46 protein-coding genes (1 of these 46 running past the window's edge) are annotated in these 57,671 nt (G+C 73.0%); 15 read left to right on the top strand and 31 right to left on the bottom strand.

Annotated elements, in window-relative coordinates; genetic code table 11:
• From FKN01_RS27500 to thyX, 3 genes are all read right to left on the bottom strand, one after another.
• On the bottom strand, positions 1-1,270 hold the 5' portion of the coding sequence (locus tag FKN01_RS27500; protein ID WP_143625234.1) for a ribonuclease J. The gene continues 416 nt to the left of window position 1, outside the view; only the first 1,270 of its 1,686 coding nucleotides appear in the window; the start codon lies at positions 1,268-1,270; its stop codon lies off the left edge, out of view.
• 149 nt (positions 1,271-1,419) lie between these two features.
• Positions 1,420-2,319, bottom strand: coding sequence for a 4-hydroxy-tetrahydrodipicolinate synthase (dapA, locus tag FKN01_RS27495; protein ID WP_143625232.1), 900 nt, complete (start codon positions 2,317-2,319; stop codon positions 1,420-1,422).
• Positions 2,320-2,472: 153 nt separating this feature from the next.
• Complete coding sequence (thyX, locus tag FKN01_RS27490) at positions 2,473-3,213, bottom strand: FAD-dependent thymidylate synthase (RefSeq protein WP_143625230.1); 741 nt, start codon at positions 3,211-3,213, stop codon at positions 2,473-2,475.
• Between the two features lie 197 nt (positions 3,214-3,410).
• On the opposite strand from thyX, the gene FKN01_RS27485 reads away from it, so the two are divergent.
• Positions 3,411-3,650, top strand: a complete 240-nt coding sequence (locus FKN01_RS27485; protein WP_143625228.1) for a hypothetical protein — start codon at positions 3,411-3,413, stop codon at positions 3,648-3,650.
• 94 nt (positions 3,651-3,744) lie between these two features.
• Positions 3,745-4,296, top strand: coding sequence for a hypothetical protein (locus tag FKN01_RS27480; RefSeq protein WP_143625226.1), 552 nt, complete (start codon positions 3,745-3,747; stop codon positions 4,294-4,296).
• 67 nt (positions 4,297-4,363) lie between these two features.
• Here the strand turns inward: FKN01_RS27480 and FKN01_RS27475 are convergent, their stop codons facing one another.
• The 6 genes from FKN01_RS27475 to eccD all read right to left on the bottom strand — a co-directional run bounded on the left by FKN01_RS27475 (position 4,364) and on the right by eccD (position 11,378).
• The gene (locus FKN01_RS27475; RefSeq protein WP_143625224.1) at positions 4,364-4,825 is read right to left on the bottom strand and encodes a tetratricopeptide repeat protein; all 462 of its coding nucleotides are present in this window, start codon (positions 4,823-4,825) and stop codon (positions 4,364-4,366) included.
• A gap of 11 nt (positions 4,826-4,836) precedes the next feature.
• The gene (gene dapB / locus FKN01_RS27470; protein WP_143625221.1) at positions 4,837-5,589 is read right to left on the bottom strand and encodes a 4-hydroxy-tetrahydrodipicolinate reductase; all 753 of its coding nucleotides are present in this window, start codon (positions 5,587-5,589) and stop codon (positions 4,837-4,839) included.
• A gap of 21 nt (positions 5,590-5,610) precedes the next feature.
• Positions 5,611-6,990, bottom strand: coding sequence for a pitrilysin family protein (locus FKN01_RS27465; protein WP_143625219.1), 1,380 nt, complete (start codon positions 6,988-6,990; stop codon positions 5,611-5,613).
• Positions 6,987-9,200, bottom strand: a complete 2,214-nt coding sequence (locus FKN01_RS27460) for a polyribonucleotide nucleotidyltransferase (RefSeq protein ID WP_143625238.1) — start codon at positions 9,198-9,200, stop codon at positions 6,987-6,989. Before FKN01_RS27460 ends, FKN01_RS27465 begins: the two co-directional genes overlap by 4 nt.
• 271 nt (positions 9,201-9,471) lie before the next feature.
• Positions 9,472-9,762 carry a 30S ribosomal protein S15 gene (gene rpsO, locus FKN01_RS27455; protein ID WP_018102307.1) on the bottom strand — a complete coding sequence of 97 codons (291 nt, stop codon included), beginning with the start codon at positions 9,760-9,762 and terminating at the stop codon, positions 9,472-9,474.
• A 176-nt stretch (positions 9,763-9,938) separates the two neighbouring features.
• Positions 9,939-11,378 carry a type VII secretion integral membrane protein EccD gene (gene eccD / locus FKN01_RS27450; protein WP_143625217.1) on the bottom strand — a complete coding sequence of 480 codons (1,440 nt, stop codon included), beginning with the start codon at positions 11,376-11,378 and terminating at the stop codon, positions 9,939-9,941.
• A gap of 207 nt (positions 11,379-11,585) precedes the next feature.
• Between eccD and eccCa the strand changes: the two genes are divergently transcribed.
• Positions 11,586-15,557, top strand: a complete 3,972-nt coding sequence (eccCa, locus tag FKN01_RS27445) for a type VII secretion protein EccCa (protein ID WP_185993006.1) — start codon at positions 11,586-11,588, stop codon at positions 15,555-15,557.
• A 98-nt stretch (positions 15,558-15,655) separates the two neighbouring features.
• The gene (locus FKN01_RS27440) at positions 15,656-15,889 is read left to right on the top strand and encodes a DUF397 domain-containing protein (RefSeq protein ID WP_143625215.1); all 234 of its coding nucleotides are present in this window, start codon (positions 15,656-15,658) and stop codon (positions 15,887-15,889) included.
• A gap of 93 nt (positions 15,890-15,982) precedes the next feature.
• Here the strand turns inward: FKN01_RS27440 and FKN01_RS27435 are convergent, their stop codons facing one another.
• The 4 genes from FKN01_RS27435 to eccB all read right to left on the bottom strand — a co-directional run bounded on the left by FKN01_RS27435 (position 15,983) and on the right by eccB (position 18,841).
• The gene (locus tag FKN01_RS27435) at positions 15,983-16,288 is read right to left on the bottom strand and encodes a WXG100 family type VII secretion target (protein WP_143625213.1); all 306 of its coding nucleotides are present in this window, start codon (positions 16,286-16,288) and stop codon (positions 15,983-15,985) included.
• Between the two features lie 38 nt (positions 16,289-16,326).
• Entirely contained in the window at positions 16,327-16,677 is a 351-nt protein-coding gene (locus tag FKN01_RS27430) for a hypothetical protein (RefSeq protein WP_143625211.1), read from the bottom strand.
• Positions 16,678-16,857: 180 nt separating this feature from the next.
• Positions 16,858-17,316 carry a hypothetical protein gene (locus tag FKN01_RS33410; RefSeq protein ID WP_260697026.1) on the bottom strand — a complete coding sequence of 153 codons (459 nt, stop codon included), beginning with the start codon at positions 17,314-17,316 and terminating at the stop codon, positions 16,858-16,860.
• A gap of 1 nt (position 17,317) precedes the next feature.
• The gene (gene eccB, locus FKN01_RS27420) at positions 17,318-18,841 is read right to left on the bottom strand and encodes a type VII secretion protein EccB (RefSeq protein WP_143625209.1); all 1,524 of its coding nucleotides are present in this window, start codon (positions 18,839-18,841) and stop codon (positions 17,318-17,320) included.
• A 267-nt stretch (positions 18,842-19,108) separates the two neighbouring features.
• Between eccB and eccE the strand changes: the two genes are divergently transcribed.
• The 8 genes from eccE to FKN01_RS27380 all read left to right on the top strand — a co-directional run bounded on the left by eccE (position 19,109) and on the right by FKN01_RS27380 (position 30,402).
• The gene (gene eccE, locus FKN01_RS27415; protein WP_143625207.1) at positions 19,109-20,278 is read left to right on the top strand and encodes a type VII secretion protein EccE; all 1,170 of its coding nucleotides are present in this window, start codon (positions 19,109-19,111) and stop codon (positions 20,276-20,278) included.
• Positions 20,278-21,000: a hypothetical protein gene (locus FKN01_RS27410; RefSeq protein WP_143625204.1), complete on the top strand. Its 723-nt coding sequence runs from the start codon at positions 20,278-20,280 to the stop codon at positions 20,998-21,000. The genes eccE and FKN01_RS27410 overlap by 1 nt, the downstream gene beginning before the upstream one ends.
• Before the next feature lie 326 nt (positions 21,001-21,326).
• The gene (locus FKN01_RS27405; RefSeq protein ID WP_143625202.1) at positions 21,327-24,182 is read left to right on the top strand and encodes an SCO5717 family growth-regulating ATPase; all 2,856 of its coding nucleotides are present in this window, start codon (positions 21,327-21,329) and stop codon (positions 24,180-24,182) included.
• 196 nt (positions 24,183-24,378) lie between these two features.
• Positions 24,379-26,253, top strand: coding sequence for an ABC transporter substrate-binding protein (locus FKN01_RS27400; RefSeq protein ID WP_143625200.1), 1,875 nt, complete (start codon positions 24,379-24,381; stop codon positions 26,251-26,253).
• 99 nt (positions 26,254-26,352) lie between these two features.
• Positions 26,353-27,432 carry an ABC transporter permease gene (locus FKN01_RS27395; RefSeq protein ID WP_143625198.1) on the top strand — a complete coding sequence of 360 codons (1,080 nt, stop codon included), beginning with the start codon at positions 26,353-26,355 and terminating at the stop codon, positions 27,430-27,432.
• Positions 27,429-28,379, top strand: coding sequence for an ABC transporter permease (locus FKN01_RS27390; protein ID WP_143625196.1), 951 nt, complete (start codon positions 27,429-27,431; stop codon positions 28,377-28,379). Before FKN01_RS27395 ends, FKN01_RS27390 begins: the two co-directional genes overlap by 4 nt.
• Positions 28,376-29,404: an ABC transporter ATP-binding protein gene (locus FKN01_RS27385; RefSeq protein ID WP_143625194.1), complete on the top strand. Its 1,029-nt coding sequence runs from the start codon at positions 28,376-28,378 to the stop codon at positions 29,402-29,404. The genes FKN01_RS27390 and FKN01_RS27385 overlap by 4 nt, the downstream gene beginning before the upstream one ends.
• Complete coding sequence (locus FKN01_RS27380; RefSeq protein ID WP_143625192.1) at positions 29,401-30,402, top strand: ABC transporter ATP-binding protein; 1,002 nt, start codon at positions 29,401-29,403, stop codon at positions 30,400-30,402. The genes FKN01_RS27385 and FKN01_RS27380 overlap by 4 nt, the downstream gene beginning before the upstream one ends.
• A 48-nt stretch (positions 30,403-30,450) precedes the next feature.
• On the opposite strand, the gene FKN01_RS27375 is transcribed toward FKN01_RS27380, so the two are convergent.
• The 9 genes from FKN01_RS27375 to rimP form a co-directional block, all read right to left on the bottom strand.
• Positions 30,451-31,410, bottom strand: coding sequence for a bifunctional riboflavin kinase/FAD synthetase (locus tag FKN01_RS27375; protein ID WP_143625190.1), 960 nt, complete (start codon positions 31,408-31,410; stop codon positions 30,451-30,453).
• Between the two features lie 43 nt (positions 31,411-31,453).
• Positions 31,454-35,074, bottom strand: a complete 3,621-nt coding sequence (locus FKN01_RS27370) for a serine protease (protein ID WP_143625188.1) — start codon at positions 35,072-35,074, stop codon at positions 31,454-31,456.
• 207 nt (positions 35,075-35,281) lie between these two features.
• Entirely contained in the window at positions 35,282-36,184 is a 903-nt protein-coding gene (gene truB, locus FKN01_RS27365; protein ID WP_143625186.1) for a tRNA pseudouridine(55) synthase TruB, read from the bottom strand.
• Entirely contained in the window at positions 36,181-36,624 is a 444-nt protein-coding gene (rbfA, locus tag FKN01_RS27360) for a 30S ribosome-binding factor RbfA (protein WP_143625185.1), read from the bottom strand. The genes truB and rbfA overlap by 4 nt, the downstream gene beginning before the upstream one ends.
• A 23-nt stretch (positions 36,625-36,647) precedes the next feature.
• Positions 36,648-36,944, bottom strand: a complete 297-nt coding sequence (locus FKN01_RS27355; protein ID WP_143625183.1) for a DUF503 domain-containing protein — start codon at positions 36,942-36,944, stop codon at positions 36,648-36,650.
• Positions 36,945-37,081: 137 nt separating this feature from the next.
• A complete protein-coding gene (infB, locus tag FKN01_RS27350; RefSeq protein WP_143625181.1) occupies positions 37,082-40,153 on the bottom strand; it encodes a translation initiation factor IF-2 in 3,072 nt (1,023 codons plus the stop codon).
• 147 nt (positions 40,154-40,300) lie between these two features.
• Positions 40,301-40,579, bottom strand: a complete 279-nt coding sequence (locus FKN01_RS27345; protein ID WP_185993004.1) for a YlxR family protein — start codon at positions 40,577-40,579, stop codon at positions 40,301-40,303.
• A 117-nt stretch (positions 40,580-40,696) separates the two neighbouring features.
• Positions 40,697-41,737 (bottom strand): transcription termination factor NusA, encoded by a 1,041-nt coding sequence (nusA, locus tag FKN01_RS27340; RefSeq protein WP_018102330.1) that lies wholly within the window; start codon positions 41,735-41,737, stop codon positions 40,697-40,699.
• A 2-nt stretch (positions 41,738-41,739) separates the two neighbouring features.
• Complete coding sequence (rimP, locus tag FKN01_RS27335; RefSeq protein ID WP_143625177.1) at positions 41,740-42,237, bottom strand: ribosome maturation factor RimP; 498 nt, start codon at positions 42,235-42,237, stop codon at positions 41,740-41,742.
• Between the two features lie 175 nt (positions 42,238-42,412).
• Here rimP and FKN01_RS27330 point away from each other — a divergent pair, with 175 nt between their 5' ends.
• From FKN01_RS27330 to FKN01_RS27320, 3 genes are read left to right on the top strand one after another with little or no spacing between them, the layout of a single operon-like run.
• On the top strand, positions 42,413-42,937 hold the full coding sequence (locus FKN01_RS27330; protein ID WP_143625176.1) for a hypothetical protein: 525 nt from the start codon (positions 42,413-42,415) through the stop codon (positions 42,935-42,937).
• Positions 42,934-43,416 (top strand): ferritin-like domain-containing protein, encoded by a 483-nt coding sequence (locus FKN01_RS27325; protein ID WP_143625174.1) that lies wholly within the window; start codon positions 42,934-42,936, stop codon positions 43,414-43,416. Before FKN01_RS27330 ends, FKN01_RS27325 begins: the two co-directional genes overlap by 4 nt.
• A 42-nt stretch (positions 43,417-43,458) precedes the next feature.
• Complete coding sequence (locus FKN01_RS27320) at positions 43,459-44,379, top strand: aminoglycoside phosphotransferase family protein (RefSeq protein ID WP_143625172.1); 921 nt, start codon at positions 43,459-43,461, stop codon at positions 44,377-44,379.
• 59 nt (positions 44,380-44,438) lie between these two features.
• Here the strand turns inward: FKN01_RS27320 and FKN01_RS27315 are convergent, their stop codons facing one another.
• The 9 genes from FKN01_RS27315 to FKN01_RS27275 form a co-directional block, all read right to left on the bottom strand.
• On the bottom strand, positions 44,439-46,142 hold the full coding sequence (locus FKN01_RS27315) for a proline--tRNA ligase (protein WP_143625170.1): 1,704 nt from the start codon (positions 46,140-46,142) through the stop codon (positions 44,439-44,441).
• A gap of 69 nt (positions 46,143-46,211) precedes the next feature.
• Complete coding sequence (locus FKN01_RS27310; protein ID WP_143625168.1) at positions 46,212-46,781, bottom strand: GNAT family N-acetyltransferase; 570 nt, start codon at positions 46,779-46,781, stop codon at positions 46,212-46,214.
• A 59-nt stretch (positions 46,782-46,840) separates the two neighbouring features.
• The gene (locus tag FKN01_RS27305; protein ID WP_185993003.1) at positions 46,841-47,686 is read right to left on the bottom strand and encodes a GNAT family N-acetyltransferase; all 846 of its coding nucleotides are present in this window, start codon (positions 47,684-47,686) and stop codon (positions 46,841-46,843) included.
• A gap of 162 nt (positions 47,687-47,848) precedes the next feature.
• On the bottom strand, positions 47,849-49,003 hold the full coding sequence (ispG, locus tag FKN01_RS27300) for a flavodoxin-dependent (E)-4-hydroxy-3-methylbut-2-enyl-diphosphate synthase (RefSeq protein ID WP_143625164.1): 1,155 nt from the start codon (positions 49,001-49,003) through the stop codon (positions 47,849-47,851).
• A gap of 185 nt (positions 49,004-49,188) precedes the next feature.
• A complete protein-coding gene (locus tag FKN01_RS27295; RefSeq protein ID WP_143625162.1) occupies positions 49,189-50,499 on the bottom strand; it encodes an RIP metalloprotease in 1,311 nt (436 codons plus the stop codon).
• A complete protein-coding gene (gene dxr / locus FKN01_RS27290) occupies positions 50,496-51,758 on the bottom strand; it encodes a 1-deoxy-D-xylulose-5-phosphate reductoisomerase (protein WP_143625160.1) in 1,263 nt (420 codons plus the stop codon). Before dxr ends, FKN01_RS27295 begins: the two co-directional genes overlap by 4 nt.
• 83 nt (positions 51,759-51,841) lie before the next feature.
• Entirely contained in the window at positions 51,842-53,077 is a 1,236-nt protein-coding gene (gene aroA / locus FKN01_RS27285) for a 3-phosphoshikimate 1-carboxyvinyltransferase (RefSeq protein ID WP_143625158.1), read from the bottom strand.
• A gap of 84 nt (positions 53,078-53,161) precedes the next feature.
• Positions 53,162-55,108, bottom strand: coding sequence for an acyl-CoA dehydrogenase family protein (locus tag FKN01_RS27280; protein ID WP_143625156.1), 1,947 nt, complete (start codon positions 55,106-55,108; stop codon positions 53,162-53,164).
• Positions 55,109-55,308: 200 nt separating this feature from the next.
• Complete coding sequence (locus FKN01_RS27275) at positions 55,309-56,754, bottom strand: aldehyde dehydrogenase family protein (protein ID WP_143625154.1); 1,446 nt, start codon at positions 56,752-56,754, stop codon at positions 55,309-55,311.
• Between the last annotated feature and the right edge of the window lie 917 nt (positions 56,755-57,671).

The raw sequence follows: 57,671 nt of genomic DNA, 5'->3' as shown, positions 1-57,671 counted from the left end.
TGACGATGTGGTCCTTCGGCACGCCGGTCAGGGCGCCGAGCTCGGCGTTGGCCCGCAGGTGGCGCCATTCACCGTGGACCGGCATCAGGTTCTTCGGGCGGCAGATGTTGTAGAAGTACAGCAGCTCGCCGGCCGAGGCGTGGCCCGAGACGTGGACCTTGGCGTTGCCCTTGTGCACGACGTTGGCGCCCCAGCGCGAGAGGCCGTTGATCACTCGGTAGACCGCGTTCTCGTTCCCCGGGATCAGGGAAGAGGCCAGGATGACCGTGTCGCCCTGGACGATGCGGATCTGGTGGTCGCGGTTGGCCATCCTGGAGAGGGCCGCCATCGGTTCGCCCTGCGAACCGGTGCAGACGAGCACGACCTCGTCGTCCGGCAGGTCGTCCAGAGTCTTGACGTCCACGACGAGCCCGGCGGGAACCTTCAGATAGCCCAGGTCGCGGGCGATGCCCATGTTGCGGACCATCGACCGCCCGACGAAGGCGACCCGGCGGCCGTACTCGTGGGCCGTGTCCAGGATCTGCTGGATGCGGTGCACATGGCTGGCGAAGCTGGCCACGATGATGCGCTTCTGCGCATTGGCGAAGACGTTGCGCAGGACGTTCTGGATGTCCCGCTCGGGCGGTACGAAGCCCGGGACCTCGGCGTTCGTGGAGTCGGAGAGCAGAAGGTCGATGCCCTCCTCGCTCAGCCGGGCGAAGGCGTGCAGGTCGGTGAGGCGGCCGTCCAGCGGAAGCTGGTCCATCTTGAAGTCACCGGTGGCGACGGCCATGCCCGCAGGGGTCCGGATGGCGACCGCGAGGGCGTCCGGGATGGAGTGGTTGACCGCGACGAATTCGCAGTCGAAGACCCCGATGCGCTCGCGCTGCCCCTCCGCCACCTCCAGGGTGTACGGACGGATGCGGTGCTCCTGGAGCTTGGCCTCGATCAGCGCGAGGGTCAGCTTGGAACCGATGAGCGGGATGTCCGGCTTCAGGCGGAGGAGGTACGGAACACCGCCGATGTGGTCCTCGTGGCCGTGCGTGAGGACGATGCCCTCGACGTCGTCCAGGCGGTCCCGGATGGTCGTGAAGTCCGGCAGGATGAGGTCGATCCCGGGCTGCTCCTCCTCGGGGAAGAGGACACCGCAGTCGACGATGAGCAGACGGCCGCCGTACTCGAAGACGGTCATGTTCCGGCCGATCTCGCCGAGACCGCCGAGCGGGGTGACCCGGAGGGCGCCCTTCGCGAGCTTCGGCGGGGTGCCGAGTTCAGGATGCGGATGACTCAAAAGACTCTCCTTACCACGCGCGCCACGTACCGCTTGGGCACGTGGCGCGCATGTCATTCGTGCACTTGCTGTTGTCTTGGGTGGTGCTGTGGTGCGGGTTTCCCCACGTGTTCAGCTGTGTCTCGCGTATTCAGTTGTGAAGTCGGTTGTCAGAGCTCTACCCCGCCGGCGGCGAGATCGATCTTGAGCTGGGCCGTCTCCTGCGCGGTCAGCTCCACCAGGGGCAGCCGGAGCGGGCCCGCCGGGAGGCCCTGCAGCGTCAGCGCGGCCTTGGTGGTGATCACACCCTGGGTGCGGAACATGCCGGTGAAGACCGGGAGCAGCTTCTGGTGGATCTCGGTGGCCTTCTGTACGTCTCCGCCGAGGTGGGCCTCGATGAGCGCCCGCAGGTCCGGGGTGACGACATGGCCGACGACGGAGACCACACCGACCGCGCCGACGGACAGCAGGGGCAGATTCAGCATGTCGTCGCCGGAGTACCAGGCGAGGCCCGAGCGGGCGATGGCCCAGCTCGCGCGGCCCAGGTCGCCCTTGGCGTCCTTGTTGGCGACGATGCGGGGGTGCTCGGAGAGCCGTACCAGCGTCTCCGTGTCGATCGGCACACCGCTGCGGCCCGGGATGTCGTAGAGCATCACCGGCAGGCCGGTGGCGTCCGCGATGGCGGTGAAGTGCCGCAGCAGGCCCTCCTGCGGCGGCTTGTTGTAGTACGGGGTCACGGCGAGGAGGCCGTGGACGCCGCTGCGCTCGGCGGCGCGGGCGAGCTCGATGCTGTGCCGGGTGTCGTTGGTCCCGATGCCGGCGACGATGTGCGCACGGTCGCCCACCGCTTCGAGGACGGCCCTGACGAGCTGGTCTTTCTCCGCGTCGCTGGTGGTCGGGGACTCGCCGGTGGTGCCGTTGATGATCAGGCCGTCGTTGCCTGCGTCCACCAGGTGGGTGGCGAGCCGCTGCGCGCCCTCGATGTCGAGAGCGCCGTCCGCCGTGAACGGCGTGACCATAGCGGTGAGGACCCGCCCGAAGGGGGTCTGCGGAGTGGAGATCGGAGCCATGGGTAACACGCTACTCGCTGCTCGACGCGTGGTGCCCCCTCGGGGGGACAAGCAAGAGGAGCCCGGCACTGCCTGCTCGGGGGTTCAAGCAGTGCCGGGTCCGTTTGATCAGCCTAGATGAACTTCTCGAAACGCCGCAATACGGACACCGCTCTATGGGGCGACGCGTCCATTTCTGTTGAAGGCTGCATGGGTGAGGGGCATCAGCCGGGCCCAGTGGGCCTCCATCTGCTCGCCCACCATCTCGATCTCCCGCTGCGGGAACGAGGGCACCTTCGCCATCTCGTGCTGCGTGCGCAGGCCGAGGAAGTGCATCAGGGAGCGCGCGTTGCACGTGGCGTACATCGTCGAGAACAGGCCGACCGGGAGCACCGCGCGGGCCACCTCGCGGGCCACGCCCGCCGCCAGCATCTCCTGGTACGCCTCGTACGCCTGCCGGTAGGACTCCTCCATGGCCCGGCTGGTGACCGCGTGCTGCTCCGGTGTGCCCTCGACGAACTCGTACTTGCCGGGGCGGCCCTGCTGGATGAGCTTGCGGGAGGTGTCGGGGACGTAGAAGACCGGCTGCAGCTCCCTGTAGCGGCCCGACTCCTCGTTGTACGACCAGCCGACGCGGTGCCGCATGAACTCGCGGAACACGAAGATCGGGGCGCTGATGAAGAAGGTCATCGAGTTGTGCTCGAACGGGCTGCCGTGCCGGTCCCGCATCAGGTAGTTGATGAGGCCCTTCGAGCGCTCGGGGTCCTTGGCGATCTCTTCCAGGGACTGCTCACCGGCCGTGGACACACGGGCGGCGAACAGGACGTCGGCGTCGCCCGCGGCGGACTTCACCAGGTCGACGGTGACGTCGCTGCGGAAATGGGCCTTCGTGGGCTCGGGGGTGTCGTCGGTCACCGGCAGGATCCTTCCAATGGCGTCGCTCGGGCGGCGCCCACTCTACGGGCCGGGCTCACAGCGTTTGCGCGCGGCTTGGGCGGGAACGTCTTTCCGGTTTTTTCTGATTTCATCGGGCGATTCGGGGCACCGATCGGGGTAGTCGTGCGTCTGACTCGTTAGCACCACCTGAAAGAGACTCCAAGGAGAGCCACCCCATGTTCCGCCGGCGTGAATCCGTCCCGTTCTCGTTCGTAGCCGAGGCCGAGCGGTTCCGCAGTAACGTCACACCGCCGCCCCGCCCCCGCAGTACGGTCTCCGAACGGGCCGGGCGCGCTCTGATCGGCCTCGTCGTCGTCGGCGGTATCGCGGGGTCGCTGCTCCTCGGCCTGCCGGCGCTGGGGCCCGAGCAGGCACCGGCGCACACACAGCAGACCGAGGCGGCGCACGGGCGCTGACCCGGACGGACCCCCTGGGGTGGTCGGTCCGGGCATCTCCTCGGTAGCCTCACCGGGCACAGCAATCGAGCGTGCTTGTGAGTGAGGATCAGTCGTGCCCCTGCCCTTTCTGACGGCCGACCGCGCATTCGACGCGAACGCGGAGGATGCCGCGCTGCCGTTCGACGACCACGACAGCTGGCGGCGGCCCTACCGTCCCGGTCCGTGGCGGGTCGCCGCCGCGGCCGGTCTGCTGCTGCTCGCCTCGTTCATCCTGATCGCCGGGATGATCATCGCGTTCGCCGGAGCGCTGCCCGGGGCTGGGGCGTGTCTCGCGCTCGCCCTCGCGATCATCCTGTGCGCCCTGCGGATGCTGCGCATCGGTGCCTGGGTGAGCCGGCACGGTGTGCGCCGGGTGGGCTTCTTCCGTACGACGACCGTTCCGTGGAGCCGGGCCACTGCCGTACGTACGGTGCAGCAGCCGGTGAAGTGGCTCGGGTTTCCCCGTACCGTGCAGGGCCAGGCGCTGATCGTCGTCCGTAAGGGCGGGGACGCCGTGCCGCCGCTGCTCACGGACTCCAACGCGGATTTTCTCGCGCGGGGGGAGGCGTTCGATCGGGCCGCGGACACGATTGAGGCGTGGGGAGACGAGTATCGCCCGCGGTAGCGGGTCCGTGGCGCGAGCCGTCCGGTGAGTGAGGTGTCCTCAATCGCCGGACGGCTCTTTTTTGTCCTCACACGCCGGACGGGCTGGAGGCGCCGGTCCGGTGCAGGGCGATTGCCCGCTGCATCGCCTTGCGGGCCCGGGGGGTGTCGCGGGCGTCCTGGTAGGCGACTGCCAGGCGGAACCAGCAGCGCCAGTCGCCCGGGTTGTCCTCCGTCTCCTCGCGGCGGCGTTCGAACACCGCGTCGGCGGAGGCCCGGTCGATGCGGCCGCTGGGGGTGCGCAGCAGTTCGTCGACGGGAAGGCCGCCCTCCGCGTCCAGTTCGGCGGCCAGGGCGTTGGCCCTGCGGACGAACTGGGTGTTCTTCCACAGGAACCACACGCCGATCGCCGGCAGGACCAGCACGGCGATCCCGAAGGTCACCGTGATGAGGGTGCCGTGCTTGATGAGCAGGACGCCACGGCTGCCGACCAGGACGAAGTAGAAGACCAGGACGGCAGCGGTGACGACGTAGGTGATCTTTGCGCGCATGGCGGGGCCAGTCAGTTCAGGTCGAGGAAGTGTTCCAGGCCGAACGTGAGGCCGGGAGTGGTCGCCACGCGGCGGGCGCCGAGCAGGATGCCGGGCATGAAGCTGCTGTGGTGCAGGGAGTCGTGCCGGATGGTGAGGATCTCGCCCTCGCCGCCGAGGAGCACCTCCTGGTGGGCAAGGAGGCCGCGGAGGCGGACCGAGTGGACCGGGACGCCGTCGACGTCGGCACCGCGCGCCCCGTCCAGGGCGGTGCTGGTGGCATCCGGCTGCGGGCCGCGGTCCGCCTCGCGGCGGGCCGCGGCGATGAGCTGGGCGGTGCGGGCGGCGGTGCCCGAGGGGGCGTCGGCCTTGTTGGGGTGGTGGAGCTCGATGACCTCGACGGACTCGAAGTAGCGGGCCGCCTGCTGGGCGAACTTCATGGTGAGGACCGCGCCGATGGAGAAGTTCGGTGCGATGAGCACACCGGTGCCCGGGGAGGCGGCGAGCCAGGTGTCGAGCTGCGCGAGCCGTTCGTCGGTCCAGCCGGTGGTGCCGACCACCGCGTGGATGCCGTGGCCTACGCAGTACTCGAGGTTTTCCATCACCGAGGCGGGGGTGGTCAGCTCAACGGCGACCTGGGCTCCGGTCTCCGCGAGGGTCTCCAGCTTGTCGCCCCGGCCGAGTGCGGCCACCAGCTCCAGGTCGTCGGCGGCCTCGACGGCTCGTACCGCCTCGGAACCGATACGGCCCTTGGCACCCAGAACGGCCACGCGCAGCTTGCTCATTGCTCTGCTTCCTTGAGGGTTTCAGGCGACCGCTTCGTGGAGACGGGCGGCCTGCTTGTCCTTGAGCGGTCCGATGACGGACAGCGAGGGGCGGTGTCCGAGTATCTCGCCCGCCACGGAGCGGATGTCATCCGGTGTCACCTCGCTGATCCGGGCCAGCATCTCGTCCACCGACATCTGCTCGCCCCAGCACAGCTCGCTCTTGCCGATGCGGTTCATCAGGGCGCCGGTGTCCTCCAGACCGAGGACGGTGGAACCGGACAGCTGGCCGATGGCGCGGCTGATCTCCTCGTCGCTCAGCCCGTCCGTGGCGACCCGGTCGAGCTCGTCGCGGCAGATCTTGAGGACGTCGTGCACCTGGTTCGGGCGGCAGCCCGCGTACACACCGAACAAGCCGCAGTCGGCGAAGCCCGAGGTGTACGAGTAGACGCTGTAGGCGAGGCCGCGCTTCTCCCGTACCTCCTGGAAGAGGCGGGAGCTCATGCCGCCGCCGAGGGCGGTGTTGAGGACGCCGAGGGCCCAGCGGCGTTCGTCGGTGCGGGCCAGGCCGGGCATGCCGAGGACCACGTGGGCCTGCTCGGTCTTGCGGCCCAGGACCTCGACCCGGCCGGCGGTACGCAGGGCGCGGGAGCCCTCGCGGGGCGCGGTGGGGACCGCGTCCGTACGGGAGAGGGCGCCGGCCCTGTCGAACGCCTTGCGGACCTGGCGTACGACGGTGGCGTGGTCGATGTTGCCCGCGGCGGCGACGACGAGGCGGGTGGGGTCGTAGTGCTTCTTGTAGAAGCGGGCGATCTGGCCGCGGTTCAGGGCGTTGATCGTGTCGACGGTGCCGAGGACGGGGCGGCCGAGCGGGGTGTCGCCGAGCATGGTGTGCGCGAACAGGTCGTGCACGCAGTCGCCCGGGTCGTCCTCCGTCATCGCGATCTCTTCGAGGATGACGCCGCGCTCGGCGTCGACGTCCTCGGGGGCGATCAGCGAGCCGGTCAGCATGTCGCAGACGACGTCGATGGCGAGCGGCAGGTCCGTGTCGAGGACCCGCGCGTAGTAGCAGGTGTACTCCTTCGCCGTGAAGGCGTTCATCTCGCCGCCGACCGCGTCGATGGCGGAGGAGATGTCGAGGGCGCTGCGCTTGGCGGTGCCCTTGAAGAGGAGGTGTTCGAGGTAGTGCGTCGCGCCGTTCAGGGCGGGCGTCTCGTCGCGCGAGCCGACGTTCGCCCAGATGCCGAAGGTGGCGGAGCGTACGGAGGGCAGGGTCTCGGTGACGACGCGGAGGCCGCCCGGGAGGACCGTACGGCGGACCGTGCCGATGCCGTTGCTGCCCTTGAGAAGCGTTTGGGTACGGGCGACGGCCCGCCCCTCCGAGGAGGGGCGGGCCGTCGTCGCGGAACTACGGGACGTCACTTGGCGGCGTCGTCCTTCTTCTCGTCTTCTTCGCCCTCGATGACGGGGACGAGGGAGAGCTTGCCGCGGGAGTCGATCTCGGCGATCTCGACCTGGACCTTGGCGCCGACGCCGAGAACGTCCTCGACGTTCTCCACGCGCTTGCCGCCGGCCAGCTTCCGGATCTGCGAGATGTGCAGCAGGCCGTCCTTGCCCGGCATGAGCGAGACGAACGCACCGAAGGTGGTGGTCTTGACGACCGTGCCCAGGTAACGCTCGCCGACCTCCGGCATGGTCGGGTTGGCGATGGCGTTGATCGTGGCGCGGGCGGCCTCGGCCTGCGAGCCCTGCTGGGCACCGATGTAGATGGTGCCGTCGTCCTCGATCGTGATGTCGGCGCCGGTGTCCTCCTGGATCTGGTTGATCATCTTGCCCTTGGGGCCGATGACCTCACCGATCTTGTCCACCGGGATCTTGACGGTGATGATCCGCGGGGCGTTCGGGGACATTTCGTCCGGGACGTCGATGGCCTCGTTCATCACGTCGAGGATGTGGAGGCGGGCGTCGCGGGCCTGCTTCAGCGCGGCGGCCAGGACCGAGGCGGGGATGCCGTCGAGCTTGGTGTCGAGCTGGAGCGCGGTGACGAACTGCTTCGTACCGGCGACCTTGAAGTCCATGTCACCGAACGCGTCCTCGGCACCGAGGATGTCGGTGAGGGCGACGTAGTGGGTCTTGCCGTCGATCTCCTGGGAGATCAGGCCCATGGCGATGCCGGCGACGGCGGCCTTGAGGGGCACACCGGCGTTCAGCAGGGACATGGTGGAGGCGCAGACCGAACCCATGGACGTCGAGCCGTTGGAGCCCAGGGCCTCGGAGACCTGGCGGATCGCGTAGGGGAACTCCTCGCGGGACGGGAGGACGGGCACGATCGCGCGCTCGGCGAGCGCGCCGTGGCCGATCTCGCGGCGCTTGGGCGAGCCCACGCGGCCGGTCTCGCCGACGGAGTACGGCGGGAAGTTGTAGTTGTGCATGTAGCGCTTGCGGGTCACCGGGGAGAGGGTGTCCAGCTGCTGCTCCATGCGGAGCATGTTGAGGGTGGTGACGCCCAGGATCTGGGTCTCGCCGCGCTCGAACAGGGCGGAGCCGTGCACGCGCGGGATGGCCTCGACCTCGGCGGCGAGCGTACGGATGTCCGTGACGCCGCGGCCGTCGATGCGGACCTTGTCCTTGATGACGCGCTCGCGGACCAGCTTCTTGGTCAGCGCGCGGTAGGCGCCGGAGATCTCCTTCTCGCGGCCCTCGAACTCGGGGAGGAGCTTCTCGCCCGCGATCTCCTTGATGCGGTCGAGCTCCGCCTCGCGCTCCTGCTTGCCGGCGATGGTGAGCGCCTTGGCGAGCTCGGTGCTGACGGCCTTGGTGAGCGCCTCCAGGACGTCGTCCTGGTAGTCGAGGAAGACCGGGAACTCGCCGGTGGGCTTGGCGGCCTTGGCGGCGAGGTCGGACTGGGCCTTGCAGAGCACCTTGATGAAGGGCTTCGCGGCTTCCAGACCGGCGGCGACGACCTCTTCGGTCGGGGCCTCGGCGCCTTCCTTGACGAGCTGGATGGTCTTCTCGGTGGCCTCGGCCTCGACCATCATGATCGCGACGTCGCCGTCCTCCAGGACGCGGCCCGCGACGACCATGTCGAAGACGGCGTCCTCGAGCTCGGTGTGCGTCGGGAAGGCGACCCACTGGCCCTTGATCAGGGCGACGCGGGTGCCGCCGATCGGGCCGGAGAAGGGCAGGCCGGCCAGCTGCGTGGAGCAGGAGGCGGCGTTGATCGCGATGACGTCGTACAGGTGGTCGGGGTTGAGCGCCATGACCGTCTCGACGATCTGGATCTCGTTGCGCAGGCCCTTGGCGAAGGACGGGCGCAGCGGCCGGTCGATCAGACGGCAGGTGAGGATCGCGTCCTCGGAGGGGCGTCCCTCACGGCGGAAGAACGAGCCGGGGATCTTGCCCGCGGCGTACTGCCGCTCCTCGACGTCCACCGTCAGGGGGAAGAAGTCGAGCTGGTCCTTGGGCCGCTTGGAAGCGGTGGTGGCCGACAGCACCATGGTGTCGTCGTCCAGGTACGCGACGGCGGAGCCGGCGGCCTGCTTGGCCAGCCGGCCCGTCTCGAAGCGGATGGTGCGGGTGCCGAAGGTGCCGTTGTCGATGACGGCCTCGGCGTAGTGGGTCTCGTTCTCCACTAGTGAATTCTCCATACTCGTCGTCTTTCGTCCGGGCGCCCGTGTGGCGTCCGGACGGAGCGGAGAAGCGCGCCGTCTGTGCGGGGCCGGTCTTCGATCGAAGCTCCCGGGCGTTGTCCCGGGGGCCACTACCGAGGACCGGCGGCGGCCGTGCGGCGCCTCTCCTCGTCTGTTGTTGTACGTCCAGGTTACTGAGGTTGCCCCCGGTACCGCACGTACGGCAAAGGGAGCGGCTCCCTGAGTGAGGGAACCGCTCCCTTGCGCAGCGGTCTTACTTGGCGCCGCCGGCCGCACCGCGGCGGATGCCGAGGCGGTCGACGAGCGCACGGAAGCGCTGGATGTCCTTCTTGGCCAGGTACTGCAGGAGGCGGCGGCGCTGGCCGACCAGGATCAGCAGACCACGACGGGAGTGGTGGTCGTGCTTGTGCGTCTTGAGGTGCTCCGTCAGGTCCGAGATGCGGCGCGAGAGCATGGCGACCTGGACCTCGGGGGAACCGGTGTCGCCCTCCTTCGTCGCGAACTCGGTCATGATCTGCTTCTTCGTAGCGGCGTCGAGCGGCACGCGGTACTCCTCTTGGTGTTCGATGCGCCCACGAGTGCCCCTGGTCTGGTTCTCAGGGGAGCTTGGGTGACTCGGGAGCGAGGGTCCGATGAGCGCAGTTCCCAGAGCGAACCGGGAACGCGTACACAAACGGCCACAGCCAGACTACCAGCCGCCCCGGCCGGCCCCGCCGGTCGTCAGCCGGTGAGCGCCCGCGCGCGCGTGTAGAGGTCCAGGACGGCGAGGCAGAGCGGCACGAGCGAGAGCAGCAGCGCGCTCTCGGCCAGGTCCAGGAATCTGCCCCAGAACGGGGAGAGGCCCTTGCGCGGGACGGTCGTCCCGGCGGCGGCGAGGAGTAGGGCGCCGGCGACGAGGGCCGCGCACAGTCCGGTGGTACGGGGGTAGCGGGCCGGGTCGTCTCCCTGGACGGTGAGGGCGAGGCCGGTGACCGGGGCGGCGAGCGCGCCGACGCCCGCGATGAGCAGGCAGGCGACCTGGGCGGTGTACCGGAAGAGGCGGGCGCGGAGCAGCAGCGCGAGCCCGGCCGCGAGGGCGAGGAGGCGGGCCCAGGTGTCGCCGGAGGCGCCGAGGACCGCGGCGGCCGAGGCGGCCAGGCCCGCGCAGCCCCCGGCCAGGCCGAGCAGCAGTTCGTGGCCGCGCCGGGCCCGGTCAGCGACGAGGCGGGTGTCGACGGGGGTGTCGTCGGGGTGCTCGTGCTCTTCGGGCCCGTCGCCGAGGGGGCCCGTCGGCGACGGCGCGGCGTACCCGGTCGGGAGCCGGGCGAAACGGGCGGAGAGGCCGGGCAGGAACGCGATGAGGCCGAGGGCGGCGGGGACGCAGACGGCGGCCGTGGCGGTGGCGGACGCATCGGTGAGGATCGCGGCGGACGCGGCCAGCGCGCCGGCGCCGGAGAGGAAGGCCGCGCCCACGAAGGGGGCGTCGCCGCACGGGGCGAGCGCGGTGAGGGCGGCCGAGACGACGAGGACGGCGGCGCAGCCGATCAGGAACTGCAGGCGGCCCGCGCCCCTGTCCGGTTCCGGGGCGATGAGGCCGGAGCCGGCGAGGAGGACCAGCGGTAGGGCGCCCAGGCCGAGCGCGGCGGCGGTGACGCGGTCGGCGTGGACCCGGGCGCGTACCGCGGCGACGGTGGCGGACAGGAGGCCGGCGATGCCCGCGGCGGCTCCCGGCGCTCCGTGCGGGGCGTGGTGGACCGGGTCGGCCCGCCACAGGACGAGGGCCGCCAGGACGAGGAGCAGCGCGCCGGCCGCCGGGGCCGCGACGCGCAGCAGGTCGTCGCTCCACAGGTGGCGGTCGCGGGCGGTGGCCGAGGCGATGGCGTCGGCGACGTCGTCGAAGACGGGCGGGGGGAGCGAGGCGGCGAAGGGGCGCAGGGTGAGGATCTCGCCGTCGAGGACGCGTTGGGCGGCGAGGGTGCGGGCGCCGTCCAGGACCGTTCCGTCGAGCCTGACGAGGTGGTGGCCGGGGGGTGCGGTGGCGGGTCCGCCCGGTCCGGTGAGGCGCAGGATCTCGGGCCAGATGTCGGCGGCGGCGATGTCCTCGGGCAGGGCGACGTCGATGCGGCTGTCGGGCGTGACGACGGTGACGCGGCGGAAGCCGGTCGTAGCGGTCTGACTCACGTGTCGGGGCCCCTGTTCGTCGCTGCTCGGCGGTGTCCGCACGGTTGGCGGGTCACCTTATCGGGCGGATCGGGGCGAAGGCTGACAGTGCGTAGGATCACGGGCGCTTCGGGGCTGGGGGTGTCCTTGCGAGGCGCGCCCGCGTCGGCGCGCTCTTCCCCTTTCGCCGCGTCCCACACACGTCCGCACCCAAGGATCGATGCACCGGTGAGTCAGATCGTCGTGAAGCGTCCGCCCCGCCTGCTGCCGCCGGAAGTTCCCTCGAAGGAGGTGTTGTTGGAGCCGCCTCCGGTGCTGCCGCGCGGGCAGCGGGAGGGCGTGCTGACGCAGCTGCTTCCGGTGCTGGGCATGGCGTCGTCGGTGGTGTTCTTCTTCTCGCCGCAGGCGCCGCCGTTCATGCGGGTGATGGGTGTGCTGATGCTGGTGTCGACGCTGGCGATGGTGGTGGCCCAGGTGGTGCGGTACCGGCGCGGTACGCAGGGGCGGGCGGCGGATGTCCGGCGCGACTACCTCGCCCGGCTGGCGCGGGCCCGCCGTGCGGTGCGGCGGACGGCGCGGGCCCAGCGCGACGGGCTGCTGTTCACGCATCCTGCCGCCGATCAGCTGTGGGCGGTGGTCGCCGGCGGGAGCCGGGTGTGGGAGCGGCGTCTCGGCGACGCGGATTTCGGGGTGGTGCGGGTCGGGCTCGGCAGGCAGCGGCTCGCGACCCCGTTGGCCGTGCCGGAGGACGCCGCGGGTGAGCCGGAGCCGGTGTGCGCGGACGCGGTGCGGCGGTTCGTGGCGGTGCACGGCTCGGTGGACGGCTTGCCGTTGTGTGTTTCGCTGCGGGGGACGTACCGGGTGCGGCTGAGTGGTGCGGCGGAGCCGGCCGGGGCGGCGGCGCGGGCGCTGGTGGCCCAGCTGGTGGTGTGGCACTCGCCCCGGGATCTGGTCGTGGCGGTGGTGGCGGCGCGGGACGCGGCGGTGTGCTGGGAGTGGGTGAAGTGGCTGCCGCATGTCCAGGTGCCCGGTGAGGTGGACGGGGCCGGCGCGAAGCGGCTGTTCGCGCGGGATACGGCCGGTCTGGAGCCCGTGCTCGGCGCGCTGCTGGAGGGGCGGGGGCGTTTCACACCGGAGGGGGCGCCGCCGCCGGACCGGCCGCACGTCGTCGTGGTGCTGGACGGGGTGGGGGTGGCGCCTGGTTCGGTGCTGGGTGCGGCGGGGGGCGTGGAGGGGGTGACGCTGGTCGAGGTGGTCCCGGGTGACGCGGAGGGGGTGACGCTGGACGAGGTGGTCCCGGGTGACGCGGAGGGGCCGCGCGGTGCTCTGTGTGTGCGGGTGCGTCCCGGTGTGCTGGAGGCGGAGTGCGGGGTTGGTGTGCCGGACGCGCTGTCGCTGCCGGCGGCGGAGGCGCTGGCCAGGCGGCTCGCTCCGTTGCGGGCCGGCGGGCGGGACGGGGACGAGCCGCTGCTGTCCGCGCTGGACTTCACGGATCTGCTGGACCTGGGCGACGCGGATGCGGTGGAGGTAGAGCGGACCTGGCGGCCCCGGCCGGTGGCGGAGCGGTTGCGGGTGCCCATCGGGGTGGGTGAGGACGGTGTCCCGGTGGTGCTGGACCTGAAGGAGTCGGCGCTCGACGGGATGGGGCCGCACGGGCTGTGCGTGGGCGCGACCGGTTCGGGGAAGTCCGAGCTGCTGCGGACGCTGGTGCTCGGTCTTGCCGTCACTCATTCCTCCGAAACGCTGAACTTCGTGCTGGCCGACTTCAAGGGCGGGGCGACGTTCGCGGGGATGGCGGGGATGCCGCATGTGGCCGCCGTCATCACCAATCTGGCCGACGATTTGGCGCTGGTCGACCGGATGGGCGACGCGCTGCGGGGCGAGCTCCAGCGCCGTCAGGAACTGCTGCGGGCGGCGGGCAATTTCGCCGGCGTCCACGACTACGAGCGGGCGCGGTCGGCGGGTGCCGCGCTGGAACCGCTGGCCACCCTGGTGCTGGTGATCGACGAGTTCTCCGAACTCCTGACCGCCAAACCCGATTTCATCGACACGTTCATCAGGATCGGGCGCATCGGCCGTTCGCTGGGTGTGCATCTGCTGCTGGCGTCCCAGCGCCTTGAGGAGGGCAGGCTGCGGGGCCTGGAGACCTATCTCTCGTACCGGATCGGGCTGCGCACGTTCTCTGCGGAGGAGTCGCGGGCCGCGCTGGGGGTGCCGGACGCGTACGACCTGCCACCGCTGCCCGGTTCCGGGTTTCTGAGGACCGGTACGCGGGAACTGACGCGCTTCAAGGCGGCGTACGTCTCGGGGCCGTACCGGCCGGGCGGGCCGGGACGGGCTGCCGACGAGGGATCGGGCGGTCTCGTGGCGGCGCTGTTCACCGCGCTGCCGGTGCCGGTGGCTGACGCGACCCGCGCTCCGGCCCCCGCTTCCCCGGCGTGCGGGGGCGGCGCGGTTGTGGAGTCCGTGCTCGACGTGGTGGTGCGGCGGCTCGAGGGACGGGGTGCGCCCGCCCACCAGGTGTGGCTGCCTCCGCTGGACCGGTCGCCGGGGCTGGACGCGCTGCTGCCGGGCCTCGGGACGGACCCGGAGCGGGGGTTCACCGTCGCGGGGGACGGCGTACGCGGTGGGCTGACCGTTCCGCTGGGGCTCGTGGACAAGCCGTTCGAGCAGCGGCGCGAGGTGCTGTTCCAGGACTTCTCCGGGGCGGCGGGTCACATGCTGGTGGTCGGCGGGCCGCAGTCCGGCAAGTCCACGGTGCTGCGCACGCTGGTGATGTCCTTCGCGCTGACCCACACCCCGGGGGAAGTCCAGTTCTACTGCCTCGATTTCGGCGGTGGCGCGCTGGCGGCGCTGTCGGGCCTGCCGCATGTGGGATCGGTCGCCTCGCGGCTGGACCCCGAGCGAGTGCGGCGTACGGTCGCGGAGGTTGCCGGGGTGCTGCGGGCCCGTGAGGAGGTGTTCCGGGCACGGGGCATCGGTTCCATGGCCGCGTACCGGAGCGAGCGGGCCCGGGGCGGTCTGCCCGGTGAGGCGTGGGGCGACGTCTTCCTGGTCGTGGACGGCTGGGGCGGCTTCCGCACGGAATACGAGGAGTTGGAGCCGGTCGTCACCGACATCGCGGCCCGGGGGCTCGGCTACGGGGTGCATGTGGTGCTCACCGCCGCCCGCTACTTCGAGGTGCGGGCCGCGTTGAAGGACCAGCTGGCCGGGCGGCTGGAACTGCGGCTCGGTGACGTCTCGGACTCGGAGTTCGACCGGAAGGTCGCCGCTCAGGTGCCCCCCGGTGTGCCGGGCCGGGGCCAGGTGGCGGAGGGGCTGCACTTTCTGGCCGCGTCGCCGTGCCTCGGCGCGGTCGAGGACGCGGCCGTTCTCCCGGAGCGTACGGCGGCGCTGGCCGAGCGAATCCGGGGGGACTGGGCGGGTCCGCCGGCCCCGCCCGTACGACTGCTGCCCGCCGTGCTCCCTGCTGGGCGGCTGCCCAAGGGGGACGAATTCCCGGAGCGGGGCGTCGCGATCGGCATCGCCGAGGCCGATCTGGAGCCGGTGTTCGTGGACTTCGACGCCGATCCCTTCCTTCTGGTGTTCGGGGAGAGCGAATCGGGGAAGACGGCTCTGCTTCGGCTGCTGGCCCGGCAGATCGCCCGCCGCTACTCCCCCGACGAGGCGAAGCTCGTCGTCGGGGACTACCGGCGGGGGCTGCTGGGCGCCCTGCCGGAGAGCCATCTGCTGGAGTACGCGCCGACGCCGGACGCGCTCGCGACGCATATGGAGGCGCTGGCCGGGGTGTTCGCGCGGCGCCGGCCGCCGGCGGATGTCACGCCCCGGCAGTTGCGGGAGCGCAGTTGGTGGACGGGGCCGCGGATCTTCGTCGTGGTGGACGACTACGACCTGGTCGCGACGGGTACGGGCAGCCCGCTCGCCGCTCTCGCGGACTGTCTGCCGTTCGCGCGGGACACCGGGGTGCGCTTCGTCGTCGCGCGCGGCTGTGCCGGTGCGTCCCGTGCGATGTACGAGCCGTTCCTGCAACGGATCAAGGAGCTGGGCGCGCAGGGGGTGGTGCTGTCGGGCGACCCGGCGGAGGGCGATCTGGTCGGTTCGGTGCGGGCCCGCCCCATGCCACCGGGGCGTGCGTGCATGGTGACCCGGCGTGGTGGGAAGAGCCTCGTGCAGACCGGCTGGCTACCGGAGCGGGGCTGAGTTCCGCGCGGTCACGGGGGTTCGGCGGAGCGGGCCCCCGGCCGCCGTGTTGCCTGTACGGTGCCGTGCAGAGGCAGGTACGGAAAGGAGCCCTCACGATGGGCACGCAGGCGGAGAAGGACGAGCTGTACGCACTCGACATCTCGGGGGTGGAATGGCTATGTGCTCCCGGGACGGAGCAGGAGGAGGAGCGCGTCGAGATCGCGCACCTTCCCGGCGGCGGGGTGGCCATGCGGTCCTCTCTTGACCCGGACACGGTGCTCAGGTACACGGAGGCCGAGTGGACCGCGTTCGTCCTGGGCGCCAGGGACGGCGAGTTCGACCTTCCGTAGTCGGCGCCGGGTACGAGTGGGGGCACGTTCGGGTGAACGTGCCCCTTCGTACGTCCGGGCCCGGTGGTTCCGTGCGGTCGGCCTCGCCCCGGCTCAGTACGCCTCGGTGAAGAGACGTGAGGAGCGGAGGTCCGTGGCCCGGTAGTGGTCCTTGCCGGTCTCGATGAGCCTCGCGACCTCTTCGAGCCGGGCCCTCATGTGGCCGGCCTTGTTCCGGTACTTGTGCTGGAGGGTCACGTACTCTGCGTGCGCCTGGCCGTCCCAGGTGTCGGTGACGACCTTGAGCGCGCCGTCCATCTCCTCCAGGTCCCGGCAGATGTTCCGCGAGACCGCGCGGATGCGGTTGGCGACCTCCTGGACGCTCTCGTACCTGACCTTGGTGTGCGGGTCGTACCCCATCGGGTTTCCTCTGGTCGTGTCGGGGAACGGTGCCGGGTTCAGACGCCGTTGAGGGCTGAGGTGCCGCCCGTGGAAGCCGGTTCCCGCACCGCCTTGAAGGCCGCGCGGACCTCCTCGTCATTCGCGTTGCTGAGGTTCATGGTGCCGTCGACGGCGTTGAGCAGTACGCCGAGGAGGCGCCGGATCTCGTCGTGGTCCTCGTTGACCACGAGCTGCGCGGAGGTGAACCCCGAGGCGCCCGCGCCGGTCCAGCCGGCCCCCACCGTCGCGAGGACGTCGGCCAGCTCCCGGGCCTGGCGGGACACCGCATCGGCCGTGTGGACGATCTTGTTCCTGGCCTGGACGACCGGATCGTCGGCGAGCGCGAATCCACCCGTGGGGCTGGTCATGCGAGGTCCTCTCTCTGGGCCGTTGAGGCGGCTCAGGCTAGCCAGTCCGGCGTCCGTTCCCGGCCGCCGCGAAAGCCCTGCGCGAGCGCGTGGAGCCGGTTTCCGCGAGCCCTCGTGCTCATTCCGTACGGCGCCGGAAAAGGTCCCGTGCGACGGCCGCTCCGCCCGCCACCGCGCCGGTCAGCAGGACCGTGAGCGCCTTGGCCCGGGCGGCGCAGCGGCCTTCGCGCCGCCGTGGGGCGTCCGCCGCCGACAGCGGCGCGGGGCGGGCGCGCGGGGCGCGGGGGGCGGTTCGCCGGGGTGCGGGGCGTCCTGCGGGGTGTCGTCGACGGGCTGTGCGCGGACCGCGTGGACTACACCCCATCCGACGAAGACGTCACGGCCGTTGACGGGGCGTTCAGCGGTCTGTTCGATACGGGCGGCGGCCTGCGCGGCCGGGTCGACGACCTGGGCGCGCCGGGCGGCGGCACGGCGGTTCGCGGCGGCACGGCGGTTCGCGGCGGCCGGCAAGGCGTCGGTGCCGTGGTCGCGCGCGTCGTTCCGGCGGACGGGCGCGCCGCCGTCCGGTGGTCGCGGGGCGGCCGGGGCGAGGGGGGGGCGGCGCGGCGAGGGCCGCCGGGGCTCGGGCGGGTGGGCCATGTCAGGAACCCTGCGGGCGGCGGGCGCTGGTGGTGTCCAGCCGGGGGCCGCGGGGAAGGAACTTTGGCCATTCGGCCGGTACGAGCACGGGCCGCACGTCCTCGTAGCCGAGCCGGATCTGCGCCTCGCTGGCCCGCACCGGTCCGTGCGGGGTGCCGGCGGGGCGCGATGAGTGCCCGGGATCGCCGTCGCCGTTCCCCTGAACCGCGTACCGCAATCCCGTGTCCGTCACCAGGAAGAGTGATCCGTCGGGTCCGGTCCGGCGGCCTCGGACCGGCGTGTAGAGGAGCCCGCTGCCGGGGGTGACGTAGGTGCTGGTGCCGCCCGCACCGACGGCGGCGGGGTAGGAGGTGCCGGCCCAGGTGCTCAGCGTGGTGCGGCCCCTCTCGTCCGTCGCCCGCAGTACGGAGCAGACGGTGCTCCGGTGCGCGGTGTCGACGCGGACGGCCTTGCGGGCGGGCCAGTGCGCGGCCTGGCCGGCGAAGGGTGCCGGGTCGGGAACGAAGTCCTGGAGCCCCGCGGGGTAGGCGGTACCGGCCTGGCGGAGGGGGGCGGTCTGCGGGGAGTTGACGATCAGCCAGGCGGTGAACTCGGAGACCGTCTGGACCCGGCCGTCGAGCACCACGTGGTACGCGGTGCCTGCGCCGTTCGTGGTCCGCAGCACCGCGCCGACGCGGTTCTCGCGGGCGGACAGGTGGCCCCCGACGTGGGCGGGTGCGCCGATCCGGCCCGGGACGACGGGGAAGGCGACGGGGCTGCCGGTGTGCAGGGTGGCGAGCCAGTCGCGGGTGACGGGGCGTGGAGCGGCGCGGCCGACCAGGGCGTCGGTGAGGTGTCCGAGGTCGCCGGGCCGCTCGTCCACGCGGTATTTGGCGCCCCGGGCGTCCACGAGATACCGGGTGCCGTTCGGGTCCTGTACGTAGAGGACCTGGCCGCCGGTGAGCCGGTTCCGGCCCTCCGTCAGCCGGTGGTCGCGGGCGGCGAGGACGAAGCCGGCCTTCTGCACACCGGCGCCTCCGCCGCCCGGCCGTACGCAGGCGGCCCACCGTTTGGCGGTGCCCGCGTCCTGCTCGCCGGGAAGCCGGTCGGGGGCGTAAGGGATGCCGATGACGGGTCCGCGCGGGGGCCTGCCCGCGTCGAGGACGTCGTCGGCCACCTGGACGACGCCGTAGTCGCCGGGGTCGAGCAGCAGCCGGGCGGACGCGAGGTTCAGGACGGGGTGCAGCCGGGTACGGCGATGGGCGCCCCGGCCGGTGGTGAGCACCACGTAGCGGGTGGTCGACGTCCTGCCGACGACGACGTTGGTGCCGGGGCGGTCCCAGCCCTTGGGCGCGACCGGCCGGAACATGCCGTAGGCGCCGAACCCGGCGAGGAGCAGGGCGCCCGTGAGCACACCGGGCAGGACGGCGCGCAGCGGACGGCAGTCGCTCTCGCCGGAACCGTCCGGTGCGGACTGGAGGAAGGCGGCCAGGACCCTTCTCTTCGCAAACGTGTACGCGTTCAGCTCGTCCCGTCGGGTCGCCATGCCCCGGCCCGCCTTCCCTCTCCACCCGCGCCGCACACCTGCGGGCGCTGACCACCTGAGCTTCGGCGGGGCTTCCCGCTGTCGGCGACCACTATGCCGCTCGGGCCTGGGGGTTGACGGAGTGCCGGTAGGCTGTGCGCTTCCGTCGAGAGCTCGGCGGGACGGGTGCGGCGCGGGCCGGGACGGCACGGACGGGGGCGGGGCACGATGGCGGACAGGGGCGGCGCGCGACTGAACCGGCGGGCTGGACCGATCGGCACTTTTCGATTGCAACAGCTGGTTCTGTTCGAGGTCGCGGCGGCGGTCCTGCTGTGCGCCTGGGTCGTCGGGCCTGTGCTGCTGGGCCCTGCGGGCGTGACGGCCGCATTGCTCGTGGTCCTCGCCGTCGTGCGCAGACGCCGCCGTTCCCTTCCGGCCTGGCTGGCCACGGTCGTCGCGTTCCGGGCGCGGAACCGGCGAGCCGCCTCACGGATGCCGACGACCGGCCCGGGCGCCGGGTCCGCCACGGGGCCGCTGAGCGAGTGCGTACCGGCCCTGCGCACCTTCTCGTTCACGCACCGGGACCGGCGGCCGGTGGGCCTGGTCGGCGAGGGTACGCACCTCACGGTGGTGGTGCGGGTGGACGCGGAGGACACGGTGCTGCGGGCCGACCGGACCGTTCGGCCGCTGCCGCCCGGGCTCGTCCGGGACGTGATGGACGTCGACGGCATCCGCCTGGAATCGGCGCGGATCGTGCAGCACACCCGGCCCGCCCCGGCCCCGCACCTCCCCGGCGACGCGGTCGCCACCCTCAACTACGCGCCCCTCCAGGCCCGTACGGGGTCGCCGGCCGTGCGGATCACCTGGGTCACGCTGACGCTGGACCCCGAGCTCTGCCCGGAGGCCGTACGCATGCGTGGCGGCGGTCTGACCGGGGCCCAGCGGTGCCTGTCACGGGCGGCCGACCAGCTGTGCGGCCGGCTCACCGGGGCCGGGTTCGGCGCGACGGTGCTGTCGGAGCCGGAGCTCGGTGCCGCGCTCGCCGCCGCGGCCTGCGCGGACGCCACGGCGGCGCCCCGTGCCGACGGGTCCGCGCGGCCCGTCCGCCGCACCCGGGAGACCTCGCGGACGTGGAGCTGCGACGGGCGTCGGCACACCGTGTACTGGGTGCGCCGGTGGCCGCGCCGCGGCGGGGCGCCGGTGCCGAGGCTGGTCGCGCTGCTCACCTCGGTGCCGGCGCTGGCCACGACGTTCAGCCTGACGCTGGCGCGGGGTGACCGGCAGGAGGTCGCCGCGGCGGGGCACCTGCGGATCAGCGCGCGCACCGGTGAGGAACTCCGGGCCGCGCGGCGCGAATTGGAGCGGCTGGCGCGCGGGGTGCGCGTCTCGCTCGTGCGGCTGGACCGCGAGCAGCTGCCCGGGGTGCTCGCCACGCTGCCACTGGGCGGGGCCCGCTGATGGCCGCGGTGCCCGGGCGGGTGCGGGGCCGGCTGGGGTTCGGGCCGGTCGGTCCGCGCCGGCGGCGGTACACCATCGGGCCCGAGCAACTGGGCTCGCTGGACTTGCCGGTGGGAGACGACGGGGTGGTGATCGGGGTGGACGAGGCGGGCTTCCCCGCCGTGCTCGGTCTCAACCGCCCTTCCGCGTACGACATCGTGCTCGTCGGCGGGCTGTGGACGGCGCAGGTGCTCGTGCTGCGGGCAGCGGCGACGGGTGCGCGGATCGCGGTGGAGACGGGGCGGGCGCACGCCTGGGCGAGCCTGGCCCGGGCCGCCGGTGGCAGCGGGTGCGTCGCGCTGCACGAGGTCGGCCGGGTGCCGCCGCTGGGCCCCTCGGCGGGCTCGCCGGTCCTCGTCGTACGGGACTGCGGCATGCGCCCGCCGCCCGGGCGGGCCGTGGCCGGTCCGTGGCAGTCGGTGCTGACCCTGTTGCCCTATCTGGGGCCGGCCGCGCCCGCGCCGGTGGAGAAGGCGTCGCTGGTGGGCGTGCAGCGGGTGTCTCCCGACGAGGCGGCGGAGGCCGGGCGCCTCCTCCGACTGCCGGCCGACGCGGTCCGCGCGCTGCCCGCCCTCGCGGACGGGGCCACTCTCTGGTGTACGCGGCGGGGGAGCCGGCTGGTGACGACCCGGGCGACCGACGCGGAGACGGGGCTCCTGGGGGCCGCGCGCCGGGTGGACTGACGGGCGTACGCCCGGGGAGCGCCGCTGTGCCTGTGCGGGTACGACGGACTCAATTCACGGCACAGTTGTACGCATTTGAGCGCTTTGGTTTTCACTCCCCGTCGCACTCAGTCCACTTGGGTGCAGTACGTGACGTACGGGACAGCGTTCGCGGCGTCGTACGGCCTGCCGTGGCGGGGCCCATGGCGATTAGGCTGGGTCCCGGACGCGGCGGAGAACCTGTGGGCAGGCCATGAGCGTCCCAGGGGGAGAGCCGGGCGGTTCGCGTTACGGGAACGCCCCCACCCACCACGGCACAAGGGTGCTCGACCACACCAGGAGGCAAAGTGAACGGCGATCGGGACGAGATGCGCGGGGGCTGGGACAAGCCCGTCGACGAGTCGTCCGACGCGGAGCCCGCCGAGACGACGGGTGAGTTCACCATCGACTACACCCCGCCCGCCTGGTACACGCAGAACGCGTCGGGCGACTCCTCGGGCGGCGCCGGCACGCCGCCGGCATCGCCCCCGCCGCCGAGCGGGGACCCGGTGCCGCTGCCCCCGCCCCCGGCGCAGCGCGGCTCCGGCCCCGGCTGGTCCCCCGCCCCGGCGGACACCGGCGACCTCGACAGCGGGGCCACCATGCGGTTCTCGGCCTCCGCGCTCAAGCGGGAGATCGAGGAGCGGGACCGCGAGGCGCGGGAGCGCGCGGAACGCGAGGCGCGGACGGACGCCGAGGCGGCGGGCGGCGACGCGGCGTCCGGCGCCGGCAGCGACGACGGCGCGTCCGAGGCCACCGGTGCCGTTTCGGACGACGCGGAGGCGGGTACGCCCGGCGCGGAACCGGAGGAGTCCTGGGACGACGTCCTGGGAAGGGTCTTCGACTTCGAGCCCGAGGAAGCGGCGACCCCGAAGCCCTCGGACGCGACCGGCGACACCCCGGCGGCCGGGGACAGCGAGGAGGACGACGAGGCCGGCCTCGCGTCGGCCGACGCGCCCCCGCCGCGGTACAGCCCCAAGCCGCACGACGCGGAACCGGCCGCTGCCGTGCCGTCCGCCGCGGTGCCCGCCGCCGCACCGGACTCCCCCGCGCCGGACTCCCCCGCACTGGACCTCCCCGCGCCGGACGGCAAGGCCCCGGCGGGCAACGCCCCGTCGGACGCCACCCCGGACGCGGCGCCCCGCGACGTACCGGCGGACAGCGCGCCGCAGGACGCGTCGCCGACCCCCTGGACACCGGCCGCCCCCGCGCAGGCGGGTCTCCCGCCGCTGCCGCCCGCCTTCCAGCCGGCCGCCCAGCAGCCGCCGGCCCCGCAGCCGCCGGCCCCGCAGCCCGAGCCCGCCCAGCCCCAGGCCCCCACCCCGCAATCCGGCTACGGCTTCCCCCAGCAGGCACAGCAGGCCCCGCAGCCCTCTCAGGCACAGCAGGCCCCGCAGGCCCCCCAGCCGGAACCGCAGCTTCCGCAGCCCCTCCCGGCCGCCAACCTCCCGGCCGCCAACCTCCCGGCGCAACGCCCGCAGCCCCCCGCGCCCCCGGCCCCGCAGCCCCTCGCGCCCCAGGCCCCGCAGGCCCCCCAGCCGCAGGCCTCCTGGTCCGCCCAGGAGCCTCAGCAACCCCAACAGCCCCAGCCCCACGGCGGCTACGGCTTCCCCCCGGCCCCCCGGCCCCCGGCCCAGGGCACCCCGGCGCCCACGCCCGACACCGGTGCACCGGACCTCCCCGCGCAGGTCCAGCCGGAGCCGCAGCCGGAGCCGCCCGTCGACCCCCGGGCCGGCACCTCCTGGCCCGCCCCCCGGGACCCGCGCTCCGCGACCGGCGCTCCGCTGGGGTACACGGCGGCCGTGGAGCTCACCTCCGACCGGCTCATCCGGGGCAAGCAGAAGACCCGGAGCAGCCGTACCCCCTCGGGCGCGTCGCGCTTCAAGCTGGGCGGGAAGAAGGAGGAGCAGGAGAGGCAGCGCAAGCTGGAGCTCATCCGTACCCCGGTGCTCTCCTGCTACCGGATCGCGGTCATCAGCCTCAAGGGCGGCGTCGGCAAGACCACGACGACCACCGCGCTCGGGGCGACCCTGGCCAGCGAGCGGCAGGACAAGATCCTCGCCATCGACGCCAACCCGGACGCCGGCACGCTGGGCCGCCGGGTGCGCCGCGAGACCGGGGCGACCATCCGCGACCTGGTGCACGCGATCCCGCACCTCAACTCGTACATGGACATCCGGCGGTTCACCTCGCAGGCGCCCTCCGGACTGGAGATCATCGCCAACGACGTTGACCCGGCGGTCTCGACGGCCTTCAACGACGAGGACTACCGGCGCGCGATCGACGTGCTCGGCAAGCAGTACCCGATCATCCTCACGGACTCGGGCACCGGTCTGCTGTACAGCGCGATGCGTGGGGTGCTGGACCTGGCCGATCAGCTGATCATCGTCTCGACGCCCTCGGTCGACGGCGCCTCCAGCGCCTCCACGACCCTGGACTGGCTGTCGGCGCACGGGTACGCGGAGCTGGTCCAGCGGTCCGTCACGGTGATCTCCGGCGTCCGCGAGACCGGCAAGATGATCAAGGTCGACGACATCGTGCAGCACTTCCGGACGCGCTGCCGCGGGGTGGTCGTCGTGCCGTTCGACGAGCACCTGTCGGCCGGTGCGGAGGTCGACCTCGACATGATGCGGCCGAAGACCCGGGAGGCGTACTTCGACCTCTCCGCCCTCGTCGCCGAGGACTTCGCGCGCGCCCAGCAGCAGCAAGGGCTGTGGACGCCGGACGGCAGCGGCCCCCCGCCGCAGTACGCCCCGCCGCTGCCGGGCCGGCAGATCCCCGGACAGCAGATCCCGGGTCAGCAGATCCCCGGACAGCAGGCCCCGGGCCAGCAGCCGTACGCACCCCAGCAGCCCCAGCAGCCCGGGCAGCCGCAGCACACCGGCCACCCCCAGTACCCCGGACAGCCGTACGCCCCGCAGCAACCCGGCCAGCCCTACCAGCAGCCCGGGCAGCCGCAGCCGCAGCCGCAGCCGCAGCAGCAGCCCTACGGCGGCCAGCAGCCCCATCCCCCGCAGCCGGGCCCCGGCGCCGGGCAGAACTGGCAGCAGCAGCCGCCGGCCCAGCCGCACCCCCCGGGCGACCAGCCCGGACACCCCGAGCCGCACGGTCCCGTACCGCCCGCCGGATGGCAGCAGCAGCCACCGCCAGCGCCTCAGCAGTAAGGCGTCAGAGGTCTCGACCAATGAGGGTCCGCATCGTCTCCGCGATGCGGACCCTTTTGGCATATCCGCAGACCACACGCCGTTTCGAGGACCGTTGACGCGGCTCGACCACCGCTGATAAACCTTCGCAACACCAGCCGGCGAACCGAAGTTCAACACGCCTTCCCGTGCGAGTCATGACACGAGGTCCCAGACCATGGTCGTAAGAGTTCCACCCTCCTCCGCACCGCCACGCTCACGTCTGCGTGTGCTCCTGGCCTCCGGTGCCGCCGCCCTCGCTCTCGCGGCCGGGTCCGTCGTGCCCGGAATGCCCCTCGGGGCCGCGCCCCAGCAGGCGCAGGCCGCCGACAGCGGCAACAAGACGCTTACCGTCGCGGTCGCGCAGAGCGTCGACTCCCTGAGCCCGTTCCTCGCCCAGAAGCTGCTGAGCACCAGCGTCACGCGGCTGATGTACGACTTCCTGACGAACTACGACGCCAAGGACAACCACGCCATCCCCGGTCTGGCGACCAAGTGGGAGCCCTCCGCCGACAAGCTGACGTGGACGTACACCATTCGGAGCGATTCGAAGTGGTCCGACGGGCAGCAGGCGACCGCCGAGGACGCCGCCTGGACGTTCAACAAGATCATGGACGACGAGGCCGCGGCCCAAGCCAACGGCAGCTTCGTCACCAACTTCAAGAAGGTCACCGCCCCCAGTCCGACGAAGCTGGTCATCGAGCTCAAGGAGCCGCAGGCCACCATGGCCGCGCTCGACGTGCCGATAGTGCCGAAGCACGTGTGGGAGAAGGTCGGGGACTTCTCGAAGTTCAACAACGACACGAAGTTCCCGGTCGTCGGCAACGGCCCGTTCATCCTGACGGACTACAAGGTCGACCAGTACGTGAAGCTCAAGGCCAACAAGGACTTCTGGCGCGGGGCGCCGAAGTTCGACGAGCTGGTCTTCAAGACGTACAAGGACCAGGACGCCGCCGTCGCCGCCCTGCGCAAGGGTGAGGTCTCCTTCGTCGCCGGTTCGCCCGCGCTGACGCCCGCTCAGGCGGACTCGCTCAAGGGCGACAAGAACATCAAGGTCAACGAGGGCCCCGGCCGCCGCTTCTACGCGCTGGCCACCAACCCCGGCGCGCGGACCAAGGACGGCGAGAAGTTCGGCAACGGCAACAAGGCGCTGCTGGACCAGAAGGTGCGCCAGGCGCTGTTCCTGTCGATCGACCGCGAGACGATCATCGACAAGGTGTTCCAGGGGCACGCCGTCGAGGGCAAGGGCTACATCCCGCCGCGCTTCTCGGCGTACGCCTGGGAGCCCTCCGCCGACCAGGCGCTGGGCTACGACCCCGACAAGGCCGCGAAGCTGCTGGACGAGGCGGGTTACAAGCTCAAGGGCGACCAGCGCGTCGGCAAGGACGGCAAGCCGCTCGACCTGCGCATCCTGTGCCACGCCACCGACCCGAACGACAAGGCGGTCGGCAAGTACCTGAAGGAGTGGTGGGGCAAGCTCGGCATCGGGCTGAAGGTCGACTGCCTGGACGACGTCTCCGTGCCCTGGTACGCCGGTGAGTACGACCTCGCCTTCGACGGCTGGTCGGTCAACCCGGACCCGGACTTCGTCCTCGGCATCCACACCTGCGCGGCCCTGCCCACCAAGGCCAAGGCGAGTGCCGCCACCGACAACTTCATCTGCGACAAGTCGTACGACGAGCTGTACAAGAAGCAGCTCGCCGAGTACGACCCCGCGAAGCGGGCCGAGATCGTCGGGCAGATGCAGTCGTGGCTGTACGACTCCGGGTACATGAACGTCATGGCCTACCCGAACGCGGTCGAGGCGTACCGCACCGACCAGATCAAGTCGATCACGACCATGCCCGAGGCGGCCGGCAACATCTACGGCCAGGACGGTTACTGGAGCTGGTGGTCGGCCGTTCCGGCGAGCGGTGACGACACTTCGGACAGCGGCAGCTCCGGCTCCTCCACCGGTGTGATCATCGGAATCGTGGTGGTGGTCGTGGTCCTCGCAGGTGGCGGCTTCCTGATCTCGCGGCGCCGCCGCACCACCGCGGACGATCGCGAGTAGGTTCTCGAACGGGATGCGAGGAACCGGCCGGCGCGGGTGCGGTACCGACCCGCGCCGGCCGGTTCTTTCCAGGAACGACACGAGTAACGAGAGTTCCCCATGACAGCTGACAGCACTCCGGCGCTCGTGCAACAGGCGGACGCGGCCACGGACGGCCCTCCGGCCGGCCCCTCGGCCGCACGCGGTCCACGGGCGCGCAACACCACGGCCTATCTGAAATATGTGGCCGCCAAGATCGCGGGCGCCGTCGTCTCGCTGTTCGCGGTACTGGTCACCAGCTTCTTCCTCTTCCGGCTCATTCCGAGCGACCCCGTCAAACAGATGACGGGCGGCCGGCGCGTGTCGGCCGAACAGCTGGAATCGATGCGCCATCAGTTCGGCCTCGACCAGCCGATGTGGCAGCAGTTCACCAGCTACATCGGGGACGCGCTCACCGGCGACTTCGGTGCCTCGTACGCGTACCACGCACCGGTCATCGACAAGATCGTCGAGAAGCTGCCGGCGACACTGCTGCTCACCGGCACCGCCTACGTCCTCTACAGCATCATCGGCATCTGGCTCGGCACCCGCACCGCCTGGCGCAACGGCTCGGCCGGCGACCGCTTCAACACCGCGCTCGCGCTCACGCTGTACTCGGTGCCGTCGTTCTGGCTGGGACTGCTCCTGATCATCGTCTTCTCGGTGGGCGTCGGCCCGATCCCGGGCATGTTCCCGACGGGCGGGATGTCGTCGGGCGACACCAGCGGGCTCGATTACGTCATCGACGTGGCGCATCACATGGTGCTCCCGGTCATCACCCTGGTGGCGGTCGGGTACGCGCAGACGCTGCTGGTGATGCGGTCCTCGCTGCTGGACGAGATGGGCAGCGACTACCTGACGACCGCCCGCGCCAAGGGGCTGCGGGACGACGTCGTGCGCCGCAAGCACGCCGTGCCCAACGCGATGCTGCCCACCTTCACGCTGATGTTCGTCAACCTGGGACATGTGGTCGCCGGGCAGATCCTGGTGGAGACCGTGTTCTCCTGGCCGGGCCTCGGCTCCCTCTTCTACCAGGGCCTCAGCACCCCCGACCTGCCACTCGTCCAGGGCCTGTTCTTCGTCTTCGCCACCGCGGTGATCCTGGCGAACACCCTTGCCGATGTGCTGTATCCGCTGCTCGATCCCCGGGTGGGCCGATGACCACGACCGATTCCATGCCCACGCCGACCCCGGCGCCGGCCCCGCCCGAGCCCGTCCGGAGCGCCCGCGCGCTGGCCCGGGCCCGCAAACGCCAGTCCGCGGCCCGCTTCTGGCGGGAGTACCGCAGGCACAAGGGCGGCATGTGGGGCCTCGGCGGCCTGGTGCTCATCGCCCTGGTCGCCCTCGCCGCGCCCCAGCTCGTCGGCGCCGACTCGGAGAGCGTCACCGAGGCGTCCGGCGGCGCGCTCGAAGCACCGAGCGGTGAGTACCCGCTCGGCACCGACCAGTTCGGGCGCAGTGTGCTCGCGCTGCTCGTGTGGGGCGCGCGCGTCTCGCTGACCGTGGGGCTGCTCGCCGCGTTCCTGTGCGTGGCCATCGGCACGATCGTGGGGATCGTCGCCGGCCACTTCCGCGGCTGGTACTCGACGGTGCTGATGCGGGTGACCGACTGGTTCCTGGTGATGCCGACGCTGGTCCTCGCGGTCGCGCTCGCCTCCGTGATGGACCGCTCCCTGTGGACGATCATCATCGCGATCGGCGTCACGACCTGGCCGACCACCGCCCGCCTGGTGCGGGCGCAGACCCTCGCCGTCGAGTCCCGCCCGTACATCGAGCGCGCCCGTGCGCTGGGCGGCGGCCACGGCCACGTCATGGTGCGGCACGTCCTGCCGAACGTGATGCCGCTGGTGCTCGCCCAGACCACGCTGGCCATCTCCGGCGCGATCCTGAGCGAGGCGACGCTCGCCTTCCTCGGCCTCGGCGACCCGACCATCACCTCCTGGGGCAGCATGCTCCAGGACGCGCGCGCCGCGGGTGCGGTGAGTGCGGGCGACTGGTGGTACCTGGCACCGCCCGGCATCGCGATCGCCCTGGTGGCCCTGGCGTTCACGCTGTGCGGCCGCGCGATCGAGTCCGTCCTCAATCCCAAGCTGGGGGTGGCCCGTTGAGTACGACGAGCATCAGCAAGACGCCTCTTCTGGAGGTACGCGACCTGACGGTGACGTACGCCGGCGGGGCGCGGGCCGTCCGCGGCGTGAACCTCCGGGTGGAGGCCGGGCGCAAGCTGGGCATCGCCGGGGAGTCCGGCTGCGGCAAGTCCACCCTCGCGCTGGCCCTGCTGCGGCTGCTGCCCGCGGGCACCAAGGTGACCGGCGAGATCCTGCTGAACGGCGAGGACGTCCTCGCGATGAAGTGGGGCCGGGTCCGGGCCGTCCGCTGGGCGGGCGCGTCGATCGTCTTCCAGGGCGCGATGCACTCGCTGAACGCGGTGCACCGCATCGGGGACCAGATCGCCGAGCCGATCCTGCTGCACAGCAAGGCGACCCCGGCGGCGGCCCGCAAGCGCGCCGGTGAGCTGCTGGAACAGGTCGGGCTGCCCGCGGCCCGGACGGACGCCTACCCGCACGAGCTGTCCGGCGGGCAGCGGCAGCGCGTGATGATCGCGATGGCGCTGGCCTGCGACCCGGGCCTGATCATCGCCGACGAACCGACGACGGCCCTGGACGTGATGATCCAGGCCCAGATCCTGCGCCTGATCGAGCAGCTGGTCTCCGAGCAGGACCTCGGCCTGATCATGATCAGCCACGACCTCGCGGTGCTGTCCGACACCTGCGACCGGCTCGCCGTGATGTACGCGGGCCGGGTCGTGGAGGAGGGCCCCGCCTCCGAGGTCTACGAGAGCGCGCACCACCCGTACAGCAGGGCCCTGTCGGGCGCCTTCCCGCGCATCGGGGACCCGTCGTCCCGGTTCGCGCCGCAGGGCCTGCCCGGCGACCCGCCCGACCCGTCGGCGCTGCCGGCCGGCTGCACCTTCCACCCGCGCTGCACCCTGGCCCTGGAATCCTGCGCCACGCAGGACCAGGAGCTGCGGGACGCGGGCCGGGGGCGGCGGGCCGCGTGCGTGCTGGTGGGTCCGGAGGGGGCGGCGGCGCCGGTCCTGCCGGGCGCCGAGGAAGCAAGGAGCACATCATGACGACGACCCCCGTGGACCTGCTCAGCGCGCAGGGGCTCCGGATCACCTTCCCCGGCCGGCACGGTGCCGCACCGGCGCGTGCGGTGGACGGGGTGGACCTGGACATCCGGCCCGGCGAGATCGTCGCGCTGGTCGGCGAGTCGGGGTGCGGCAAGACGACGCTGGCCCGCTCCCTGCTGGGCCTGGTCCCGCCCACGGCCGGGCAGATCACGTTCGACGGGAAGCCGCTGGACTACGGGAGCCGGGCGCTCAAGGCGTACCGCAAGCGCGCCCAGCTGGTCCTCCAGGACCCCAGTGGCTCGCTGAACCCGCGCCACACGGTGTACGACGCGGTGGCCGAGGGACTGCGCATCCACGGCTACGGGGGCGACGAGCGGCAGGCGGTGCACGACGCGCTGTCGCGGGCCGGGCTGCGTCCGCCGGAGCGGTTCTTCCTGCGCTACCCGCACGAGCTGTCGGGCGGTCAGCGCCAGCGCGTCGTGATCGCCGGGGCGCTGGTCCTGGAGCCGGAGCTGATCGTGGCGGACGAGCCGGTGGCCTCGCTGGACGCGTCGGTGCGCGGCGAGATCCTGGCGCTGCTGCTGCGGCTGCGCGAGGAACTGGGGCTCTCGGCACTGGTCGTGACGCATGACCTGGGTCTGGCGTGGAACATCGCGGACCGGGTGGCGGTGATGTACCTGGGCCGCATCGTGGAGACGGGTGACGTCGAGCAGATCCTCACGGCCCCGCGCCATCCGTACACCCAGGCCCTGCTGTCCGTGCTGCCTGAGGCGCCGGGCGATCCGGTGGTGCTGACGGGCGAGCCGCCGGACCCGTCCCGGGTGCCTTCGGGCTGCCGCTTCCACGCCCGCTGCCAGGTGCTGGCCTCGGGCGAGGCGGAGCGGGCGGGGGTCGCGGACGCGTGCCGTACGCAGGACCTGCCGGTCCTGTCGGGCGGCGGGGAGACACAGGTGGCTTGCCACTGGGCCACGGCGAAGGTCACCGCGCCGACCGTCTGACGGGCGAAACGGGTTTCCCGGCCGGGCCGGCCGGGAAACCCCGCGCGGTCAGCCCTGTCCGGCCTCGGCGGCGGCGATCAGCTCGCCGCACCGCTTCACATCGGCGGCCATCGCCACCAGCAGGTCGTCGATCGTGTCGAACTTCAGCATCCCGCGCACGTACGCCAGGAAGTCCACGGCCACGTGCAGCCCGTACAGGTCGAGGCCGACGCGGTCGATCGCGTACGCCTCCACCGTGCGCTCGGTGCCGTCGAACTGCGGGTTGGTGCCGACCGAGATCGCGGCGGGCATCGCCTCGCCGTTCGCGTGCAGCCAGCCCGCGTAGACGCCGTCGGCGGGGATCGCGGTGTGCGGGAGGGTTTCGACGTTCGCGGTGGGGAAACCCAGCTCCCGGCCGCGCTGCGCGCCCCGGACGACGACGCCCTCCACACGGTGCGGGCGGCCCAGGATCTCGGCGGCCCCGGCCACGTCCCCCTCGGCGACCAGGCGCCGGGTGAGCGTGGAGGAGAACGGCGCGCCGCCGCCCGCCTCGCCGGTCACCCGCAGGTCGATGACCTCGACGCGGTAGTCGTGCTCGGCGCCCAGCTCGGCGAGCAGCTCGACGTTCCCCGCGGCCTTGTGGCCGAAACGGAAGTTGGGGCCCTCGATGACCAGCTGGGCGTGCAGCTTGTCGACGAGCACCTTCGCGATGAAGTCGGCCGGGGCGAGCCGCGAGAACTCCGTGGTGAACGGCAGGATCAGCATCGCGTCCACGCCCAGCTCCGCCATCAGCTCGGCGCGCCGGTGGTGCGGGGCGAGCAGCGGCGGGTGGCTGCCGGGCCGGACCACCTCGCTGGGGTGCGGGTCGAACGTCACGACGACCGACGGCACGCCCAGCTCGCGGGCCCGCTCGACGGCGCGGCCGATGATCAGCTGGTGCCCGCGGTGCACCCCGTCGTACGAGCCGATGGTGACGACGCTGCGCCCCCAGTCCTGGGGGATGTCCTCCAAGCCTCGCCAGCGCTGCACTCTGACCGCTCCTCGCCCGAACCTGTGTACGTGGATTTCTCGCTTACGCAGGTCTAAGACTGCCATGCTCACGCCCTGCGGCCTGCACCGGCATGGGCGTCGGGGCCCTCAGCGCCTCAACCGTGCGCCGGGCGCTGGGTCCGACGACGGCCGCCCATTCCTGCGGCGCCTCGGCTAGCCAGCCCGCGACCAGCGCGCCGAACCCGGGCGCCTCGCGGACCAGCGCGACCAGCCGCCGGTCGAACAGGGCGGCCCCTTCCGGGGTACGCACGAGGAGCATCCCGGTCCGGTGCACCAGCGCCCGGGTGCGCGCCGGTGACCGCCCGGCGCATCCGGCCGCGGCGGCCCGCAGCAAGGGCTCCAGGACCGCGGGGTCCGGGGTGCCGCGGCGCTGTTCGGCGTCCAGCAGCACCTCCAGGAGCTCGTCGCGGGTGGGCTGCGACGCGGGGCTGCCGGGCGAGGCGAGCACCGCGGCCAGCGAGCCGCGGACCGGCGCCGCCGCCGGCCGGTCCCGGAGCAGCCCGGTGAGCAGCGGCAGCAGCAGGGCGCGCGCGGCGGGCCCGTGCTCCAGGCGGCGGTCGAGGTAGGCGGCGGTGTGCGCCGTGTCCTCCGGGTGGCCTTCGGCGTAGGCCCGTACGAGTCCGGCGGCGTGCAGCGCGAGCTCCGGGGCGTCGATCCCGGCCAGGCCCCGCAGCACCTCGCCCGCGCCCTGGTCCGGCCGCGCGAGCCGGTCCCGGTAGGCGGTCACCACGATGTCCGCGTGCGTCGGCAGGGCGGCGGCGAGCGCCGCGGCGGGCACGCGCACGTCCTGCGGGCCCTCGGCGACGAAGGCGCGGACGGCCTGCGGGAGGTAGCGGGCCCGGGTCCGGGGGTCCGCGACGAGCAGGGCGAGGACCGGCCCGTGCAGTTCGCTGTCGGCCGGGCGGGCCAGCACGGCGAGCACGGCCCGGCGCACCCGGTCGCTGTCCTCGTCCCGGGTGAGGCGGGGGGCGACGAGCGTCGCGTACGAGACGGCGGCGACCCGGCGCGCGCGCCGCTCCTCGTCCCCGGCCCACCGCTCGACGGCCCGGCAGAGAGCGGCGGGTTCGTCCTCGGCGAGGGCGGCGAGCAGTTCGTCGGCCCGGGGGTGCCCGGCGTCGACGAGGGCGTCGGCCAGGTCGTCGACGGCGAGGTCCCGGCGGGCGTGCAGGAGGGCCTGCGCGGCGGCGGCGACGGTGGGGCGGCCGGGGGCGGCGGCGGTGGGCGGCTCCGCCCCGGCCCCGGCCGCCGCCAAGGGGCGCTCGTCCGTGAACCAGGCGCACAGCAGGGGCTGCACCGTACGCGGACGGGCGGCGAGCCGCCGGGCGACGGCGTCGAGGAACCGCGCGTCGCCGTCCCCCTCCCCCGGCGGCCCGTCCGCGGGCACGAGGCGGCGGAAGAGGTCCATCCGGTCCGCCTCGGGCAGCCGCAGCTTCCGCCAGAACCAGGGCCCGAACTCCGCGTACGCCCCACGCGCCCCTCCCCCGCCGGCCTCGGCGGCGCTCCGCACGACGCGCCCGGCGAGCAGCCGGAGCACGCCGAGGTACGGGCGGGCGTCGGGCACCTTGAGCAGCGTCCCGGCGAGCAGGTGGGCGGCCCACCAACGCGGGTCGGAGAGGGGCCGGGCCCGGTCGCTGCCGGCCGTTTCCCCGGGCAGCCGGTCCAGCGCCTCGATGAGGTCCGCCAGCCGGTGGGCCAGGGCGGCCGTGCCCTGGCGGCGGGCCAGCAGCAGGAGGGCCTGGATCACCGGGCCGATCCGGTGCCGGGGCACGGGCAGGCTGCGCGGCCCGGCCGGACGCGGGCCCCCGGCCGGTGCGCCCCGGCGGGGGTGCGGCACCCGGCCGTCGTCCTCGGGCGGCTGGGCGTGCCACCGGTGCACCAGCGCCCGCAGGGCCGCGTCCAGGTCGAGGTGCGCGCTCTGGATCCAGTCCCCCACCTCCTCGTGGGCGAAGCGGTAGCCGGCCCCGGCCGGGACGAGGAGCCCTTCGGTGAGGACCGCGGGGGCCCACCCCGTGCGCCAGGGGAACAGCTCCTCGAAGGCGGCCCGGTCCAGCTCGCCCTGTCCGGGCCCGAGGCAGCGGCGGGCCGCCTCGTGAACCTGCCCGGCCACCCGGGCCGCCAGGCGCCGCACCGCGGTGGGCCCGGGACGGCTGCCGGCGGCGATGCGGACGGCGACGCGCAGGCACATCAGGTCGAGGTGGGCGGCGAAGACCTCCTCCGTGCCGGGGCGCCCGGGCGTGCCCGGCGGCAGGGCCTCGCGTACCTCGGCGAGCAGGCGGAGGGTCAGCGGATGGCGGTCGTGGCCGGCGGCGAGGGAGTCGGGCGGCAGGCCGAGCTCTTCCCGGGCGCGTTCGGCCTGGCCGGCGGTGAAGTCCGTGACGCGAACGGCCGGGGGGAGCCGCCGGGCCGGGCGGGCGGGCCGGTGCAGGGCCCCGGGCGGGCAGAGCGCGCCGGCCGTCTCCCAGTGCTCGGGGCGGCAGCCGACGACGAGCCGGGCACCGTTCTCGCGGAGCCAGCCGGCCGTTCCCGCGGTCCAGTCGGCGAGCCGGTGGGCCAGGACGGGCGGCATCTCCTCCGGCGCGTCCAGCAGGATCAGCAGCGGCACTCCGGCGCCCGCGGCCAGCCGGGCGACCCGCTCCGGCGTGGCGCTCGCCATGTCGCCGGGGGCCCCGGCGGCGGCGACGATGCGCCCGGCCTGCTGGAGCGTGCGCGCGACGGCGTCGGCGACCGAGGCGTCGTCCGCGAGGAGGTCGGCGCCGCGCAGCCACAGCGTGGGCGCGGGCACCGGGCCCGTCGCCCGGCGCGCGGCGATCGCGGCGAGCTCGGTGGTGCGGCCGGTGCCCGGCTCTCCGACGAGGCCGAGGACCACGGCGGGCGCGTCGGCTGCCGCCGCCGCGAACGCCTCGGCTTCGGCCCTGATGCCGGGCCGCTCCACCGACTCGTGCCGCTCGTCCGGGCCGCCGGCCGAGCCGACGGACATGGCGGTGAGCTGGAGGGTTCCGGCGAGGTTGAGATCGGGGCCGTAGCCGGGGACGGTCGCGGCGTTGCGCCGCAGCAGCTCGCCCAGCGGCCCGTCGGCGGGCGCCCCGGCCAGCGGTGCGGCGCAGCCGGCGGTGGCGTGGGAGGCGCGCAGGGCGAGGCCGAGGACCGCGATGACGGCCCCGCTTTCCGGGTCGAGCACGGGGCCGCCCACCGCCGCGCCGCCCAGCCGGAGCGCGTCGCTGCCGTCCGTGCCGAGGGCCAGTTCCAGCGCCCGGTCGATGCGGTGGGTGCGGCCGCGACTGGTGTACGTGACCGGCGTGCGGCCGAGGACGCGCGCCTCACGCAGACCGTGCGCGGCGACCGTCACGTAGGTGCCGGGGTCGATGCGTTCCCGGAGGCGGATGGGCAGCGGCCGTACGCCCAGGGTGTCGGGGCCGCCGGCCGGCAGGAGGGCGAGGTCCGCTTCGGGGACGGCGGTGATGTCGGCGGCCTCGACGCGGCGGCTGCGGCCGTCCGTGCCGTACAGCAGGAGGTGCGGGAGGCCGTCGACGGCCTCGTGGCTGGTGACGACCGTGCCCCGGTCGTCGGCGACGAAGCCGGTCCCCCGCGGTCGGCCGGCCGGATCGCACAGTCGTACCAGCGTCGCCCGGTCCCCGCATCCCATGATCCGACGGTAGGCCGCCGAAGATCCTCGCGCGGACCACTCCGGGCGAAAGCGCCCCCGTCACCCCCCTGATTCACTCCGAGCGCCTGCCCGTTGGGGTGAATCAGGAGCGTTCGGTGGACAGAAATGGGGGGGGGGGACCGTGGAGCGGGCACAGGGGGCTCTGCCCGCTCCACGATGGGAGTCCGCGTGAGTGCCGGCGCCGGGTCAGCCGAAGACGGCGAGGCTCTTGGCCTTGCCCTTCTGCTCCTCGACCAGCGCCAGGAACCGCCCGTCGGGACCCAGGACGGCGACCGGCCCCGGCGGGTAGGCGGGCATGTCCAGACGTACGCCGTTCAGCAGCAGCCTCGCCCGCTTCTCGTCCACGTCCCAGCGGGGGAACGCCGACGCGGCGGCCTCGGCCACCGGCATCACGGTCAGCTCCTCCTGGTGCTGGTCCAGGGTGCGCGCGGCGTCCAGTCCGTACGGGCCGACACGGGTGCGCCGCAGCGCGGTCAGATGGCCGCCCACGCCGAGTCCGGCGCCGAGGTCCCGGGCGATGGCCCGGATGTACGTCCCCGAGGAGCAGACCACGGAGACGACCAGGTCGAGGACCGGCGTACCGTCCTCGGCGACGGCCTCGCGGACGTCGTAGACGCGGAAGGAGGAGACGGTCACCGGCCGGGCCGGGATCTCGAACTCCTCGCCGCCGCGCACCCGCGCGTAGGACCGCTTGCCGTCGATCTTGATCGCGCTGACCTTGGACGGCACCTGCATGATGTCGCCGGTCAGGGCGGCGACCCCGGCGTCGATCGCCTCGCGCGTCACCCCGGAGGCGTCGGCGGAGGAGGTGATCTCGCCCTCCGCGTCATCCGTGACGGTGTTCTGGCCGAGCCGGATCGTGCCCAGGTACTCCTTCTCGGTCAGCGCGAGGTGACCGAGGAGTTTGGTGGCCTTCTCGACGCCGAGCACGAGCACACCGGTCGCCATCGGGTCCAGGGTGCCGGCGTGGCCGACGCGGCGGGTGCGGGCGATGCCGCGCATCTTGGCGACGACGTCGTGCGAAGTGAAGCCGGACGGCTTGTCCACAATGACAAGGCCATCCGGCGTCCTGTTGTTCTGCGTTGTCATTCGGAGGCGGTGTCCTCGTCCTCCGGCTTGCGGTACGGGTCCGCGTCGCCGGCGTACGTGGCGCCCGAGGACGCCTCCCGCACCTTGGCGTCCGAGGCCCGTGCCCGGTCGAGCAGGTCCTCGATGGCCCGGGCGTTCTCCGGGAGGGCGTCGGCCACGAAGGTGAGCGTCGGGGTGAACTTCGTCCCCGCCGCCGAGCCGACCGCCGACCGCAGGATGCCCTTGGCGCTCTGCAGACCGGCCGCCGCGCTGGCCCGCTCCTCGTCGTCGCCGTAGACCGTGTAGAAGACCGTGGCCTCCCGCAGGTCGCCGGTGACCCGGACGTCCGTGATCGTCACGTGGGTCCCCAGGCGCGGGTCCTTGATGCCGCGCTGCAGTTTCCCGGCGACCACCTCCTGGATGAGGTCCGCCAGCTTCTTAGCCCGCGCGTTGTCGGCCACTGGTCCGTCTCCTTCTGACTTGCTCAATCGTCTTCGTCGCTGTGCAGCCGCCGTCGTACGGACAGCAGCTCCACTTCCGGCCGGGCGGCGACGAGGCGCTCGCACCGGTCGAGTACGTCTGTGAGGTGCCGGGTGTCCCCGGAAACCACGGCCAGGCCGATCTCGGCCCTGCGATGGAGGTCCTGCCCGCCCGTCTCCGCCACGCTCACCGCGTACTTGCGCTGGAGTTCGGCGACGATCGGACGGACCACGGAGCGCTTCTCCTTCAGCGACCGTACGTCGCCGAGAAGCAGGTCGAAGGACAGTGTCCCCACATACATGTATGTCCGGATGTCCCGCCGGTTCGGGTTCGCGCCCCGCCGATGATCGGCGGGGACACAAGAACCGTACACGGAACGGCCGGGGCCGATCGACGGGAATAGGTCCCGTCGACCGGCCCCGACTGTTGAGGTACGGGTCAGCCGCGCGGCTTCTCGCGCATCTCGTACGTCGCGATGACGTCGTCGACCTTGATGTCGTTGAAGTTTCCGAGGTTGATACCGCCCTCGAAGCCTTCGCGGATCTCGGTGACGTCGTCCTTGAAGCGGCGCAGACCGGAGATGGTGAGGTTCTCCGCGACGACCTTGCCGTCGCGCAGCAGGCGCGCCTTGGTGTTGCGCTTGACCTCGCCGGACCGGACGAGCACACCGGCGATGTTGCCCAGCTTGGAGGAGCGGAAGATCTCGCGGATCTCCGCCGTACCCAGCTCGACCTCTTCGTACTCCGGCTTGAGCATGCCCTTGAGGGCCGCCTCGATCTCCTCGATCGCCTGGTAGATGACCGAGTAGTAGCGGACGTCCACACCCTCGCGGTCGGCCATCTGCTGCGCACGCCCGGCGGCGCGCACGTTGAAGCCGATCACGATGGCGTCGGAGCCGGTCGCCAGGTCGATGTCCGACTCGGTGACCGCACCCACACCGCGGTGCAGGACCCGGATGTCGACCTCTTCACCGACGTCGAGCTGGAGCAGCGAGGACTCGAGGGCCTCCACCGAACCGGACGCGTCGCCCTTGATGATGAGGTTGAGCTCCTGGACCAGACCGGCCTTGAGCGCCTCGTCCAGGTTCTCCAGGGAGAACCGGACACCCTTGCGGGCGAAGTTGGCGTTGCGCTCGCGGGCGGCACGCTTCTCGGCGATCTGGCGGGCCGTACGGTCCTCGTCCACGACGAGGAAGTTGTCGCCGGCGCCCGGGACGTTGGTGAGACCCAGCACGAGGACGGGGGTCGACGGACCCGCTTCCTCGACGTTCTCACCCTTGTCGTCGAGCATCGCGCGGACACGGCCGTAGGCGTCGCCGACGACCATCGTGTCGCCGACCCGCAGGGTGCCTCGCTGGACCAGGACGGTCGCGACGGCACCGCGGCCGCGGTCGAGGTGGGACTCGATCGCGATGCCCTGCGCGTCCTGCTCCGGGTTGGCCCGCAGGTCGAGCGAGGCGTCGGCGGTGAGGACGACGGCCTCCAGCAGCTGGTCGATGTGCAGACCCTGCTTGGCGGAGATGTCGACGAACATGGTGTCGCCGCCGTACTCCTCGGCCACCAGACCGAACTCGGTGAGCTGGCCGCGCACCTTGGTCGGGTCGGCGCCCTCGACGTCGATCTTGTTGACCGCGACCACGATCGGCACGTCGGCCGCCTTGGCGTGGTTCAGCGCCTCGATCGTCTGGGGCATCACACCGTCGTTCGCCGCCACCACGAGGATCGCGATGTCGGTGGACTTCGCACCACGGGCACGCATGGCGGTGAACGCCTCGTGACCCGGGGTGTCGATGAAGGTGATCCGACGGTCCTCGCCGTTGACGTCCGCGGAGACCTGGTAGGCACCGATGTGCTGGGTGATGCCGCCGGCCTCGCCCGCGATGACGTTCGTCTTGCGGATCGCGTCCAGGAGTCGCGTCTTACCGTGGTCGACGTGACCCATGACGGTCACGACCGGCGGACGCGGCAGCAGGGCCTCGTCGCCGCCCTCGTCCTCGCCGAACTCGATGTCGAAGGACTCGAGCAGCTCGCGGTCCTCCTCCTCCGGGCTGACGATCTCCAGGACGAAGTTCATCTCGTCCGCGAGGAGCTTCAGCGTCTCGTCGGAGACGGACTGCGTGGCGGTGACCATCTCGCCGAGGTTCATCATGACGCCGACCAGCGAAGCCGGGTTGGCGTTGATCTTCTCGGCGAAGTCGGTGAGCGAGGCACCGCGCGACAGCCGGACGGCCTGTCCGTTGCCGCGGGGCAGCATCACGCCGCCGACCGACGGGGCCTGCATGGCCTCGTACTCCTGGCGCCTCTGCCGCTTCGACTTGCGGCCACGGCGCGCGGGACCGCCGGGACGGCCGAAGGCGCCCTGCGTGCCACCGCGGCCACCGGGGCCGCCGGGACGGCCGCCGAAGCCGGGACGGCCACCGAAGCCACCGCCGCCGCCACCGGGACGGCCCGCGCCGCCACCGCCGCCACCGGGACGGCCGGCGAAGCCGCCGCCACCGCCGCCGGGACCGGCCGGACGGCCCGCGAAGCCGCCGCCGCCGGGACGGCCGGCGCCGCCCGGACGACCGCCGCCGCCGGGACCGCGGCCACCACCGGGGCCACCGCCGGGACGCGGACCCGCGGCGGGACGCTGCGGCATCATGCCCGGGTTGGGCCGGTTACCACCGGGGCCGCCGCCCGGACGGGGCGCCTGCGGCCGGGGCATGCCGCCCGGGGTCGGACGCGGCGCGCCGCCTGCCTGGCCCTGCGGGCGCGGGGCGCCACCGGGGCCGCCCTGCGGACGCGGGGCGCCGGGGCGCTCCTGGCCGCCGCCGGGGCGCGGGGCGCCGCCGGGACGGGGTGCCTGCGGACGGGACATGCCCGTCGAGCCACCGGAGGTGAAGGGGTTGTTGCCCGGACGGGGACCCGCCGGACGGGCGCCGGGGCGCGGGGCGCCCTGGCCGGCGGGACGCGCGGGGCGCTCGCCGCCGCGGCCACCGTCACGCTGGCCGCCGCCCTGCTGACCGGACGGGGCCGGACGCGCGGGACGGGGACCGGGGGTCGCGCCGGTGGGGCGCGGTGCCTGCGGCGCGGCCGGCTGGGCCGGGGCCGGGGCCGAGAACTCCGCGGCCGGCACCGGGGTGACCGGGGCCTTCGGCGCGGGCTTCGGGCCCGGACGCGGGCCGGGGGTCGGCGCCGACGGGGCGGAGGGGGTGCTGCTCGGCGCCTCGGCGGCGGCCGGCTTGGGGGCCGGGGCGCCGGGCTTCGGGGCAGCGGGACGTGCCGCGGGGGCCGGAGACGGCGCCGCGGGCTTGGCGGGGGCGGCCTTGCGGGGCGCGCCCGGCTTGGCAGCGGGCTTGCCGGCGTTGCCGCCGGGCCCCTGCAGTGCGTCAGTCAACTTGCGCACGACCGGCGCCTCGATCGTCGAGGACGCCGAACGGACGAATTCACCGAGTTCTTGGAGCTTGGCCATGACGACCTTGCTCTCCACACCGAACTCCTTGGCGAGTTCGTATACCCGGACCTTAGCCACTTCGCTCCTTTTAGGTCCGGGTTACCGCCGGACCGTCGCTACTTCATGGGCGTACTCATCGCGTACTCATCGAGTGCTCATCGCAATCTCGACCTACTTCCAACTCGCGAGGTACCTGACCGCACGGGGACCCGTGCCGTTCATTTCTTACGGTGCCACCCGCTCGACGAACCGCTGTACCGCGGTCGGGTCGAACGGCCCCTTGGCCTTGAAGGCCCGGGGGAACGCCCGGCGGCGAACCGCCAGGCCCAGACAGTCGGGGACGGGATGCACGTACGCACCCCGGCCGGGCAGCGTACCGCGAGGATCGGGAACGCAGGCGTCCCCGTCCGCGACGATGCGCAGCAACTCGTTCTTGGCCGCCCGCTCCCGGCATCCCACACAGGTTCGCTCAGGGCAAGCGCGGGCGTGCGTCCGGCCAGACACGGTTAAGTCTACCTCCCCGCACCGACCTCACCCCTTTGGGGCAAAAATCGAACGTACGTTGTCGTGATCTCAGCGACCGGCCGACGGGATCTATTCCCCGTGGGCCGCTCGGCCGCGTCAGCGCCGGTCCGAGCGCTCCCGGGCCCGCTCCGCGCGCTCGCGGTCGGCGACGTCGCGCTCGGCGTCGGTCTCGGTGTCCGGACGGATGTCGATGCGCCAGCCGGTGAGCCGGGCGGCCAGCCGGGCGTTCTGCCCCTCCTTGCCGATCGCGAGGGAGAGCTGGTAGTCCGGCACGGTCACCCGGGCGGAACGGGCGCCGAGGTCAACAACTTCAACCTCGCTCACCCGTGCGGGTGACAGCGCGTTGGCGACCATCTCCGCCGGGTCGTCGGACCAGTCAACGATGTCGATCTTCTCGCCGTGCAGCTCGGCCATCACATTGCGCACGCGTCCGCCCATGGGGCCGATGCAGGCGCCCTTGGCGTTGAGGCCGGAACGGGTCGAGCGGACCGCGATCTTGGTGCGGTGGCCGGCCTCGCGGGCGATCGCGCAGATCTCGACGGAACCGTCGGCGATCTCCGGGACCTCCAGGGCGAAGAGCTTCTTCACCAGATTGGGGTGGGTCCGCGACAGCGTGACGGAGGGGCCGCGCACGCCCTTGGCGACGCGCACCACGTAGGTGCGCAGCCGCAGGCCGTGGGTGTACTCCTCGCCGGGCACCTGCTCCTGCACCGGCAGGATGGCCTCCAGCTTGCCGATGTCGACCAGGACGTTCTTCGGATCCTTGCCCTGCTGGACGACGCCGGTGACGACATCGCCCTCGTGGCCCGCGTACTCGCCGAACGTGCGGTCGTCCTCGGCGTCGCGCAGACGCTGGAGGATGACCTGCTTGGCCGTGGTCGCGGCGATCCGGCCGAAGCCCGACGGGGTGTCGTCGAACTCCTTGGGCTCCTGCCCCTCCTCCAGGTCGGCCGGGTCCTCCTTGGCCCACACCGTCACGTGGCCGCGCTCGTCCAGCTCCACGCGCGCCCTGCGGTGGCTGCCGTCCGTGCGGTGGTACGCGATGAGGAGGGCCGACTCGATCGCCTCGACCAGGACGTCGAACGGGATCTCCTTGTCCTGCGCCAAGCCCTTCAGCAGCTTCACGTCGATGTCCACGGCTACGCCTCCTCTTCCTTCTTGTCCTTGCGGTTGAATTCCAGCTCCACGCGGGCCTTGGCGATCTCGTCGAAGGCGATCCGGCGGGCGGTGGGCCTGCGGCCCTTGACGCCCGGCACCTCCAGATCGAGACCGTCCTCGTCCACCGCGAGGATGCGGGCCACCAGCTCGCCGCCCTCGCGCAGGGTCAGCCTGGCCAGGCGCCCGGTGGCGCGTACGTAATGGCGGTGCTCCGAGAGCGGGCGGTCGGCGCCGGGCGAACTGACCTCCAGGACGTATTCGTCCTCGCCCATCACATCGGTCTCGTCCAGCTTCGCGGAGATCGCGCGGCTCAGCTCCGCGCAGGCGTCCAGCTCGACGCCCTCATCGGAATCCACGACGATCCTCAGCACCCTGCGGCGGCCTGCCCGGGAGACTTCGATCTCTTCCAGCTCCAGGTGCTCGGCGCTGACGAGCGGTTCGACCAGCCCGCGCAGCCTCTCGCTCTGGGTGGTGCTCATCCGGGTGACTCCTCGGCCGCGTGTGCTGTTGTGACGATCTCGCGTGTCTGGTCAAAGGGTATCCGGTCGCAAGGGGTGTTGCTGTCCGCCGGCCCCCCGCGCGCGGGTACGCTCACAGGCGGTGATCACTTCCGGACAGATCCAGTCAAGACAGGTCCAGCCCGAAGGAGAGCAAGTGCGGCGTACGGGGACGACGCGCAGGGGCGCGCTCGCGGCGACCGGCGCGCTGGCCGCCGGGGCGGTGCTGGCCGGCTGCGGAAGCGGCGACGACGACGGCACGGGCGGGCACGCGGGCACCAAGAACTCCGCGCAGGGGGCGTCCTCGGTGCGCGCGGAGAAGGCGCTGCGCACCAGCGCCACCCGCACCACGGCGACCCTGCTCGCCGGTTACGAGCACGCCCTCCGGGCCCACCCGGCGACGGCGGCGGCCCTCACCCCGCTGCGCGACGCGGTCCGCGCCCACCTCAAGGCGCTCTCCCCGGAGAAGGCCCCCGCTCTCGGCACGGCCCGGTCGCGCGCCACCACCCCCGCCGCCGCGGTCAAGGAGCTGGCGGCGGCCGAGCGCGCCGCGGCGGACGGCTACACCGCGCTGCTCCTGGAGGCGCCCGGGGAGCTGGCCCGGCTGCTGGCCTCGGTCGCCGCCGCCTGCGCGGCCCACGCCTACCTGCTCACCGAACTGGCCAAGGAGACCCCCGCATGAGCGACGGCAAGAGCGACGGCCCGCTGGAAGCGGCCCAGGCGGCGCTGGCCGCCGAGCACGCCGCCGTCTACGGCTACGGGGTGGCGGGCGGCCGGGTCGCGGCGGAGCGCCGGGCCGAGGCCACCGCCGCGTTCCACGCCCACCGGGCCCGCCGCGACGCCCTGGTGCGCACGGTCCGGGACCTGGGCGGTGAGCCGGTGGCCTCGGACGCCGCGTACGCTCTGCCGTTCGCGGTGCCGGACGCGGCGGCGGCCCTCCGGCTCGCCGCCGTCCTCGAGGACCGCGTCGGGTACGTCTACTCCGACCTGGTCCGGGCCGCCGACGGGTCGCTGCGGCGCAGCGCGGCGGACGCGTTGCGGGAGGCCGCGGTACGCGCGGCGCGCTGGCGGGGCAGCGGCGTACCCTTTCCCGGGCTCGCCGAGCGGGCCGGGGCGAAGGCCCGGACGGACGCGAAGGACGGAGCCGGCACCCGGCGCTGACACGGGCGCACCGCAGCAGGCTTGAAAGGGAACACAGCACGTATGGGTTTTGAACCGCCGCAGCGTCTCGTGCGAGCGCTCGGTGAGTCGTACGGGGATACGGCCGCCGGGGACTGGCTCGCGGGGCTTCCCGCACTGACCGAGCGGGCGCTGGCCGCGACCGGCCGCGCCCCGGTCGTGGAGCGGGTCGCCGCCCCCGGCGGGCGCAGCAGTCTGGTTCTGCTGGTCCGGGGGGCCGACTCCACCCCGGCCGCCCTGAAGCTGGCCCCGTCCGGTGCCGCGCCGGAGCTCGAGCAGGCGGCGCTGGCGCACTGGAACGGCTGGGGCGCGGTGCGGCTGCTCGACCCCGCGGACGGCGGGCGGCCCGTGGCGGGCGCGCTGCTCCTGGAGCGGCTGCACCCCGAGATGTCGCTGCGGTCGCTGCCGGAGGCGAAGGCGCTGCTGGAGGCGGCGGGGACGGTGCGCCGGCTGTGGGTGGACCCGCCGGCCGGACACGGCTTCGAGACGGTGGCCGAGCGGACCGGGCGGCGGGTGGACGCCATGCGGGCCGCCGCGTCCGATCCCGCGCTCGAACCGCTGGTCACCGCCGCGCTGGCGGCCCGCGACGAACTGGTCGCCGGCTCTCCCGAGACGCTGCTGCTGCACGGCAACTTCCGGCAGAGCAAGGTGCTCGCGGGCGAGCGGGCGCCCTGGCTGACGGTCGGGCCGGAGCCGTTGGTCGGTGAGCGGGCCTACGACCTGGCGCGGCTGGTCCGGGACCGGGTGGAGGACCTGATCGCGTCGCCCTCCGGGGCCGCGACGGCCCGGCGCCGGGTCAGGAAGCTGGCGGACTCGCTGGAGGTCGACCAGGAGCGGCTGCACGGCTGGACGCTGTTCCGTGCGGTGGAGTCGGGCACCCGGGCCCTGGCGGCCGGCCGCCGCCAGGAGGGCGAAGTGACGCTGGAGTTCGCCGGCTGGCTGTAGACCACGCGTGAGGACCCCGCACGGAACGTTCCGTGCGGGGTCCTCACGCGTGCGGAGCCTCAGTCCAGCTGCTCGGAGAGGCGGGCGACGGCCTCCCCGACGGTCAGCTCCTCGCGCTCGCCGGTGCGGCGGTCCTTCAGCTCCAGGACGCCTTCGGCCGCGCGGCGGCCGGCGACCAGGATCTTCGGGACGCCGATCAGCTCGGAGTCGGTGAACTTGACGCCGGGCGACACGCCGGCCCGGTCGTCCACCAGGACGCGCAGCCCGGCGGCGGCCAGCTTGTCGGAGACCTCCAGGGCCAGTTCGGTCTGGAGGGCCTTGCCGGCGGCGACGACGTGGACATCGGCCGGGGCGACCTCGCGGGGCCAGCACAGGCCCTTGTCGTCGGCGGTCTGCTCGGCGAGGGCGGCCACGGCCCGGGAGACGCCGATGCCGTACGAGCCCATCGTGACGCGGACGGGCTTGCCCTGCTGGCCGAGCACGTCGAGCGCGAAGATGTCGGCGTACTTGCGGCCGAGCTGGAAGATGTGGCCGATCTCGATGGCGCGGTCGACCTGGAGGCCGGTGCCGCACTTGGGGCAGGGGTCGCCCGCCTCGACCACGACGACGTCGAGGTAGTCGTCCACCTCGAAGTCGCGGCCCGCGACGACGTTCTTCGCGTGCTTGCCGTCCTTGTTGGCGCCGGTGATCCAGGCGGTGCCGGCGGCGACGCGGGGGTCGGCGATGTAGCGGACCTTCTCCAGGCCCTGCGGGCCGACGTAGCCGCGCACGAGGTCGGGGCGGCCCACGAAGTCCTCGGCGGTCACCAGCTCGACCACGGCCGGGGCCAGGTGCTCGCCCAGCTTGCCGAGGTCCACCTCGCGGTCGCCGGGCACGCCCACGGCGACGATCTCGCCGTCGACCTTGACCAGCAGGTTCTTCAGCGTGGCGGAGGCCGGTACGCCGAGGTGGGCGGCCAGCGTCTCGATGGTCGGGGTGTCCGGGGTGTCCAGCTCCTCGACGGGGCCGACTCCCGAGGCGTCCCCGGCGGTGGCGTTGAAGGTCACGGCCTCGGTGTTGGCCGCGTAGTCGCAGTTCGGGCAGTCCACGAAGGTGTCCTCGCCGGCGGGCGCCGGGGCCAGGAACTCCTCGGAGGCGGAGCCGCCCATGGCGCCGGAGACGGCGGAGACGATGCGGTGGTCCAGCCCGAGCCGCTCGAAGATGCGGATGTACGCCGCGCGGTGCAGCTGGTACGCCTCGGCCAGGCCCTCGTCGGTGGTGTCGAAGGAGTACGAGTCCTTCATCTGGAACTCGCGGCCGCGCAGCACACCGGCGCGGGGGCGGGCCTCGTCGCGGTACTTGGTCTGGATCTGGTACAGGATGACCGGCAGGTCCTTGTAGGACGAGCACATGTCCTTGACGACCTGGGTGAAGATCTCCTCGTGGGTGGGGCCGAGGAGGTAGTCGGAGCCCTTGCGGTCCTGGAGCCGGAACAGCAGGTCGCCGTACTCGTCGTACCGGCCGCTCGCCTCGTAGGGCTCCTTGGGCAGCAGCGCGGGGAGCAGGACCTCCTGGCCGCCGATGGCGTCCATCTCCTCGCGGACGACGCGGGTGATGTTCTCCAGGACCTTCTTGCCGAGCGGCAGCCAGGTCCAGATTCCGGCAGCGGTGCGTCGTACGTAGCCGGCTCGGACGAGGAGCTTGTGGTTGAGCGTCTCGGCGTCCGCCGGGTCGTCGCGCAGTGTCTTGATCATCAATCGGGACATGCGCTGGACCTGGGCCATGGTGAACTCCTGCTCGGAAGGGTGATGGGCCCGAGGTTAGCGGGGCGGCCCGTGCGGGCGGAAATCCATTCAGCGAGCGCGGCGCAGCGGCAGGGGCGCTCCCATGACCGCGTACGGCCTGGGGGCGCTGGGGAAGAGCACCTGGCGGGCCAGGTCCTGGTAGCCGAGGGAGCGGTAGAGGCCGCGGGCCGGGCTCTCGGTGTCGATCGCGGAGAGGATCGAGCGGGGCTCGGGGACGGCGTCGGTGAGGGTGGTGATCAGGGCGCGGCCGACGCCCCGGTTCTGGAAGTCCGGGTGGACGTGGAGCTCGGTGATGACGAAGGCGTCGTCCAGCCAGTGGGCGCTGCCGGTGGCGCGGAGGTAGGGCTCGACCACTGTGGACCACCAGTGGCCGCGGTCGTTGGGCATGCCGTAGACGAAGCCGACGAGCCGGCCCCCGGGTGTCAGGGCGCCGAGCGCGCGGGCGTGCGGGTGGTCGAGGTGCCGGAGCACGATGTGCCGGCGGACCTCGACCTCCCCGGCGCTCAGGCCGAAGGCGACGGCCTGTACGGCCAGGGCCTCGTCGACGCGGGCCGCGAGGTCGATCGGTCCGACCCGGACGCCGGTGGTGCGGGGGCCGCCCCCGGAATCTGCTGCCATGGGCCGACCCTACTGTCCGGGGCGCCCGGGGTCCTTGGTTTGGGTCAGGCGGGGGCCGGTCAGAAGAGCACGCTCATGAAGGCGCCGGTCTCCCGGAAGCCGATGCGGCGGTACGCCTTGCGCGCGGGGGTGTTGTAGTCGTTGACGTACAGGCTGACGACCGGGGCGACGTCGGCCAGCGCGTACCGCAGTACGGCGGCCATGCCGGTCTCGGAGAGGCCGCGGCCGCGGTATTCGGGGGCCACCCACACGCCCTGGATCTGGCACACCTGGGGGGTGGTGGCGCCGATCTCCGCCTTGAAGACGACCTTGCCGTCGTCGATCCGGGCGAAGGAGCGGCCGGCGCCGATGAGTTCGGCGACGCGGGCCTGGTAGAGGAGTCCGCCGTCGCCGGCGAGCGGGGAGACGCCGACCTCCTCGGTGAACATGTCCACGCAGGCGGGCATCAGGACGTCCATCTCGTCCTTGCGGACGCGGCGGACGAGCGGGTCGGGCTCCACGTCGGCGGACGGGCTCTCGGTGACCATGAGGGGCTGGTTGGCCCGGACCTCGCGGGCGGGGCCCCAGCCCGGTTCGAGCAGGCGCCACAGCTCGGCGGTGGGCTCGGCGGGGCCGACGATCGAGGAGCAGCGGCGGCCGGCCCTGCGGGCGCGGTCGGCGAAGGCGCGGACGGCTTCGGGGCCGGCGCAGATGGGGACGAGGTTGGCGCCGGAGTAGCACAGGGAGCGGAGCCGGCCGTCGGCGTACCAGCCCCACATCTCGCCGCCGAGGCGCCAGGGGTCGAGTCCGGCGATCTGGACGCGGGACGTCACGAAGGCGTTGGCCACGGGCTCGCTCTCCAGGACGGCGAGCGCGGCACCGAGGTCGCTGGGTTCGAGGACCCGGGTAGTGGTGTGCGTCAACACGAGGGGGCCTCACCATGCGGTCTGCTGATTTCCGCACTGTAACCGAAGAGTCCGGGGGACGCCGCCCCTGCCCCGGAACGGCTGCGCGCACCCGTCGTGACGCCGCTCACGGAAGCGCCCCGCCGTGGGGTTCCGCGCGGGGCGCTGCCGGGGCTGCGGGGGTCAGCTGACGGAGACCTCGGGCTCGCCGGAGGTGACGCCGTCCTTCTCCATCTGCTCGGCGATCTTCATGGCTTCCTCGATGAGGGTCTCCACGATCTTCGACTCGGGCACGGTCTTGATGACCTCGCCCTTGACGAAGATCTGGCCCTTGCCGTTGCCGGAGGCGACGCCGAGGTCGGCTTCGCGGGCTTCGCCGGGGCCGTTGACGACGCAGCCCATGACGGCGACGCGCAGCGGCACCTCCATGCCCTCCAGGCCGGCGCTGACCTGGTCGGCGAGCTTGTAGACGTCGACCTGGGCACGGCCGCAGGAGGGGCAGGAGACGATCTCCAGGCGGCGCTGGCGCAGGTTCAGCGACTCCAGGATCTGGATGCCGACCTTGACCTCCTCGGCGGGCGGCGCTGAGAGCGAGACCCGGATGGTGTCGCCGATGCCCTCGCTGAGCAGGGCGCCGAAGGCGACGGCCGACTTGATGGTGCCCTGGAAGGCGGGGCCGGCCTCGGTGACGCCGAGGTGCAGCGGGTAGTCGCACTGGGCGGCGAGCTGGCGGTAGGCGTTGACCATCACGACCGGGTCGTTGTGCTTGACCGAGATCTTGATGTCGCGGAAGTCGTGCTCCTCGAAGAGGGACGCCTCCCAGAGCGCGGACTCGACCAGTGCCTCGGGGGTGGCCTTGCCGTACTTCTTCAGCAGCCGGGCGTCCAGCGAGCCGGCGTTGACGCCGATCCGGATCGGCGTGCCGGCGTCCTTCGCGGCGCGCGCGATCTCCTTGACCTTGTCGTCGAACTGCTTGATGTTGCCCGGGTTCACCCGGACCGCCGCGCAGCCGGCGTCGATCGCGGCGAACACGTACTTCGGCTGGAAGTGGATGTCCGCGATCACCGGGATCTGCGACTTGGACGCGATGGTCTTCAGGGCGTCCGCGTCGTCCTGCGTCGGGCAGGCCACTCGCACGATCTGGCAGCCGGAGGCGGTGAGTTCGGCGATCTGCTGAAGCGTCGCGCCGACGTCCGAGGTACGGGTCGTGGTCATCGACTGCACCGACACGGGCGCGTCCCCGCCGACCGCAACCGATCCGACCTGGATCTTCCGGCTGACCCGCCGTTCGGCGAGCTTGGTCGGAACGGCGGGCATTCCGAGAGAAATCGCAGTCATGCGCTGAGCATCCCCAAGGTGTGGATCGAGGTCCCGTATCGGCGGGCTCCGGCCTTCGAGGTTACGGCACCGGGGGCGGCCGGGGGCACACCGCGTCCGGGCCCGTACGGAATGTCGGCCCGCCGGACGCACCCCGCACACCGCCGGTCACTCGCGGTGCACCGGGCGCGTCCGGCACGCCGCTGTCAGGTGATCTTGACCGGGTTGACCACGTCGGCGACGAGGACGAGCAGGGTGAAGCAGATGAAGACCCCGGCGACCACGTAGGCGACGGGCATCAGCTTGGCGACGTCGAACGGGCCGGGGTCGGGGCGCTTGAAGATCCGGGCCGTGTTCCGGCGCAGCGCCTCCCACAGGGCCCCCGCGATGTGGCCGCCGTCGAGCGGGAGCAGCGGCAGCATGTTGAAGAGGAACAACGAGAGGTTGAAGCCGGCCAGCAGGAACAGCATCATCGCGACCTGGTTCTCCGCCGGGACGTCCAGCGTCATCACCTCGCCGCCGATGCGCGCCGCGCCGACGACGCCGACCGGGGAGTCCGCCGCTCGCTCGCCGTCGCCGAAGGCGGCGTCCCACAGGGCGGGGATCTTCGACGGCAGGGCGATGATCGAGTCGACGCCGTTCTCGATCATGTCGCCCATCCGCACGACCGAGTCACCGAAGGAGAGCGGGAGGATCTTCGTCTGGGCGGCGAAGCCGAGGTAGCCGGCCGTGACGTATTCGCCGGCGACCGCCTCGCCGTGCGAGTCCTTCTTGGCGACGGCGTTCTTCAGGAGGACCGCGTGCAGGTCCTTCTCCTGCCCGTCGCGCTCCACCGTGATGGTGGCGGGGCCGATGGTGTCGCGGATGCGGTCGGAGAGGGTGTCCCAGGAGTCGACGCGGTCGCCGTCGAAGGCGACGATCACGTCGCCCTTCTTCAGCCCGGCGGCCTGGGCCGGGGAGACGGCGTCGGACTTCTTGCAGGTCGTGCGCTCCGCGCTCTGCGGGATGACGCATTTCTGGACGCCGGCGACCTCGGTGGTGTTGGTCTGGAAGCCGAAGGTCATGGAGACGCCGAGGAAGATCGCGACGGCCAGCACCAGGTTCATGAAGGGGCCGGCGAACATCACGATGACGCGCTTCCACGGCTTGCGGGTGTAGAAGAGGCGGTCCTCGTCGCCCGGCTGCAGCTCCTCGAAGGAGGCGGATCTGGCGTCCTCGATCATGCCGCGCCAGGGCGAGGTGGAGCGGGCCTCCAGCTTCCCGTCCGGGCCGGGCGGAAACATGCCGATCATCCGGATGTACCCGCCGGCCGGGATGGCCTTGATGCCGTACTCCGTGTCGCCCTTCCTGCGGGACCAGATGGTGGGGCCGAAGCCGACCATGTACTGCGGGACGCGGATGCCGAAGAGCTTGGCGGTGGAGAGGTGGCCCAGCTCGTGCCAGGCGATGGAGAAGAGCAGGCCGAAGGCGAAGACGGCGATGCCGAGAATCGTCAGCAGGATCGTCGTCATGCTCATGCGCGTGCCTCCGCAATGGCCTTGGCCGAGAGTTCCCGGGCCCGGGTCCGCGCCCAGGTCTCCGCTTCGAGTACGTCCGCGACGGTGAGAGAAGTTCCCGATTCCGGTGTGCCGTGTTCGCCCACCACCGCGGTGACCGTGTCCATGATGCCGTTGAAGGGCAGCTTGCCGGACAGGAACGCGTCGACGCACTCCTCGTTGGCCGCGTTGAACACGGCGGGCGCGGTGCCGCCCAGAGCGCCGACGTGCCGGGCGAGGCCGACGGACGGGAAGGCTTCGGTGTCCAGCGGCAGGAACTCCCAGGTGGACGCCTTCGTCCAGTCGAAGGCGGGCGCCGCGCCGGGGACGCGCAGCGGCCAGCCGAGGCCGATGGCGATCGGGCCGCGCATGTCGGGCGGGGTGGCCTGGGCGAGCGTGGAGCCGTCGGTGAACTCGACCATGGAGTGCACGTACGACTGGGGGTGGACGACGACCTCGATGCGGTCGAAGGGGATGTCGTAGAGCAGGTGCGCCTCGATGACTTCCAGGCCCTTGTTGACGAGGGTGGCCGAATTCACGGTGATGACCGGGCCCATGGCCCAGGTCGGGTGCGCCAGGGCCTGCTCGGGGGTGACGTCGGCCAGCTCGCTCCTGGTCCGGCCGCGGAAGGGGCCGCCGGACGCGGTGACGACGAGCCGGCGCACATCGGCGCGGGTGCCGGCGGCGAGCGCCTGGAAGAGCGCGGCGTGCTCCGAGTCGACGGGGATGATCTGCCCCGGGGCGGCCAGCGCCTTCACCAGGGGGCCGCCGACGATCAGGGACTCCTTGTTGGCGAGGGCCAGGGTGCGGCCCGCCTTCAGGGCGGCCAGGGTGGGGGCGAGGCCGATGGAGCCGGTGATCCCGTTGAGGACGGTGTGGCAGTCGCTCGCGGCCAGCTCCGTCGCCGCGTCGGGCCCGGCGAGGATCTCGGGGAGCGGCTCGCCGGCCCCGTACTCCTGGCGCAGCGCCTCGCGCAGGGCGGGTACGGCCTCGGGCGAGGCGACCCCGACCGTGCGCACCTTCAGCAGGCGGGCCTGCTCGGCGAGGAGGGCGACCCGGCCGCCGGCCGCGGACAGCGCGGTGACGCGGAAGCGGTCGGGGTTGCGCAGCACCAGGTCGATGGCCTGGGTGCCGATGGACCCGGTGGAGCCGAGGATGACGAGATCCCGGCGTCCTTCCACGGCGTCGAAGACGAGGTGCGGGTCGGCGAGAGGGGCAGGGCTGTCGGTCATGGGCCCCATTGTCGCCGCTCCCCCTGTGCGCGGGGACGGGGTGTCCCGGGTTGACCCGTCCGTGTCCCCGTCCCCGCGTTCCCGCTCTTCCCTCAGCCGGTGGCGGCGGCGAACGCCTCGTGGAAGCCGGGGAACGTCTTGCGTACGCAGCCCGGGTCGTCGTACGTGATGCCGGGGGTGCGCAGGCCGGCGACGGCGAACGACATGACGATGCGGTGGTCGCCGTGGGTCTCGATCTCGACGGGCGCGGGCGTGCCGGGCCGGATCTCGATCCAGTCGGGGCCCGTGGTGACCGTGATGCCCATGCGCCGCAGGTTGTCCGCGCACGCCTGCAGCCGGTCGCACTCCTTCACGCGGGTGTTGCCGACGTCCTCGATGCGTACGGGACCCGAGGCGAAGGGGGCGATCGCGGCGAGCGTGGGCATGGTGTCGGAGATGTCGCGCATGTTGACGGTGAGGCCGCTCAGGGTGCCGGCCGAGCGGACCGTGGTGGCGCCGTCCTTCATGGTGACGTCGGCGCCCATGCGGCGCAGGACGTCGGTGAACCGCAGGTCCCCCTGGAGGGCGCCCTCGCCGAGTCCGGGGACGGTGATCTCGCGGCCGGTGAGGGCGGCGGCGGCGAAGAAGTAGCTCGCGGTGGAGGCGTCGGGTTCGACGGCGTAGGTGGTGGCGCGGTAGCCGCCGGGCTCCACGGTGAAGACGGTGCCGCCGGGGCCGCTCCGGGTGACCCGGGCGCCGAAGGAGCGCATCATCGCGAGGGTGATCTCGATGTAGGGCGCCGAGACGAGGTCGGTGACGGTGATCCGCAGCCCGGTCTCCGTGAGCGGGCCGAGCATCAGCAGGGCGGTGAGGTACTGGCTGGACTGCCCGGCGTCCAGGGTGAGTTCGCCGCCCCTTACGCCGGCGGCCTCGATGCGCAGCGGGTGGTGGCCCTCGGCCGCCTCGTGGCGCAGGTCGACGCCGAGGGTGCGCAGGGCCTCGGTGAGCGGGGCGAGGGGGCGGCGGCGCATCTGCGCGGAGGCGTCGAAGCGGTAGCTGCCGCGGGCGCCGGCCGCCGCGAGGGTGGGCAGGAAGCGGGCGGTGGTGGCCCCGTCGCGGCAGTAGACGTCGGCCTCGGTGGCGGCGGGCCCGGCGGGGCGGCCGGTGATGTGCCAGGCGTCCGCCTCCTGCTCGACCTCGTAGCCGAGCGCGGTCAGCCCGGCCGCGAACCCCTCGGTGTCGTCGGAGCTCAGCGGGCGTACGAGCGTGCTGCGGCCGTTCGCGGCGGCGGCCAGGAAGAGGGCGCGCGCGGTGACGGACTTGGAGCCGGGGACATGGATGACGGTCACGGGCGTCCATCCTGCCGTGGACCGGGGCGTGCGGTGGGGCGCGTCCAGCGACTGGACGCGCCCCGCCGGTGACGGCCCGGCGGCTCAGCGGATCGGCCGGTGGACGTTCTCCTCGGTGGAGGGGCCGGGGGTGGCGTCGGCGATCCAGGGGCCCTCGCCGCTGGGGTCGACCACGCCCTCCTCCAGCCAGCCGTACGTGCCGGACAGGACGCCCTTCACGACGCGCCGGTCGAGGTCGTCGGTGTTGGACCAGAGCCGGGTGAACAGCTCCTCGACGCGGATGCGGGCCTGGCGGCAGAAAGCGTCGGCGAGCTGGTACGCCTCGCGGCCGTGCTCGTCCGTGACGCGCAGGTGCTCGGCGCGGACGCAGGCGGCGCTCATCGCGAAGAGTTCGGCGCCGATGTCCACGATCCGGCCGAGGAAGCCCTGTTTGGTCTCCATCCGGCCCTGCCAGCGGGACATCGCGTAGAAGGTGGAACGGGCCAGCTTGCGCGAGGCGCGTTCGACGTACCGCAGATGCGTGGCCAGGTCCGGGTGGCCGGCGGGGTGGAACTCGGCGTAGGCGGTGGGGAGCCGGCCCGGTCCCACGACGAGCTTGGGGAGCCACTTGGCGTAGAAGCCGGCCGCGTCGGCGCCCGCCTTGGCCTTGGCGGAGAGGGGCTTGTCGGGGTCGATGATGTCGCCGGCGACCTTGAGGTGGGCGTCGACCGCCTCGCGGGCGATCAGCAGGTGCATGATCTCCGTGGAGCCCTCGAAGATCCGGTTGATCCGCATGTCGCGGAGCATCTGCTCGGCGGGCACGGCCCGTTCGCCCCGGGCGGCGAGGGACGCGGCGGTCTCGAAACCGCGTCCGCCGCGGATCTGGACGAGTTCGTCGGCGATCAGGCAGCCCATCTCGGAGCCGTACAGCTTGGCGAGCGCGGCTTCGATGCGGATGTCGTTGCGGTCCTCGTCGGCCATCTGCGAGGCGAGGTCGACCACGGCTTCGAGGGCGAAGGTGGTCGCGGCGATGAAGGCGATCTTCGAGCCGACTGCCTCGTGCCGGGCGACCGGCCTGCCCCACTGCTCGCGGACGGCGGACCACTCGCGGGCGATCTTCAGGCACCACTTGCCGGAGCCGACGCACATCGCGGGGAGCGAGAGCCGGCCGGTGTTGAGCGTGGTGAGCGCGATCCTGAGCCCGGCACCCTCGGGCCCGATGCGGTTGGCCGCGGGCACCCGTACCCGGTGGAAGCGGGTGACGCCGTTCTCGATGCCGCGCAGGCCCATGAAGGCGTTGCGGTGCTCCACGGTGATGCCGGGGGCGTCCGCCTCGACCACGAAGGCGGTGATGCCGCCCTTGCCCCCGGAGGACTTCGGGACACGTGCCATGACGACCAGGAGGTCCGCGACGACGCCGTTGGTGGTCCACAGCTTCACTCCGTCGAGGACGTAGTCGTCCCCGTCCCGGACGGCGGTGGTGGCGAGCCGCGCGGGGTCCGAGCCCACGTCCGGCTCGGTGAGGAGGAACGCCGAGATGTCGGTACGGGCGAGCCGGGGCAGGAAGGCGTCCTTCTGCTCCTGGGTGCCGAAGGTCTTCAGCGGCTGGGGGACGCCGATCGACTGGTGGGCGGAGAGCAGGGCGCCGATCGCGGGGCTCGCGGAGCCGGCCAGGGCGAGGGCCCGGTTGTAGTAGACCTGGGTGAGGCCGAGGCCGCCGTACTTGACGTCGATCTTCATGCCGAGCGCGCCGAGTTCCTTGAGGCCGTTCACGACCTCGTCGGGAATTTTCGCCTCGCGTTCGATCAGGGCGCCGTCGACCCGGGTCTCGCAGAACTCCCGGAGCCGGGCGAGGAATTCCTCGCCGCGCCGGACGTCCTCGCCGGCGGGCTGCGGGTGCGGGTGGATCAGGTCCAGGCGGAAGCGGCCGAGGAAGAGTTCCTTGGCGAAGCTGGGTTTGCGCCAGTCCTGTTCCCGCGCGTCCTCGGCGACCTGGCGCGCTTCGCGTTCGGTGACCTTGGGCGTGGGCTGTTGTGCGGATGGAGCGGACATGAGGGCTCACCTCGCCGCGTCGTCGGGTGGGCGGACCCGGCAGGCGCACGGGCGGGGGGTCGTCCGCCCGTGCGTACCTGTCCGGTTCTACTCGTCCGTATGTACCCGGTCCGTGCCACCCCGGCCAGCCCCGGGGCGCCGATCGGGTCGGCGGCCACTCCACTGTCCGGCGCGGGGTGCGGCAGGCGTCCGCCTGTGCGTCAGAGCGCGAGGCCGGTGAGGACGAGGACGCGCTCGTAGGTGTAGTCGTCCATCGCGTAGCGGACGCCCTCGCGGCCCACGCCGGACTGCTTGGCTCCGCCGTACGGCATCTGGTCGGCGCGGTACGAGGGGACGTCGCCGATGATCACGCCGCCGACCTCCAGCGCGCGGTGGGCGCGGAAGGCGGCCTGGATGTCGTGGGTGAACACGCCCGCCTGGAGCCCGTACCGGGAGTCGTTGACGGCGGCGAACGCCTCGGCCTCGCCGTTCACCTTCCGCACGGACAGGACCGGGCCGAAGACCTCCTCGGCCGCGAGGGTGACACCGTCCGGCAGTCCGGCGAGGACGGTCGGGGCGTACGTCGACCCGTCGCGCTTGCCGCCCGCGAGGAGCTGGGCGCCCGCCGCGACGGCCTCGTCGACCCAGGACTCGACGCGCCGGGCGGCGGCCTCGTCCACGAGCGGGCCGACGTCGGTGGCCGGGTCGGACGGGTCGCCGGTGACCTGGGCCTCCACGGCGGCGACGATCCTGGGCAGCAGCCGGTCGTACACCGCGGCGTCGGCGATGACGCGCTGGACGGAGATGCAGGACTGGCCGCCCTGGTAGTTGGAGAAGGTCGCGATGCGGTTCGCGGCCCAGTCCAGGTCCGCGTCGGAGGCGTAGTCGCCGAGGACGACGGCGGCGCCGTTGCCGCCGAGCTCCAGCGTGCAGTGCTTACGGGGCACGGAGTCCATGATCGCGTAGCCGACGGGGGCCGACCCGGTGAAGGAGATCACCGGCAGCCGCTCGTCCTGGACCAGGGCGGGCATCCGGTCGTTGGGGACGGTCAGGACGGACCAGGAGCCGGCCGGGAGGTCCGTCTCGGCCAGCAGCTCGCCCAGGACCAGCGAGGAGACCGGGGTCGCCGGGGCGGGCTTGAGGATGATCGGGACGCCGACCGCGATGGCCGGGGCGACCTTGTGGGCGCTCAGGTTCAGCGGGAAGTTGAAGGGCGCGATGCCGAGGACCGGGCCGCGCGGGAAGCGCCGGGTCAGTCCGAGGCGGCCGGTGCCGCCTGCGTCGGTGTCCAGGCGCTGGGCCTCGCCGCTGTTGAACCGGCGGGCCTCCTCGGAGGCGAAGCGGAAGACGGACACGGCCCGCCCGACCTCGCCGCGCGCCCACTTGACGGGCTTGCCGTTCTCGGCGGAGATCAGCTGGGCGATCTCCTCGGCGCGCTCGGCCAGCCGGCGGGCCACGTGGTCGAGCGCGGCGGCGCGGACGTGGGCCGGGGTCGCGGCGAACTCCTCGCGCACGGCGTGCGCGGCGGCGACGGCCTCCTCGACCTGGGCCTCGGTCGGGACGGAGACCGTCCCGACGAGGCGCCCGTCCCAGGAGTTGGTGACGTCGAAGCTTTCCTCGCCGGTGGCCTGGCGGCCGGCCAGCCAGAAGACGTGGGTGGAGGTCATGGAGTTCCGGCCCTTCGATGGCGTGGGGTGTGTCGGCCCCCACGGTAGGGCCGCCGGGCCCGCCTGGCGCTTGTCCTGGGTGGAGCAGAGCGAGGCCGGGGTGCGCCTTATTGGCCAGGGCCGGCCCGGCAGACCTTCGCGGATCGCTCCGCCGCGTCCGCTGTGCTCCCGGCGAGCACCCGGATCGCCCTCGCGCTGGGCGTGCTCGGGTGGTGCGGGGGGGCGGTGAGCGGACGGGCGGCGGGCGGCGAGCGGGCGGGCGGCGCGTGGGCGGATGGACGGACGGCGGGCGGGCGGCGAGCGGGCGGGCGGCTAGCGGGCGAGCAGACGGGCGGACGGACGGGCGGCGCGGGGGCGGATGGCCGGACGGCGGGCGGGCGGCGCGCGGGCGGGCGGGCCGCTAACGGGCGGGCGGCGGGCGGCTAGCGGGCGGGCGGCGCGGGCGTGCAGCGAGCGGGCGGCGGGCAAGCGGCACGCCGGCGGCGGACAAGCAGCGAGCGGTCGGACGAGCGGCGGGCGAGCGAGCGGGGACGGGCGGGCGGACGGGCGGCGCGCGGGCGGCGGGCAAGCGGCACGCGGGCGTGCAGCGAGCGGCGCGCGGGCGGCGGACGAGCGGCGGGCGGCGGGCGGCGGACGAGCAGCGAGCGAGCGAGCAGCGGGCGGGCGGGCGGGGAAGCGGCGCGCGGGGGAGCAGCGCGCGGCGGGCGGGCGGCGCGGGCGGCGGGCAAGCGGCGCGCGGCAAGCGGACGCGCGAGCGAGCGGCGAGCGGCACGCGGGCGGCGGACGAGCAGCGCGCGGGGGAGCAGCGCGCGGGGAAGCAGCGCGCGGCGCGCGGGTGCGCCTGGCGTTGCGGAGCCGCGGGGAGCCGTTGGTCAGGTTCCGGGGGGTGTGGTGACCTTCAGGGCGAGCCCGAGTTC

The sequence above is a fragment of the Streptomyces sp. 130 genome (assembly GCF_007096885.1).
In the GTDB taxonomy this organism is placed as follows: domain Bacteria; phylum Actinomycetota; class Actinomycetes; order Streptomycetales; family Streptomycetaceae; genus Streptomyces.
Note: the sequence above shows the minus strand (reverse complement) of the source record. Positions and strands in the feature narration are given on the sequence as shown.

What these genes read in the sequence shown, in the direction of transcription:
- FKN01_RS27380 (WP_143625192.1), top strand. Translation starts at nt 29,401, where the DNA reads ATGACGACGACCCCCGTGGACCTGCTCAGCGCGCAGGGGCTCCGGATC.
- FKN01_RS27430 (WP_143625211.1), bottom strand. Translation starts at nt 16,677, where the DNA reads ATGACCAGCCCCACGGGTGGATTCGCGCTCGCCGACGATCCGGTCGTC.
- FKN01_RS27275 (WP_143625154.1), bottom strand. Translation starts at nt 56,754, where the DNA reads ATGACCTCCACCCACGTCTTCTGGCTGGCCGGCCGCCAGGCCACCGGC.
- FKN01_RS27390 (WP_143625196.1), top strand. Translation starts at nt 27,429, where the DNA reads ATGACCACGACCGATTCCATGCCCACGCCGACCCCGGCGCCGGCCCCG.
- truB (WP_143625186.1), bottom strand. Translation starts at nt 36,184, where the DNA reads ATGACAACGCAGAACAACAGGACGCCGGATGGCCTTGTCATTGTGGAC.
- dxr (WP_143625160.1), bottom strand. Translation starts at nt 51,758, where the DNA reads ATGGGGCCCATGACCGACAGCCCTGCCCCTCTCGCCGACCCGCACCTC.
- FKN01_RS33410 (WP_260697026.1), bottom strand. Translation starts at nt 17,316, where the DNA reads ATGGCCCACCCGCCCGAGCCCCGGCGGCCCTCGCCGCGCCGCCCCCCC.
- FKN01_RS27320 (WP_143625172.1), top strand. Translation starts at nt 43,459, where the DNA reads ATGGGTTTTGAACCGCCGCAGCGTCTCGTGCGAGCGCTCGGTGAGTCG.
- ispG (WP_143625164.1), bottom strand. Translation starts at nt 49,003, where the DNA reads ATGACTGCGATTTCTCTCGGAATGCCCGCCGTTCCGACCAAGCTCGCC.
- FKN01_RS27355 (WP_143625183.1), bottom strand. Translation starts at nt 36,944, where the DNA reads ATGTATGTGGGGACACTGTCCTTCGACCTGCTTCTCGGCGACGTACGG.
- FKN01_RS27440 (WP_143625215.1), top strand. Translation starts at nt 15,656, where the DNA reads ATGGGCACGCAGGCGGAGAAGGACGAGCTGTACGCACTCGACATCTCG.
- eccB (WP_143625209.1), bottom strand. Translation starts at nt 18,841, where the DNA reads ATGGCGACCCGACGGGACGAGCTGAACGCGTACACGTTTGCGAAGAGA.
- FKN01_RS27485 (WP_143625228.1), top strand. Translation starts at nt 3,411, where the DNA reads ATGTTCCGCCGGCGTGAATCCGTCCCGTTCTCGTTCGTAGCCGAGGCC.
- FKN01_RS27325 (WP_143625174.1), top strand. Translation starts at nt 42,934, where the DNA reads ATGAGCGACGGCAAGAGCGACGGCCCGCTGGAAGCGGCCCAGGCGGCG.
- rimP (WP_143625177.1), bottom strand. Translation starts at nt 42,237, where the DNA reads ATGAGCACCACCCAGAGCGAGAGGCTGCGCGGGCTGGTCGAACCGCTC.
- FKN01_RS27370 (WP_143625188.1), bottom strand. Translation starts at nt 35,074, where the DNA reads ATGGGATGCGGGGACCGGGCGACGCTGGTACGACTGTGCGATCCGGCC.
- FKN01_RS27475 (WP_143625224.1), bottom strand. Translation starts at nt 4,825, where the DNA reads ATGCGCGCAAAGATCACCTACGTCGTCACCGCTGCCGTCCTGGTCTTC.
- FKN01_RS27280 (WP_143625156.1), bottom strand. Translation starts at nt 55,108, where the DNA reads ATGTCCGCTCCATCCGCACAACAGCCCACGCCCAAGGTCACCGAACGC.
- FKN01_RS27410 (WP_143625204.1), top strand. Translation starts at nt 20,278, where the DNA reads ATGGCCGCGGTGCCCGGGCGGGTGCGGGGCCGGCTGGGGTTCGGGCCG.
- dapA (WP_143625232.1), bottom strand. Translation starts at nt 2,319, where the DNA reads ATGGCTCCGATCTCCACTCCGCAGACCCCCTTCGGGCGGGTCCTCACC.
- FKN01_RS27435 (WP_143625213.1), bottom strand. Translation starts at nt 16,288, where the DNA reads ATGGGGTACGACCCGCACACCAAGGTCAGGTACGAGAGCGTCCAGGAG.
- dapB (WP_143625221.1), bottom strand. Translation starts at nt 5,589, where the DNA reads ATGAGCAAGCTGCGCGTGGCCGTTCTGGGTGCCAAGGGCCGTATCGGT.
- FKN01_RS27400 (WP_143625200.1), top strand. Translation starts at nt 24,379, where the DNA reads ATGGTCGTAAGAGTTCCACCCTCCTCCGCACCGCCACGCTCACGTCTG.
- FKN01_RS27310 (WP_143625168.1), bottom strand. Translation starts at nt 46,781, where the DNA reads ATGGCAGCAGATTCCGGGGGCGGCCCCCGCACCACCGGCGTCCGGGTC.
- FKN01_RS27395 (WP_143625198.1), top strand. Translation starts at nt 26,353, where the DNA reads ATGACAGCTGACAGCACTCCGGCGCTCGTGCAACAGGCGGACGCGGCC.
- FKN01_RS27295 (WP_143625162.1), bottom strand. Translation starts at nt 50,499, where the DNA reads ATGAGCATGACGACGATCCTGCTGACGATTCTCGGCATCGCCGTCTTC.
- FKN01_RS27315 (WP_143625170.1), bottom strand. Translation starts at nt 46,142, where the DNA reads ATGGCCCAGGTCCAGCGCATGTCCCGATTGATGATCAAGACACTGCGC.